This is a genomic window from Streptomyces sp. NPDC088246 (assembly GCF_044741025.1).
In the GTDB taxonomy this organism is placed as follows: domain Bacteria; phylum Actinomycetota; class Actinomycetes; order Streptomycetales; family Streptomycetaceae; genus Streptomyces.
Map to the genome: position 1 here is coordinate 1 of NZ_JBIURV010000040.1, position 53,809 is coordinate 53,809.

51 protein-coding genes and 7 pseudogenes are annotated in these 53,809 nt (G+C 68.5%); 31 read left to right on the plus strand and 27 right to left on the minus strand.

Translation table 11 applies throughout. The features are described from left to right. The first annotated feature begins 415 nt into the window (after positions 1-415). The 3 genes and pseudogenes from ACIPEK_RS35885 (at position 416) to ACIPEK_RS35895 (ending at position 4,795) form a co-directional block, all read left to right on the plus strand. A complete protein-coding gene (locus tag ACIPEK_RS35885) occupies positions 416-3,598 on the plus strand; it encodes a BTAD domain-containing putative transcriptional regulator (protein ID WP_402005052.1) in 3,183 nt (1,060 codons plus the stop codon). A gap of 144 nt (positions 3,599-3,742) precedes the next feature. Next, positions 3,743-4,573, plus strand: a pseudogene (locus ACIPEK_RS35890) (transposase); the annotation flags it as partial. 6 nt (positions 4,574-4,579) lie between these two features. Further along, positions 4,580-4,795, plus strand: a complete 216-nt coding sequence (locus tag ACIPEK_RS35895) for a hypothetical protein (protein ID WP_402005191.1) — start codon at positions 4,580-4,582, stop codon at positions 4,793-4,795. Positions 4,796-4,909: 114 nt separating this feature from the next. On the opposite strand, the gene ACIPEK_RS35900 is transcribed toward ACIPEK_RS35895, so the two are convergent. Continuing rightward, on the minus strand, positions 4,910-5,182 hold the full coding sequence (locus ACIPEK_RS35900; protein ID WP_402005055.1) for a hypothetical protein: 273 nt from the start codon (positions 5,180-5,182) through the stop codon (positions 4,910-4,912). A gap of 88 nt (positions 5,183-5,270) precedes the next feature. Here ACIPEK_RS35900 and ACIPEK_RS35905 point away from each other — a divergent pair, with 88 nt between their 5' ends. The 6 genes and pseudogenes from ACIPEK_RS35905 to ACIPEK_RS35930 form a co-directional block, all read left to right on the plus strand. After that, positions 5,271-6,068 (plus strand): hypothetical protein, encoded by a 798-nt coding sequence (locus ACIPEK_RS35905; protein ID WP_402005058.1) that lies wholly within the window; start codon positions 5,271-5,273, stop codon positions 6,066-6,068. 169 nt (positions 6,069-6,237) lie between these two features. Next, entirely contained in the window at positions 6,238-7,248 is a 1,011-nt protein-coding gene (locus ACIPEK_RS35910) for a hypothetical protein (protein WP_402005061.1), read from the plus strand. Between the two features lie 359 nt (positions 7,249-7,607). Next, the gene (locus tag ACIPEK_RS35915; protein WP_402005064.1) at positions 7,608-8,045 is read left to right on the plus strand and encodes a hypothetical protein; all 438 of its coding nucleotides are present in this window, start codon (positions 7,608-7,610) and stop codon (positions 8,043-8,045) included. A 435-nt stretch (positions 8,046-8,480) separates the two neighbouring features. Next, entirely contained in the window at positions 8,481-9,410 is a 930-nt protein-coding gene (locus tag ACIPEK_RS35920; protein ID WP_229846371.1) for a hypothetical protein, read from the plus strand. A gap of 332 nt (positions 9,411-9,742) precedes the next feature. Further along, the gene (locus tag ACIPEK_RS35925; protein ID WP_402005067.1) at positions 9,743-10,039 is read left to right on the plus strand and encodes a hypothetical protein; all 297 of its coding nucleotides are present in this window, start codon (positions 9,743-9,745) and stop codon (positions 10,037-10,039) included. Positions 10,040-10,568: 529 nt separating this feature from the next. Then, positions 10,569-10,865 (plus strand): annotated as a pseudogene (locus tag ACIPEK_RS35930) (TnsA-like heteromeric transposase endonuclease subunit); the annotation flags it as partial. Between the two features lie 24 nt (positions 10,866-10,889). On the opposite strand, the gene ACIPEK_RS35935 reads toward ACIPEK_RS35930, so the two are convergent. Further along, the gene (locus ACIPEK_RS35935) at positions 10,890-11,453 is read right to left on the minus strand and encodes a dihydrofolate reductase family protein (protein ID WP_402005070.1); all 564 of its coding nucleotides are present in this window, start codon (positions 11,451-11,453) and stop codon (positions 10,890-10,892) included. A 740-nt stretch (positions 11,454-12,193) separates the two neighbouring features. Here ACIPEK_RS35935 and ACIPEK_RS35940 point away from each other — a divergent pair. Next, positions 12,194-12,496 (plus strand): hypothetical protein, encoded by a 303-nt coding sequence (locus ACIPEK_RS35940; RefSeq protein ID WP_402005073.1) that lies wholly within the window; start codon positions 12,194-12,196, stop codon positions 12,494-12,496. 81 nt (positions 12,497-12,577) lie between these two features. On the opposite strand, the gene ACIPEK_RS35945 is transcribed toward ACIPEK_RS35940, so the two are convergent. Continuing rightward, positions 12,578-13,129, minus strand: a complete 552-nt coding sequence (locus ACIPEK_RS35945) for a DUF6233 domain-containing protein (protein ID WP_402005075.1) — start codon at positions 13,127-13,129, stop codon at positions 12,578-12,580. A 1,101-nt stretch (positions 13,130-14,230) separates the two neighbouring features. Here ACIPEK_RS35945 and ACIPEK_RS35950 point away from each other — a divergent pair. Further along, complete coding sequence (locus tag ACIPEK_RS35950) at positions 14,231-14,941, plus strand: tectonin domain-containing protein (protein WP_402005077.1); 711 nt, start codon at positions 14,231-14,233, stop codon at positions 14,939-14,941. Between the two features lie 409 nt (positions 14,942-15,350). Here ACIPEK_RS35950 and ACIPEK_RS35955 read toward each other — a convergent pair whose 3' ends face one another. Continuing rightward, positions 15,351-16,358 (minus strand): LGFP repeat-containing protein, encoded by a 1,008-nt coding sequence (locus ACIPEK_RS35955; RefSeq protein ID WP_402005080.1) that lies wholly within the window; start codon positions 16,356-16,358, stop codon positions 15,351-15,353. 814 nt (positions 16,359-17,172) lie between these two features. Here ACIPEK_RS35955 and ACIPEK_RS35960 point away from each other — a divergent pair. The 3 genes from ACIPEK_RS35960 (at position 17,173) to ACIPEK_RS35970 (ending at position 20,058) form a co-directional block, all read left to right on the plus strand. Beyond that, positions 17,173-18,501 (plus strand): helicase HerA domain-containing protein, encoded by a 1,329-nt coding sequence (locus ACIPEK_RS35960; protein ID WP_402005082.1) that lies wholly within the window; start codon positions 17,173-17,175, stop codon positions 18,499-18,501. Then, the gene (locus ACIPEK_RS35965; RefSeq protein WP_402005089.1) at positions 18,399-19,130 is read left to right on the plus strand and encodes a hypothetical protein; all 732 of its coding nucleotides are present in this window, start codon (positions 18,399-18,401) and stop codon (positions 19,128-19,130) included. The genes ACIPEK_RS35960 and ACIPEK_RS35965 overlap by 103 nt, the downstream gene beginning before the upstream one ends. A 115-nt stretch (positions 19,131-19,245) precedes the next feature. Beyond that, positions 19,246-20,058, plus strand: a complete 813-nt coding sequence (locus ACIPEK_RS35970) for a hypothetical protein (protein WP_402005092.1) — start codon at positions 19,246-19,248, stop codon at positions 20,056-20,058. A 97-nt stretch (positions 20,059-20,155) separates the two neighbouring features. Here the strand turns inward: ACIPEK_RS35970 and ACIPEK_RS35975 are convergent, their stop codons facing one another. Together ACIPEK_RS35975 and ACIPEK_RS35980 are read right to left on the minus strand one after the other, a co-directional pair. After that, positions 20,156-20,728 carry an HD family hydrolase gene (locus tag ACIPEK_RS35975; protein WP_402005095.1) on the minus strand — a complete coding sequence of 191 codons (573 nt, stop codon included), beginning with the start codon at positions 20,726-20,728 and terminating at the stop codon, positions 20,156-20,158. Positions 20,729-20,742: 14 nt separating this feature from the next. Then, positions 20,743-21,798, minus strand: a complete 1,056-nt coding sequence (locus ACIPEK_RS35980; protein ID WP_402005098.1) for a helix-turn-helix domain-containing protein — start codon at positions 21,796-21,798, stop codon at positions 20,743-20,745. Positions 21,799-21,979: 181 nt separating this feature from the next. Here ACIPEK_RS35980 and ACIPEK_RS35985 point away from each other — a divergent pair, with 181 nt between their 5' ends. The 5 genes from ACIPEK_RS35985 to ACIPEK_RS36005 all read left to right on the plus strand — a co-directional run bounded on the left by ACIPEK_RS35985 (position 21,980) and on the right by ACIPEK_RS36005 (position 24,867). Continuing rightward, on the plus strand, positions 21,980-22,378 hold the full coding sequence (locus ACIPEK_RS35985) for a DUF6415 family natural product biosynthesis protein (protein WP_402005101.1): 399 nt from the start codon (positions 21,980-21,982) through the stop codon (positions 22,376-22,378). Between the two features lie 108 nt (positions 22,379-22,486). Next, positions 22,487-22,888, plus strand: a complete 402-nt coding sequence (locus ACIPEK_RS35990) for a hypothetical protein (protein WP_402005104.1) — start codon at positions 22,487-22,489, stop codon at positions 22,886-22,888. After that, entirely contained in the window at positions 22,885-23,583 is a 699-nt protein-coding gene (locus tag ACIPEK_RS35995; RefSeq protein WP_402005106.1) for a DUF6875 domain-containing protein, read from the plus strand. Before ACIPEK_RS35990 ends, ACIPEK_RS35995 begins: the two co-directional genes overlap by 4 nt. Next, positions 23,499-24,368 (plus strand): hypothetical protein, encoded by an 870-nt coding sequence (locus ACIPEK_RS36000; RefSeq protein WP_402005109.1) that lies wholly within the window; start codon positions 23,499-23,501, stop codon positions 24,366-24,368. The genes ACIPEK_RS35995 and ACIPEK_RS36000 overlap by 85 nt, the downstream gene beginning before the upstream one ends. Positions 24,369-24,375: 7 nt before the next feature. Further along, positions 24,376-24,867: a GNAT family N-acetyltransferase gene (locus tag ACIPEK_RS36005; RefSeq protein WP_402005112.1), complete on the plus strand. Its 492-nt coding sequence runs from the start codon at positions 24,376-24,378 to the stop codon at positions 24,865-24,867. 226 nt (positions 24,868-25,093) lie between these two features. Here ACIPEK_RS36005 and ACIPEK_RS36010 read toward each other — a convergent pair whose 3' ends face one another. From ACIPEK_RS36010 to ACIPEK_RS36020, 3 genes and pseudogenes are all read right to left on the minus strand, one after another. Next, a complete protein-coding gene (locus tag ACIPEK_RS36010; RefSeq protein WP_402005115.1) occupies positions 25,094-25,321 on the minus strand; it encodes a hypothetical protein in 228 nt (75 codons plus the stop codon). 828 nt (positions 25,322-26,149) lie between these two features. Further along, positions 26,150-26,408 (minus strand): annotated as a pseudogene (locus tag ACIPEK_RS36015) (helicase associated domain-containing protein); the annotation flags it as partial. 31 nt (positions 26,409-26,439) lie between these two features. Next, positions 26,440-27,524, minus strand: a pseudogene (locus tag ACIPEK_RS36020) (integrase core domain-containing protein). 176 nt (positions 27,525-27,700) lie between these two features. Here ACIPEK_RS36020 and ACIPEK_RS36025 point away from each other — a divergent pair. Beyond that, positions 27,701-28,207, plus strand: a complete 507-nt coding sequence (locus ACIPEK_RS36025; RefSeq protein WP_398634087.1) for a SigE family RNA polymerase sigma factor — start codon at positions 27,701-27,703, stop codon at positions 28,205-28,207. 66 nt (positions 28,208-28,273) lie between these two features. After that, positions 28,274-29,101, plus strand: a complete 828-nt coding sequence (locus tag ACIPEK_RS36030; protein ID WP_402005118.1) for a hypothetical protein — start codon at positions 28,274-28,276, stop codon at positions 29,099-29,101. Between the two features lie 31 nt (positions 29,102-29,132). Here ACIPEK_RS36030 and ACIPEK_RS36035 read toward each other — a convergent pair. Continuing rightward, positions 29,133-29,430: pseudogene (locus tag ACIPEK_RS36035) on the minus strand (transposase); the annotation flags it as partial. Positions 29,431-30,209: 779 nt separating this feature from the next. Between ACIPEK_RS36035 and ACIPEK_RS36040 the strand changes: the two are divergent. Then, a complete protein-coding gene (locus ACIPEK_RS36040) occupies positions 30,210-30,842 on the plus strand; it encodes an SMI1/KNR4 family protein (RefSeq protein ID WP_402005121.1) in 633 nt (210 codons plus the stop codon). An 89-nt stretch (positions 30,843-30,931) separates the two neighbouring features. On the opposite strand, the gene ACIPEK_RS36045 is transcribed toward ACIPEK_RS36040, so the two are convergent. Beyond that, entirely contained in the window at positions 30,932-31,171 is a 240-nt protein-coding gene (locus ACIPEK_RS36045) for a hypothetical protein (protein ID WP_402005124.1), read from the minus strand. On the opposite strand from ACIPEK_RS36045, the gene ACIPEK_RS36050 reads away from it, so the two are divergent. From ACIPEK_RS36050 to ACIPEK_RS36060, 3 genes are all read left to right on the plus strand, one after another. Further along, the gene (locus tag ACIPEK_RS36050; protein ID WP_402005127.1) at positions 31,160-31,381 is read left to right on the plus strand and encodes a hypothetical protein; all 222 of its coding nucleotides are present in this window, start codon (positions 31,160-31,162) and stop codon (positions 31,379-31,381) included. The two genes, ACIPEK_RS36045 and ACIPEK_RS36050, sit on opposite strands and share 12 nt — an antisense overlap. Then, positions 31,378-31,701, plus strand: coding sequence for a hypothetical protein (locus tag ACIPEK_RS36055; RefSeq protein WP_402005130.1), 324 nt, complete (start codon positions 31,378-31,380; stop codon positions 31,699-31,701). The genes ACIPEK_RS36050 and ACIPEK_RS36055 overlap by 4 nt, the downstream gene beginning before the upstream one ends. Before the next feature lie 490 nt (positions 31,702-32,191). Then, positions 32,192-33,376 (plus strand): MFS transporter, encoded by a 1,185-nt coding sequence (locus ACIPEK_RS36060; protein ID WP_402005133.1) that lies wholly within the window; start codon positions 32,192-32,194, stop codon positions 33,374-33,376. 185 nt (positions 33,377-33,561) lie between these two features. Here ACIPEK_RS36060 and istB read toward each other — a convergent pair. Then, positions 33,562-34,104 (minus strand): annotated as a pseudogene (gene istB / locus ACIPEK_RS36065) (IS21-like element helper ATPase IstB); the annotation flags it as partial. A 163-nt stretch (positions 34,105-34,267) separates the two neighbouring features. Here istB and ACIPEK_RS36070 point away from each other — a divergent pair. After that, positions 34,268-34,753, plus strand: a complete 486-nt coding sequence (locus ACIPEK_RS36070; protein ID WP_402005136.1) for a hypothetical protein — start codon at positions 34,268-34,270, stop codon at positions 34,751-34,753. A 27-nt stretch (positions 34,754-34,780) separates the two neighbouring features. On the opposite strand, the gene ACIPEK_RS36075 is transcribed toward ACIPEK_RS36070, so the two are convergent. From ACIPEK_RS36075 to ACIPEK_RS36105, 7 genes and pseudogenes are all read right to left on the minus strand, one after another. Then, positions 34,781-35,233: a DUF6262 family protein gene (locus ACIPEK_RS36075; RefSeq protein WP_402005139.1), complete on the minus strand. Its 453-nt coding sequence runs from the start codon at positions 35,231-35,233 to the stop codon at positions 34,781-34,783. Further along, positions 35,230-37,428 (minus strand): tyrosine-type recombinase/integrase, encoded by a 2,199-nt coding sequence (locus tag ACIPEK_RS36080; RefSeq protein WP_402005142.1) that lies wholly within the window; start codon positions 37,426-37,428, stop codon positions 35,230-35,232. The genes ACIPEK_RS36075 and ACIPEK_RS36080 overlap by 4 nt, the downstream gene beginning before the upstream one ends. Next, a complete protein-coding gene (locus tag ACIPEK_RS36085) occupies positions 37,425-38,630 on the minus strand; it encodes a tyrosine-type recombinase/integrase (protein WP_402005145.1) in 1,206 nt (401 codons plus the stop codon). Before ACIPEK_RS36085 ends, ACIPEK_RS36080 begins: the two co-directional genes overlap by 4 nt. Before the next feature lie 127 nt (positions 38,631-38,757). Further along, positions 38,758-39,012: pseudogene (locus ACIPEK_RS36090) on the minus strand (ATP-binding protein); the annotation flags it as partial. After that, the gene (istA, locus tag ACIPEK_RS36095) at positions 39,009-40,655 is read right to left on the minus strand and encodes an IS21 family transposase (protein WP_402005147.1); all 1,647 of its coding nucleotides are present in this window, start codon (positions 40,653-40,655) and stop codon (positions 39,009-39,011) included. The pseudogene ACIPEK_RS36090 and the gene istA, both read right to left, overlap by 4 nt. A gap of 243 nt (positions 40,656-40,898) precedes the next feature. Then, entirely contained in the window at positions 40,899-41,399 is a 501-nt protein-coding gene (locus ACIPEK_RS36100; RefSeq protein WP_402005149.1) for a hypothetical protein, read from the minus strand. Between the two features lie 175 nt (positions 41,400-41,574). Further along, positions 41,575-41,892 carry a transposase family protein gene (locus ACIPEK_RS36105; RefSeq protein WP_402005152.1) on the minus strand — a complete coding sequence of 106 codons (318 nt, stop codon included), beginning with the start codon at positions 41,890-41,892 and terminating at the stop codon, positions 41,575-41,577. A 10-nt stretch (positions 41,893-41,902) separates the two neighbouring features. Here ACIPEK_RS36105 and ACIPEK_RS36110 point away from each other — a divergent pair, with 10 nt between their 5' ends. Continuing rightward, positions 41,903-42,964 (plus strand): hypothetical protein, encoded by a 1,062-nt coding sequence (locus ACIPEK_RS36110; RefSeq protein ID WP_402005155.1) that lies wholly within the window; start codon positions 41,903-41,905, stop codon positions 42,962-42,964. A gap of 398 nt (positions 42,965-43,362) precedes the next feature. Here the strand turns inward: ACIPEK_RS36110 and ACIPEK_RS36115 are convergent, their stop codons facing one another. Both ACIPEK_RS36115 and ACIPEK_RS36120 read right to left on the minus strand, forming a co-directional pair. Then, a complete protein-coding gene (locus tag ACIPEK_RS36115) occupies positions 43,363-44,151 on the minus strand; it encodes a calcium-binding protein (RefSeq protein ID WP_402005158.1) in 789 nt (262 codons plus the stop codon). A gap of 513 nt (positions 44,152-44,664) precedes the next feature. Beyond that, entirely contained in the window at positions 44,665-45,510 is an 846-nt protein-coding gene (locus ACIPEK_RS36120; protein WP_402005160.1) for a DUF2785 domain-containing protein, read from the minus strand. Between ACIPEK_RS36120 and mobF the strand changes: the two genes are divergently transcribed. Then, positions 45,430-46,938, plus strand: a complete 1,509-nt coding sequence (gene mobF, locus ACIPEK_RS36125) for a MobF family relaxase (RefSeq protein WP_402005163.1) — start codon at positions 45,430-45,432, stop codon at positions 46,936-46,938. The genes ACIPEK_RS36120 and mobF overlap by 81 nt on opposite strands. 441 nt (positions 46,939-47,379) lie before the next feature. Here the strand turns inward: mobF and ACIPEK_RS36130 are convergent, their stop codons facing one another. Continuing rightward, positions 47,380-47,700, minus strand: coding sequence for a hypothetical protein (locus ACIPEK_RS36130; RefSeq protein WP_402005165.1), 321 nt, complete (start codon positions 47,698-47,700; stop codon positions 47,380-47,382). A 43-nt stretch (positions 47,701-47,743) separates the two neighbouring features. Continuing rightward, positions 47,744-48,973, minus strand: coding sequence for a helix-turn-helix domain-containing protein (locus ACIPEK_RS36135; RefSeq protein WP_402005168.1), 1,230 nt, complete (start codon positions 48,971-48,973; stop codon positions 47,744-47,746). A 194-nt stretch (positions 48,974-49,167) separates the two neighbouring features. Between ACIPEK_RS36135 and ACIPEK_RS36140 the strand changes: the two genes are divergently transcribed. Next, the gene (locus tag ACIPEK_RS36140; RefSeq protein WP_402005171.1) at positions 49,168-49,452 is read left to right on the plus strand and encodes a hypothetical protein; all 285 of its coding nucleotides are present in this window, start codon (positions 49,168-49,170) and stop codon (positions 49,450-49,452) included. A gap of 390 nt (positions 49,453-49,842) precedes the next feature. Here the strand turns inward: ACIPEK_RS36140 and ACIPEK_RS36145 are convergent, their stop codons facing one another. Next, positions 49,843-50,067, minus strand: coding sequence for a hypothetical protein (locus tag ACIPEK_RS36145; RefSeq protein WP_402005174.1), 225 nt, complete (start codon positions 50,065-50,067; stop codon positions 49,843-49,845). Between the two features lie 424 nt (positions 50,068-50,491). Here ACIPEK_RS36145 and ACIPEK_RS36150 point away from each other — a divergent pair, with 424 nt between their 5' ends. Next, a complete protein-coding gene (locus ACIPEK_RS36150) occupies positions 50,492-50,878 on the plus strand; it encodes a hypothetical protein (protein WP_402005177.1) in 387 nt (128 codons plus the stop codon). A gap of 50 nt (positions 50,879-50,928) precedes the next feature. Here ACIPEK_RS36150 and ACIPEK_RS36155 read toward each other — a convergent pair whose 3' ends face one another. Together ACIPEK_RS36155 and ACIPEK_RS36160 are read right to left on the minus strand one after the other, a co-directional pair. Then, positions 50,929-51,606 (minus strand): DUF4253 domain-containing protein, encoded by a 678-nt coding sequence (locus tag ACIPEK_RS36155; protein WP_402005180.1) that lies wholly within the window; start codon positions 51,604-51,606, stop codon positions 50,929-50,931. Between the two features lie 611 nt (positions 51,607-52,217). Further along, positions 52,218-52,643, minus strand: coding sequence for a DUF4259 domain-containing protein (locus ACIPEK_RS36160; protein ID WP_402005183.1), 426 nt, complete (start codon positions 52,641-52,643; stop codon positions 52,218-52,220). Positions 52,644-52,808: 165 nt separating this feature from the next. On the opposite strand from ACIPEK_RS36160, the gene ACIPEK_RS36165 reads away from it, so the two are divergent. Continuing rightward, positions 52,809-53,264: a hypothetical protein gene (locus ACIPEK_RS36165; RefSeq protein WP_402005186.1), complete on the plus strand. Its 456-nt coding sequence runs from the start codon at positions 52,809-52,811 to the stop codon at positions 53,262-53,264. On the opposite strand, the gene ACIPEK_RS36170 is transcribed toward ACIPEK_RS36165, so the two are convergent. Next, a complete protein-coding gene (locus ACIPEK_RS36170; protein WP_402005188.1) occupies positions 53,246-53,644 on the minus strand; it encodes a hypothetical protein in 399 nt (132 codons plus the stop codon). The genes ACIPEK_RS36165 and ACIPEK_RS36170 overlap by 19 nt on opposite strands. Positions 53,645-53,809: the final 165 nt, after the last annotated feature.

Below are 53,809 nucleotides of genomic sequence, written 5' to 3' on the forward strand. Positions count from 1 at the left end.
GGCCCTGGCAGCACGCCTGGACACACCTGTTCTCCACCGCCCACGGACCGGCCGACTGATACGAACAGCCCCTGCCCGCCCCGCCCGCAAGGGCCCGACCGGAACCGAACCGTGGAAAAGCTGGGCAGACCAGCGGACACAACCTGCCCTCACCCGGCCACCCGACCCGAAACCGATCAAAAAACCACTCTCAAATCCCCTCGGTGGATCAAGGCTTAGAGGCCGCCTGGCTGCGCGGGCACCCGCCCGGAACGCGTTCCCGATGGTGACCCCGCGCGCCTCCGGAGACCGCGCCGCTACGATGACGAGGGGGGAAGGTCCCCGCGTTCACAGGGGGGTGGGCATGAGGTTCGGGCTCTTTGGCGTACTCACGGTTCACGACGACGGGGGAGTGGACCGTGCGCCGAGTTCCCCCATGGCCAGAGCCCTGTTGGTCGCGCTGCTCCTGGACCCGAACCGGGTCGTCTCCTACGACCGGCTCGAAGCGCTCCTGTGGGACGGGCGGCCCCCGGCCAGGTCCCGGGCCTCGCTGCACAACCATCTGATGCGACTGAGGCGTTCACTGGGCGATGTCTCGCGGGTGCGCAGCGCGGCGGGCGGTCTGGTGCTGGGTGTCGAGGAAGAGGAGTTGGACCACGTGCGCTTCACACGGCACGTGGAGGCGGCGCACGACGCTCGGCTCGCAGCGGACTGGCAGGGTGCGGGCCGCGAGGCGGATGCCGCGTTGTCGTTGTGGCGCGGCGACCCGTTGGCGGAGTTCCCGACCCTGACCTTCGACGCCGCGGCCCAGGTGGCGGAGTGGCAGGAGGCCCGCCTGCAGGCCGTCGAACTGCGGGGCGATGCCGCACTGCGCCAAGGACGCCACGCCGAGCTGCTTGCCGAACTCACGCGCCTGGCACAGGAGTTTCCCGTACGGGAGTCCTTCCACGCTCAACTCCTCCAGGTGCTGCACCGCATCGGCAGAAGGGCCGAGGCCCTGGAGGTCTATCACCGCCTGCGTCGCACCCTCGTCGACACCATGGGGGTCGAGCCCGGACCGGCGGTCCGTGTCGCCTATCAGGAGGTACTGGACGACGAACGGGCCCCCGAGCCGCCCGACGCCGCGGCGGTAAGGTCCTCGGCAGGCGCCTTCGAGTTCGCCGTGCCGAACGCCCTGCCCCGGGACGTGGCCGTGTTCACCGGCCGGACCACGGAGATCGATCGCCTGCTGGCCGCCGCCGTGTGCGACCCCGGGACCCTTCCCGGCGTGGTGGGCATCCACGCGGTCGACGGCATGCCGGGGATCGGCAAGACGGCGCTTGCCGTCCACGTCGCGCACCGGCTCAAGGACGCGTTCCCCGACGGCCAGATATTCCTGCCTCTGCACGCCCATACGCCGGGAACGTCGCCCGTGGATCCGGCGGACGCGCTCACCACCCTGCTGCTCGCCGTCGGGGAGAGCCCCCAGCGCATTCCGACCGACCCGGCCGCGCTGGCCGGCCTCTGGCGCAGCCGCGTGGCCGGCCGTCGCGTCCTGGTCCTGCTCGACGACGCCCGCGGTAGCGATCAGGTCGAACCGCTGTTGCCCGGGACGCCCGGCTCGATGGTTCTCGTCACCAGCCGCCGCCGGCTCGAGGCCCTGACCGACGTGACGCCGCTGAGCCTCGATCTGCTGATGCCTGACGAGGCCGTGCACCTGCTCGTGACCAAGGCGGCACGCCCGGACGTCACGGCCTACGACCCGACGGTCCGCGAACTCGCCGCCCTGTGCGGCCACCTGCCGCTCGCGCTCCAGCTCGTGGCCGCCCGGTTGCGCCACCGTCCCACCTGGTCCCCGGCGGACCTGGTACGCGACCTCGGCGCCGCTCACGGCGGGCTCGACGCCCTGGCCTCGGAGAACACCTCCGTCGCCGCTGCCTTCGATCTCTCTTTGCAGGACCTTTCCCCTCAGAGCCGACGGCTGTTCCATCGGCTCGGGCTCGTGCCGGGGGATTGCTTCGACGCCTACGCCGCCGCGGCCATCGAGGACATCTCCCTCGGCTCCGCACGCGCACTCCTGGAGGACCTGGAGAGCAGGCACCTTCTGGAGGAACGGGCGCGCGGCCGCTATCGCATGCACGACCTGGTCCGCGCCTACGCCCGGGCCGGTGCCGCCGAGGAGACAACGGCCCCTGGGGAGCGCCTGCTCGACTACTACCTGCACGCCACGGTCGAAGCCGACCGCCACATGGCACGTTTCACCGCCCCGGACCTCGTCCGCACAGCGCGCCGCCCCCCGGCTCTGCCCGTCTTCCGCGATGCCGAGGACGCCACGGCCTGGATGCACGCCGAACGGGAGAACCTGCGGGCGGCGGTCGAGTACGCCGCCGATCGACGGCACATGGCCCACGCTACGCACCTGCCCGCCGCGATGGCCGAATTCCTGCGGGGAAACGGCCACTGGCTCGATGCGCTGGCGCTGCACCGGACGGCCCTGGATGCGGCCCTGGTGACGGGCGACCTCACCATGCAGGCCGTGGCCCATCACAACAAGGCGATGATCGAGTGCCTGCGTGGCCACTACGAGCAGGCCGAGGCGGGTTTCCGGCAGGCCCTCACGCTCGTACGCGAGGCGCGGGACCGCCGCCGGGAGGGGATCGTGCTGAACGGGCTCGGACGGGTCCAGCGGCTGACCGGCAGGTTCGGTGACGCCATGGGCAGCCATCGTGACGCGCTCGCGTGCTGTGTCGACGTGGGGGACGTGCAGGGGCAGGCCGCCGTCTGGATCGAACTCGGCCATGTCCAGCAGCTCACTGGTGACTACGCACAGGCAGCCGCGAGTCTGGAGCGCTCTCTGGAGCTGAGCCGCGAACGTGAGGACGTCACCCGGGCCGGTGCCCTCACCACCCTCGGCGACATCCTCAGGTCCACCGGCCGGTACACCGAGTCCGTCGCCCGCCATCGCGAGGCCCTTGTGCTCTACGAGCGTCTCGACGTTCCGTTGGGCGTGGCGAACGCTCTCACCGATCTCGGTGACGTGCTGAGACTGCTCGGCGCGTACGACGAAGCCGCCGACACCATCGCGCGGGCCCTGCGGTTGTCCCGAGAGATCGAAAGCAGAATGGGCGTGGCGCAGGCCCTCACGTTTCTGGCCCGGGTGCAACTGCGCCTCGGGCGTCCCGCGGAGGCCGCGCAGGGCCTGCGCGAGGCGCTCGCCATCTGCGAGGAACTGGGCAGCCCCTTCGGGTGCGCTTACGCGACGATGCACCTGGCCGAGGCCACGTCCGCCCTCGGCACGCACGCGGAGGCCCTCGGCCTCGCCCTGGCGGGCGTGGAACTCTGCACGCAGACACAGGACCGCGGCGGCAGGATGACCGCCCTCGTCATCCTGGGCGACGTCCGACTTGCCGAGGAAGCCCCGGAGAAGGCTCTGGAGTGCTACGAGGCGGCTCTCGCCCTGGCCCGCGAGATCCGCTCCCCCTACGATGAGGCCCGCGCCCTCGAAGGCGCCGGGCGATCCCTCGCATGCCTGGGGTCCGCCCGTGAGGGCCGTGCGTTCCTCTGCCAGGCCCTCGCGATCGACGAACGGCTCCAGGTACCCGACGCCGACCGCCTGCGCGCACTGCTGTCCGACGCCTGAGACGGTTGTGCGGCCTCAGCTTGACGTTTATCCTCGCCTGTCACCCAACCTGCTGATCTGCGGTTCTTCCCGGGACAGCGGAGGCGGCCGTTCTCCACGCTTCGAGATGTCGAGTCACGAAGCACGAGAGAACGGCCGCTGCGTATGAGTCTCCCTCTCCCAGGGCCCGCAGGCGAGGCGTTGGATGTCTTGTCCCGCTTTCGGGTCGAGTTCTACGAGTGCCTTTACGCCCGGGCGGATGCGCTCTTCGAGCTCACGGACGCGGTGCTGTGCGTGGACGGGCCGGTGAAGACGCTGGTGGAGCTGTCGCTGGCCCTCGAGTACCGGCGTGGGCATGGTGCTCTGTACGCAGCGTTGGACCGGGGCTGGGCAGAGCCGGCGCGGTTGCGGCGCACGCTGGCCGGCCTGCCGTTGCCGAAGGCGGCCGACGGGCGGATCGTGCTGGCTGTGGACGTGAGCAACTGGCTCCGCCCTGATGCTCCGACCAGCGACGACCGGCTGTTCTGCCACGTCTACGGACGCGGTGCCCGCAGCAAGGACCAGTTCGTGCCGGGCTGGCCGTACTCCTTCGTCGCCGCCCTGGAAACGGGCCGCACCTCCTGGGTCGCCCTGCTGGACGCTGTGCGTCTGGGGCCCGCCGACGACGCGACCGCCGTCACGGCAGCCCAACTCCGCAGCGTTGCAGAGCGGTTGATCCTCGCAGGGCAGTGGAAGCCAGGAGATCCGAAGATGCTGATCGTCATGGACTCCGGCTACGACGTCGCCTACCTCTCCCACGCGCTGGCGGACCTGCCGCTCGTGCTGCTCGGGCGTCTGCGTTCGGACCGTGTCATGCTCCGTGACCCGGGTCCGACCCGTTCCGGGCCCAGGGGCGGGCGTCCGCGCCGGCACGGCGGCGTTCTCGCCCTGGCCCGGCCCGAGACCTGGCACACCCCCGAGGTGACCACGTCCACGGACACCACCCGCTACGGCAAGGGCGGGGTGCTCGGTGACCTGGCGGCACGCTGCGGCCGGGTCACGGGCTCGACCGCGCGGGCCGGCACGTCCGTGATCACCGCGACCGTGCCGCTGGCCGAGCTGTTCGGCTATGCGACCCGGCTGCGCAGCCGGACCCAGGGCCGGGGAACGTTCACCACCCGGGCCACCGGTTACGCCCCGGCACCGGGCGCGGTGCCTCGCGGGACACCGGACCGGTAGAACCTTCGACGGCCCCGCCCGTACGCGGGCGGGCCGTCGAAGGCGCGGGGTCGGTTGTAGCCGAAGCACCTGGGAAGCGGTGCCCTACTCACACCCTGAGGCCGCACAACCGTCTCAGGCGTCGGACAGCAGTGCGCGCAGGCGGTCGGCGTCGGGTACCTGGAGCCGTTCGTCGATCGCGAGGGCCTGGCAGAGGAACGCACGGCCCTCACGGGCGGACCCCAGGCATGCGAGGGATCGCCCGGCGCCTTCGAGGGCGCGGGCCTCATCGTAGGGGCAGCGGATCTCGCGGGCCAGGGCGAGAGCCGCCTCGTAGCCTCTAACACCGCCTGTTAGACAGCTGTTAAGGAGCACGAGAAAGATCGGTTCCATCGATCCGATCAACATCGGATCAGGGGGAGTTCGTGCGTAGCCGGCACGGCGCCGCCTCTCAGCACGCCGATCCCCACAGCCCACCAACCATCCGAAGGACATCATGACAATTGCAGCGAAGGCCACCACGGCAGGAGTGCTGGCCGCATTCGTATTCGCCGGACTCATCACCCCGCAGGCCGCCTCGGCTGACTCCCCGTCTCCGACCTGGGTCGGCACCCTATCCGCGCAGGAGGTCGGGGCGGCCAAGGCCGCCAACGACGACCGGAACGACAAGTCCAAGGACGGCTGGGGCGGCAGGAACGCCACCGCCGCCGAACTCAAGTCGAAGGACGCCTACATGGCGGCCCACAAACCGAAGGCCGTGACTTCCGCGACGAGCAAAATGCTCGCGAACACCCACCAGGGCCAGTGGTACAACAACTACTGTGGGCCCGCCACGCTGGTGATGGCCTTGGGCATGCGCGGTATCTGGAACCACGACCAGGGGACCTTCGCCAGCTGGATCGGCATCACGCCGAACAACGGCGGTACCGGCGTGGACCAGATGGGCAAACAGCTGAACGACGAGGCGGGCGGGTTCCCCTATGTCAGGATCAACCTGCCCTACACCCCGACCAGCGCAGACGTCGCCGCGTTCAAGAACCGCCTCATAGGCGACACCGACGCCGGCGCCTCCCTGGTTGGCAACGCGATGGAGGTCTACAACGGCCCGCACCTTGTCGGCCACCCCAACAACAGCACGACGATCTATCACTGGTTCCCGTTCCAGGGCTACGACGGGGACTGGGCGGCCTATCTGGACTCGGCGACCACCGTGTGGTCCAGCGTGCCTTCACGGAGCGGAATGCCCAACAGCACCCTCGTGACGATCATGGGCGGCCGTGGCTACAACTGGTAGGGGACTGCTGATCGCAGCGGTAGGCGTGGCGCTGGCGAGCACCTTCGGGTGCTCGTCGGCACCACGCACTTCCGAGGCGACAGCAGAGTCTCCTACCCCGAGCAGCGCAGCACCCTCCCAGCCGTCCGTTTCCGCGCCCCCGGCCGATTCCGGCAAGCCGTTCTGCAAGGTGGACACCCCAGCCGCCTGGAAGCAGGCCCAGACCGCCGGCATGCTCCAGGCGGCGCAGGGCGAGTCTTTGAACCCGATGGCGGTGGCGCCCGACGGCTCCTCGGTGATCGCCGCCAGCCAGCGTGATGGCCGTGTGACCTTGGTCTGGTTGCGTGACCAGGGTCGCAAGCGCACCACGATCTACACCGCCGCCAACTCCGGCCAGGGTGGCCTTGGCCTGGCTGACTTCGACGGCCGTTGGCTGGTCTTTAACGTCCTTGCCTCGAACGATGTCGGCTCCAAGTGGGAGCTGTTCGCCTGGGACTCCCGGGCCGGCGGAGCCCCCAAGAGCATCGCCAAGACCCAAGTCGGCGCCGACGGGAACCCGGTGCCCGGGCCGTTCATGTACCCGTGGGTCAACAACGGCAAGGCGACCTGGGTCCAGGGAGTCAGCGACGGGACCAAGGACCAGAAACTCACCGACGTCCAGCGGCAGGTCCACCTCTACGATCTCGCCTCGGCGACCGACAAGATCGTGCACACCGGGCGCATGGCGCCCTCGTTCTTCGCCGGAGACACACTGGTCTGGCCAGAGGCCTTCGCCATCGACACCCCCACGAAGCTCACTGCGGTTACCGCGCATGGCACGCCGGGCAGCCTCCCCGCGGCGCTGGCCGCCGCTGACGGCTCACCGGCCTCGGCGAGCGACGGAACCACCTGGGCGTGGACCGGAGTGGGCAACAAGAATCTGTACGCCTGGAGAGCCGGATGGCCAGCGCCGGTCATGGTGGTCGAGGGGGTGCCCATCGACTGGGTCCATGTCGCCGGAGATGTGATCACCTGGACCGATTCCACCGCGACTTGGGCCGCCGACCTGCGCGGACGCGCCTACACGCAGATGACACCGCAGTACGGGGGAACCAACAGCCACGGGACCGCCGTCGTCGTCTCCTATCCGGGACCAGACAAACGATCAGTCAGCTACGTGTTCACCAGTGCAGGCCTCGCCCCGCTTTCCTGCCCGCAATGAGGGCATCTGCCTCATAGGTACGTTCCAGCATCGGGCCTCCGAGGGACCGCAACCCGAGCCAGGACTGTGGCACTGATCCCGCAGTCCTGGCTCGACTCCCAGCGCGACCGCAGCCCAGAACGCTACACAGGGCTACTCGCCACCTGGTCGTAGGCATCTCAGGGGCCTAAGGAGTCAAGCCGCATCCCTCAGAGAGGAGGGAAATGCCTCATGTTCTTCGAACACTTCGCCCCTCTGAAGGTAGTGGAAGAGCTGTCCGATCATCCGGTTGAAGAGGTGCCGGAGGCCAGCCGCGTGCCAGTCTCCGCGTTCTCTGCGGGCCCGGTAGTGGGCGTTGGCTCCCTCGGATTGAGTGCGCGGTGGCTGTCGCCCCGGCGATGATTCCCCGCCACCTCGTCAGCAAGGGCGCTGGCATCGCGCTCGATCTCGCGACCGGCCTGGCCCGCGACCCGAACGACGGGCCAGGCAAAGCGGTCTTCTTCTCCGACGTCACCCTCTGGCTCGACAAGCAGGGCAAGGGCTGGGCGGACTTCGGAGCCGACTACGAAGCCGTCATCGACGAACTCGTCAAGGCACCGGTCCCGCAGCTCTACATGACGCTCGTGCAGAAGGCCCACGCCATCCTGTGCGACGCCAGCCGCGACGGGGTACGCCTGTACTACCCGGGCGGCGACGTCGAACACGTCACCCCGCAGGTACGCGCTGACGTTCACGCCGCCATCACCACCAGCCTGGAGCGGGACTGGCCTCCCTATATCCAGGGCCTCATCGACCGCGGCGCCCTCCAGACCCGGTAGTCACACAGCGACGGGCTCCTGTGACTGGGCGAGCTAGGTGACACCAAGGTGGGTCGGTGAGCTGGCACCGAGCGTGGACTTGAGCGCGGTACCTGTCACTGTTTGGGCATTCCAGTTGTCACCACCTGGGGTTTTTCGCTCTAGTTGTCACCAACTTCGCTGGACCGGGGCTGCGACGGTGATCTCCGTGATGCGGCTTCTGGGGGCGGGCTCCTTTTTGGGGCGCGGAGGAGATACGCGCGAAAGGGGACACTTCGTGACACTGCGCTAAGGCCTATTGCAGTGTGCTATGGGCAATGTGGCTGACCGTAGTTGGCCTATGGAGGGAGATACGCCGGTAACTGACTCGCCGGAAGCAACTTTCGCGCCGAAACCCACGTCTGCCAGTGGGAACGGGACCGAACCCCACCGACCCATACATGAACGGAGCTTTCGGTGCTCATAGGACTGCTCACCGCCGTGGCAGCATCGATCTGTTACGGCACGGGCTCCGTCCTTCAGGCCGTCGGATCACAGAAGTCAGCCCGCCGGGAGGCCGCCGAGGGCAGCGTGACCCAGCACGGTGGCCCGAGCCTGTCGTCCACTGCGAAGGCGGCGATGACCTGGGAGTTCATCGTCGGGACCATCCTGGACTTCGTCGGCTTCGGGCTCGGCGCACTGGCGGCGCGCCTCCTGCCGCTGTTCCTGTCGCAGACCGTGATCAGCGCCAACTTGGTGATCACGGCGGTGCTGAGCATCAAGCTCCTCGGCATCCGGCTCAACCGCGCCGAGTGGACCTCGATTGCTGTGGTCTGCTCCGCGCTGGTGCTTCTGGCGACGGCGGCGGGCCCGGAAGGCAGCGGCGACACCCCGATCTCCACGCACTGGTGGCTGCTGGGGATCTCGCTGCTCCTGATCGTGGGCGGCACCGTGGTCGTACGCCTACTGGGGGCGCGCGCCGCGATCCTGGCCGGCCTGCTGTCCGGACTGGGCTTCGGCGCCCTCGGTGTCGGGGTCCGTGTGCTGAACGGCATCGACCCTTTCGACCCGGGAGCGCTGCTCTGCGACCCGGCGCTCTACGCGATCCTGGTGGCAGGCATCGGCGGCATGTACCTGCACACGGTCGCCCTGCAGATCGGCTCGGTCAACGGCGCCACCGCCGCGCTGGTCGTCGGCGAGACCGTCCTGCCGGGCATCATCGGCGTGCTGTGGCTCGGCGATGCCTCCCGTCCCGGCTTCGCCTGGGCGGCGATCACCGGGTTCGTGCTCGCCGTATCGGGCGCGGTGGCAGTAGCCTGGTTCGGGTCCCCGAAAGGGCACGGCAGCGGCCCTGCGGCGGCGCCCGTGACACCCGCCAAGGACGCCCGGACGTCCGCGGGGGTCTGACCCGGCACCAGATGCGCCGAATTTCCAACGCTTGGCTGCCGTACGGGAGCCATCGTTTGCGTCACAACTCCCCCACACGCAAGCCTGGTTGAGATCCGACATCCTCTGGCCAAGAGAGCGGTTCAACGTGTGGAGTCTGGTGGCCAAACCGACGACTCGCCTGCGCATCGTCTCTTCCGTCCGGCATCGTTGCTACCGATATCGGGCTCCCAGATGCTCAGTGACAGGTCGCGCCCAAGTGGCAACTATCTCGCCCAGTCACAGCTCCAGCCTCCTGCGGAGATCGGAGCCCGCGCTGTCGGTGGTGGCTGGCAGGCTGGCAGGCTGGTCGGATGAACGGTGATGAGCAGTTGCTGCGCGGCCGGGTGTTCGGCCGCGACCACGACGACCCCGACCCCGGCCCGCTCCCGCACCAGACGTACGCCGCGCTCGTCGGCGGGCCGTTGGACGGACTGCTGCTGGACATCCACGGGTGGCGGCCGGAGGAAGTCGACGACGGTGTCGCCCTGATGACTGAGCTCGGGCGGTGGCCCGGCGGGCACGCCCTGTACGATCCGCGTCCCGGTGAACCTCGCACACCCGGCCCCGGCGTCAGCTGCCGCTTCTACTACTCCGGCGATACGCCCTGAGAGCCCATCTTTGAACCTCATGTTCCTTGGCGAATCCAGTGCATGGGGTGCGTGGAAGGTGGCAGGCTCTGGCGAAAGATCCGGGGGAGAGGGTGCGGGGGGAGAGCTTTTTCGAGCGGGTGGCGAAGGCATGGCCGGTGGGGCGGCGCGACCTGCACTGGCACATCCTCCCGGCGGCGAGTGAGGGAGACGCGCTGCTCGCGTCCTACCCCGATGTAGGGTCTCAGATTTCGCGGCACAGTCTCATCTCCGATGGCACATCGGCGGCACTTATGCCGTCTTCGTGAGACTCGCTGGTCGGGGTTCTCACCCGTTCGGGTGGCGGGGTTCCGGCCCGCTCCGCCCGTCAGTGCCTGGCTGACACCTTTGGCTGTACGGGTCGTTGCCCGTGGGGCGGGGGTACGCGATGAACAGTGTCACGGCGACGGTGAGTATCCGTCAGCAGCTTGGTGCTCTTGTGGAGGTCCGGGACTGGGGTACGGCACCTGTCGACCTTCTGCAGTCGGCTTGTCCGTAGCGGACGTTCCGTCGGTACAAGGGCCAGAAGCACTACTCGGGTATCTACTGGTCAGCGACGATGCGCGACCACGTGATCTACGAGTCGCGCTTGGAACTGTCGCGGTTGCTCTTTGCCGACTTCGATCCGTCCGTACGCGGCATCGTGGCCCAGCCTTTCCTGCTGAAGGCCGTTGTGGAGGGGCAGGCCCGCAAGCGCATCCCGGATTACATCTTGACCACTGAGCAGGGTCCGGTAGTGGTGGATGTGAAGCCGCACTGCCGGCTGTCCACCCCAGTGGTGGCGTTCACGTTCGCGTGGACCCGGCAGGCGGTCGAGTCGCGTGACGGGCGCTCAGCGCCTCGTCTCGTACCTGGTCAGGATCACGCCGCAGGGAAGCGTCCGCGTCTCCACCAGGTTCAGGTTCACCCAGCTGTCCAGCGCGGTGAAGAACGGCGTGCCGCCGCCCACCAGGACCGGCGCGGTGGCCAGCACATACTCGTCAATCAGCCCGGCCCGCATGGCCGCCCCGGCGAGCGTCGCGCCGCCGATGTCCATCGGGCCGCCGTCCTCGGCCTTGAGCCGGGTGATCTCGGAGACCGCGTCGCCGGTGACCAGGCGGGTGTTCCAGTCGACCTTGTCGATCGTCGAGGAGAACACCACCTTCGACATGTCCCGCCAGCGGCGCGCGAACTCGATCTCCGCCGGGGTGGCGTTGGGCTGCTGGTCGCCGGTCGGCCAGTAGGAGCTCATCGTCTGCCACAGCTTGCACCCGTACAGCGACAGGTCGGTCGCCTGCAACTGGTCGGACCAAAACTGGAACAGCTCGTCGCTCGGCACGCTCCAGCCGATGTCGTCGCCGGGCGCGGCGATGTAGCCGTCCAGGGTCAGGTTCATGCCGTAGATCAGTTTCCGCATGGCGCCAGCCTTCCGTGAGTCGGTCTCACGCGTACAGACCGGCGCGGCGCGGGAAACTCATCGGTGCGCGATCTGAGCTCGCATGTAGTCCTCGTGCTCGGTGGCTCAGCCGCAGACTCATCGTTCCGCCGAGGAAATGGCATCGATCTGAGACTGATCTTGGGTGACATCGCGGTGAGACAACAGAGGACCAGCAGGTCACAGAAGATCGACATGTCATCGGCGGCGAGACCCTACACCCGAGGCTGTGTTCTCACGGCCGGGGCTGAGCCGGGTGCCGGGTGAGTGGCTCCATTGCACCCTCCTGCACGCGGTCGGCCTCTCCGCCGACGACGTCGACGTCGACTCGCTCGTGAGGGACGCGCGCACACGTCCAGCAGGTGGAGCCGTTCACGCTCACTTTCGACAGACCGGCCATTGCCCCCGTCGCCATCGAGATCAGCGGCTGGCCCGGAACGCCGTTTACGCGCCTGGTGGACAGCATCACCCAGCTCACGCAGGAGCAGCGCACCGCCTTCCGGCCGGCGGCCAGCCGCTACCCCCACATGTCCATCGCCTGCACCGTTAAGCGAGGGCTCCGAGACGATCAACCCCGTCGACCTTCGGGCAGCGTTGGCGAGTATCGAGGCGCCGCTGTCGCACACGGTGCGCGCGGACCACATCCACCTCGTGGAGTAGTGGCACGACGGCGCGACGATCAAGTGGGAGCCGATCGCGTCGATTCCCCTGAAGGGTTCCGCATGAGCTTTCCTGGCACTCGCCCGATCCATGGCGACCGTGTTGACCTGATCGCGGCAGGAACGTCGTTCACCGCAGTGGGCGCGATCGTCGTCCAAGGAGTGCTGAAGGACGGGCGGGGTTTCGTCGAATTGGTACTGCCCGATGCCGACCCACAGCAGCGCCGGGACCTCGAGAAGGCGACGCAGCTCCAGTACTGGCTGTACCGGGATGGCGCACTCCTCTATGCCTCGCCATCACTTCAGATGAGGGACATACGCCGGGCCGCCGACGACGGAGCCCTCATCCTCACCGGATCACCCTGACCAACAGGTCGAAGGACAGCGAGTGGATCGTGCCGCTGGAAGTCCCGGTCACCATCGAGGGTGCTTCCTGACCACGGCAGGTCAGGAGTCGGTGATGTGGTCGAAGCCGCTCATCATCGGCGTCAGCTCCTGAGCGCACCCGCACAACGTGCACAGCCGTGTCCCGGGGTTCTCCGCGACGTTCAGCGCGTGTTCCACATCGAGCAGCGGCGCGCCCTGCGGCGCCTCTTCGCAGTCCGGCGCGTGCAGCACACCCCGGGCCGGGCCCCGCCCCTCGCGTACCTTCGCCAGCACCCAGCCCGAAGGCCGGCGCTCCCCGAGGACCTCGCGAACCACCGACTTCGGCGCCAGCGGAAGGTGCTCGGTGGCGACCTGGTCGTAGTCGACGCCGTCGACCGGCCGCACATGGTCGGGAGCCCGGACCCACCCCCGGTACTCCGCCGCCTCCACCCCGCCGTCCTCGAGGTCCCGGAACGACGGCAGCCCCACGAGGTACACCCACCCCGTCTCGGTCTGCCGCCGCCTCCACAGCCGCGCCACGACCTCCTGCTCCGGATGCCCCAGCACCGGGTCGGCGGGCAGCACGACACGCACCGGCACCGGCTTGGCCGCGTCATCGGAGGCAGTGGTCACAGCCCCACGGTAAGCACCGCCGCCGCGCCTTCTTGACGTAACCCCTGGCGAACCTTTCGTACTGCTTTGCGCGTTCCACCGCTTCTTCGTGTTCGGTCATGCAGTCCCTCCCAGATTGATCCCTCCCACCGTTGTACCGACCGCGCCCCACAGTCGGTGTGACGACGCAGGCTTGTTGGCAAGAACCGGAACAGCCTGCTGCTGGTCAAAGAGTTATGACGCCACGTAGTTGGCAAAGGCGACGCAGGTTAGTCGGCAGCGCGCGATCAGGATCGTGATCTACCCCTCCGAGGATTGCGCCGCGTAGTCCGGCAGGAGGTCGTGGAGGTATGCATAGAAGGGCTGATGGTCTGGACTGCGGCCCTGGAAGGAGCAGATGACTGCGGCATCGACCACGTCGACTCCCTGGAGTCCGAGCCCTTGACGGATACGGGGGCTTGAGCTTGTTCACCCTGAGAGTGGCGGCCTCGCGCTTCGCTCATTCGCGCTCCAGAACGGCCCTGGCGTCGTCCCGGTCGAGGAACCCTGACTTGTCCGAGTCGAGATCGTCGAACAGCTTGATGGCCTCCTGCTCGTCCCACATCCCTTCGGGCTGACCCCTCTCACTCCGGGCGAACGCGAGCCACTCCGTCTTGCTGACCCTGCCGTCCCAGGATTCGTTCCCGGAATCGTCGGCGGTCTCAAGCCACGAATTGCTCCACGGTTACCTGGCTTGTGTCCACGGTCACTTTTCCTCTCGCATGGCTGGTCACTGCGCCGCAGCACTTCCCACCGCGATAACCCGCGACTCATCAGCCACTCAAGCGGGGGAATTTTGCAGCTTGTACGGGCGTGCCGTAGGTGGGTCTCGGTGTCTTTGGTGAGGCCGCCCGGCGGGACGCATGGAGCGCTGCTCGTGTCGATCCCCGGCAGGTGGGACAGCACTTCGAGCCGAAAACACCGCTGCCCGACGCGCCTCTGTTGCCGCATTGCAAGGCGACAGGATTTAAAACACCGATTTTCTGGCTTGTTTGATATTAGGGCAAGCATTCACCTGCTTTCGCGACGTGCCTCACCGCCAAGAATGAGAGCTGATACCGGTTCAAGGAAAGGTGTTTCGGCATGGCGGATTGGGTGAAGGTCACGGGCAGTCTCTCGGCCATCTCGGCGGGGTCCAGGACGACGGTGTGGGGGGTGAACGCGGCGAGCAGCATCTTCCATTACACGAACTTCGACGCCAACCCGTGGGTCAGCCCCGTGGGGGCGCTGAGTGACATCGGTGCGGGTGCCGACGGCACCGTGTGGGGCGTCAACGGCGGCAACCAGATCTTCCGGTACACCGGGGACCAGGACAGCTCGAACCCGTGGAAGAACATCACCGGCGGTCTCAGCCGCATCGACGCGGGTTCCCGGACGAACGTGTGGGGCGTCAACCCGGCCAGTGAGATCTTCCGGTACACGAACATCGACGCCAACCCGTGGCTCAAGATCCCGGGTGCGCTGAGCGACATCGGCGCGGGCGCCGACGGCACCGTGTGGGGCGTCAACAGCGGCAACCAGATCTTCCGGTACACCGGGGACCAGGACAGCTCGAACCCGTGGAAGAACATCACCGGCGGTCTCAGCCGCATCGCGGTGGGCTCCCGGACCAACGTGTGGGGCGTCAACCCCGGCGGAGCCATCTACCGGTACACCAACAACGACGCGAACCCGTGGGTCAACATCCCCGGCCCCGGCAACGCCACCGACATCGCCGCAGGCGCCGACGGCACCGTGTGGCACGTCACCAGCGCCAGCGAGATCTACCGGTACACCGGCGATCAGCCAAGCTGACCCCCCACTGACCGTGCGGGCCCCGACCGGGACAGGTCGGGGCCCGCACCCGTGCGCCCTGAACCCGGCGACCGAGGCGGTGGAAAGGGCTGTGATCGTGCGGGTCGATGCCCACGCCGTGGGCGGGTGTGCGCAGCGGTCTCGTGTCCCGTCTCATCCGAGTTGGCAGCTGATGGAACTCTGACCTGCAGGTCTGCCAGGTGGTGGGGGAGCGAAGTCGGGTGCCGTTCTCAATCGAGTCGGCTCTCGCGGAATCGGGGCTCGTGCAACGCCGCGGGTCAACGGCCTGGCCAACACGGTCCAGTTCCGGACTGAACTGGGCTGCGGTTGTACCTTCGCAGGTCAGTAGCCCTATCTGAATCTCCCGATGGCCCCCAGCCAAGGCTGGGGGCCCACAGGGTTCTGTTGGTCAGTCCCACTCGCAGGTGTGGCTGAGGAACTTCGTCAGGCTGGTGGCGTCCTCCATGCCGATGTCGCTGCGCCACGATTCGAGGTCGAAGCTGACGCCGGTGTTCCACTCGCCGGGCCAGATTCGGAAGGCGAACTTCGCGTGGCAGGCGTACTGCTCGTACAGGGAGTTGTGTTCGGTCTGGCTGACGTCGTTCGGGTAGGGGGCGAGGGACCACATCTGGGACCAGCCGCCTTGGAAGTCGCTGCGAGCTTTCCTGAATCCGGCGTCGGTCGGGAACGCGCGGACGACGACGTTGCTCGTGCCGTACGGGATCTCGACGCGGAGCTCGCGGAACCAGTCTGTGCCGGTGGTGCCGGAATAGCCGACGCATTCCCCGTTGCAGCCTTCGACGCCGTTGCCGGCGGACCAGAACAGGACGAGGTTGTTCTTCGAGTAACGCTGATAGATGGACTTGTAGTTCTCGTCCCACTGCTCATCCGAGGCGGGGTAACCGAACGCTCCGTCTTCCCATCCGTATTGGCCCCAGAGTTCGCCGATTTTCCCCCACACGGGGTGCGCACCGTAGGAGGGGTGCCAGTAGACGGTGCCACCCTGGAACGTCTGCCGCTTGCCGGTGCCGTCGGGGTTGGTCAGCTCGTCGGACGTGGGGTAGCCGAGCTTGCCGGTTTCCCAGCCCAGGGCCTCCCACTTGTCGCGGATCGCGCCCCATACGGGGTGTGCGCCGGTCTGCGCGGTCCAGTAGATGCTGCCGCCGGTGAAATGGTTGTAGCGACCGGCGCCGTCGGGGGTGACCAGCTCGTTGGTGGTGGGGCAGCCGAGTGGCCCGCCCTTGCCGCCGGTGGCGGTGTAGGCAATGAGAATGTCTCCGCCGACCTTGTGGTCGCAGATGTCCGCGGCGGCGGCCGTGGGTGCCTGCACGAGGAGCGCGGCGAGGGCAGTAAGCGAGACGGCTGCCGCTTGGATCATTCGGGTGGTCCGCCGTACGAGCTTGGTGCGTGGTGTCATGCAGTGCTCCTTTTGTCGGGATTATGCGTGTCCACCCCACTATGGGGTGAGGGAAGCGCCGTACGAGGGGTCTCCACTGCAACGGTCGCCCTTCGCATCCACAACGGCGCGTTTCCCGCTATGGGTCTCACTGCCCGCCACCCGGGCACCGGAGAGCTCCTATCCACCGGGAAGTTCACGGTGTAGACCGTCGCGGTCGGCGATTAGCTGAAGATCGTCTCAAGCTTGGGCCTGGTGAAGGCACTGCGCTCAGGTTTGCATTCGCCCTAGTCGGCGTGCACCGTGACGTTTCAGTCATGGACCGCCTGGACCGAGTGCGTCCGGAAGCACACCAGGCACTCCTCCGCCCAGCCGTGGGCCATCGGGACACATCGACCAGCCCCGGGTGCATCGGTACCTCCGGCCCTCGCGTGCATGTTGCAAGCGACCGTGCCAGGACCGATGAGAACTCGGCCTGCAAAGTGAGACCAAACCACCCGAACGAGGTAGAAGATGCTTCCCGGCGCGCGGAAGTGAGAGTCCGACAACATGGATGAGACCGAGTGAGAATCCGCCAGCTTCAGTGCGACAGGACATCTCGCGTGCCCGTAACGCAGAGCGACATCAGCGACGTTTGCCAACAAGCGTGCTGATTTGCCAACTGTGATGCTTCGTCACAGTCGGGGCGCCTGCGGATTTTTGGTCCGCGGAGTTGTCCACAGATCGCTGCTCCGGGCCCACAAATCGCCGGACTCTATCCACAGGCCAACGCTTTTACCCTTCGTGTCCACTTCCAGGTGTGAGGTGCCGGGACGCAGATCGAAAGGGCATGGCCATGGCACAGACGAAGTTCGACAAGCAGGTGGAGAAGGACGCCGAATCCCTCATGTTCGGGATCGGCCGGATCCTGGCCGGCCGGGACCTGGACGGCATGAAGCGCACCGACGCCACGTTCTGGCACGCGGGCACCCGGGTCCTGCCGAAGGTGGAGGGCAAGGTCCGGCGCCGCTCCTACAAGCCCGGGTGGCGGCGCCTGTCCTTCCGCGTCGCGCTGGGGGCCGGGGTCGCGGAGAGCGGCTACCTGGCCACCCAGGACCTGGACGCCACCATGCAGACCTTCCAGGAACTGTGGGACAACCGGGAGACGGCGCTCGCCGCGCTGGAGCCCGGCGGGATCGGCGCGGCGTCGGTGCTGACCGTGGGCAGCGCGGCGTACATGGTGCTGACCCGGGAGCGCCGGGAGCTGATGCGCGAGTGGGTCGGCCCGCTGCACGACGCACTCCACCAGCCGCTCGGATACGCGGAGCAGACCGAGCCGCGCCGCTACCTCCACATCCCGAAGAACTTCTCCGACGACGACGCGGAGATGCGCATCGACCTGTCCAGGCGCCTGGGCTTCTCCCGCGACGTCGTCTCCGACCTCATCACCCAGAAGCTCGCCCTGGAGGGCGTGACGTTCTCCTGGCACCCCGAGGGCCGCACGCCGTACGTGCTGGTGAAGAAGACCCGTAAGCCCCCGGCGAAGGCCCTTTTCAAGGACCCCAAGACGCGAGAGCTGGTGGTCAAGGCCAAGGAGTCCGCGCCGATCATCGGGTTCGGTGCCGGCGGGCGGATCGTCTCGGTCGACCTGGACGCCGAATCCCCGCACATCCTGGTCAACGCCAGTACGGGCGGCGGCAAGTCGGTGACCCTGCGCTGTATTGCCTGCCAGATGCTCCACCACGGCTCGCACGTGTTCGTCCTGGACACCAAGCGGATCTCCCACCCGTGGGCGCGCGGCATCTCGAACGTCACCTACTGCGCCGACATCGCCGACATCCACGACCAGCTCATCGAGCTCGGCATGGAAGGCCGGCGCCGCACTCGGGTCGCCGACGAACTGGGCATCGACGCCGACCCGAAAGCCATCGGCCCCCGCCTGCTGATCCTCCTCGAAGAGATCAACGCGACGATGAAGCAGCTGGCCCGCTACTGGGAGAAGGCCCGCGAGTCCGGCGACCCGAAGGTCTCCCGGCCGTCGACGCGCTCAACGAGATCCTCTACATGGGCCGCCAGCTGCGCATGCACGTCCTCCTGGTCGCCCAGTCCGCGACCGCCCGCGCCCTTGGGGGCCCGGAGGTCCGCGAGCAGTTCTCCACCCGCATCCTGGCCCGCTACAGCGTGAACGCCTGGCGCATGCTCGCCCCGGAAGTCCATCCCGCGCCGAAGTCCACGAAGCACCCGGGCCGCGCCCAAGTCGTCATCGGCGGCTCCGCCAGCGAGACGCAGGTGCTGTTCTTCACCGAGGCCGAAGCCCGCCAGTGGGCCACCACCGGCGCAGCGGCCACCGGCTCGCGGCGCGACGCCACCCCCGTCAGGCAGGGCCCGGTGCAGCTGCAGAAGCCGACTCCGGCACCCGCAGACTTCCTGACCGACGCCTGGAGTACCAGCGCCCCGGCCCTCACGCCCACAACCGATCCCACGGCGGCCGTCGACGCCGACGTCCTCGACGCCGACGTCCTCGACGCCTGGAGCACGAAGACCCCGGCCGTCGACTCAGGCAGCCCCGCAGCGACGTCGCCGACGAACCCGGCCCCGGCCGACGACGACCAGGCGGTGGGACTGCGAGAGGCCCACCAGCAGCACCTGCCGGACATCACCGTCGCAGCCCTGCGCTACGCCCGCGCCAACGACCGCACCTTCCCCAACTCGGTCGACAAGCGCGGCGCCGAACTCCTCTACCGCGTCGGCGACCTCAAGAAGTGGGCCCGCAACCGGCCCCGCGCCGCCACCGGCACCACCGACCTGGACTGATCCGCCAGTCCGCCGACACCGGCCGAACCGGACCTGTCCGGTTTCGCCGACACGATCCCCCCAGCCCTGGAGAACACCCGGTTCGCCAGGCACCGCACAGAAGAGGAACACACCCATGAAGAAGACCGCGCTCCCGAAGATGCTGAGCTTCTCCGCCCCCGACCTGCGCGAGCAGATAGAGGCGCTGCCCGAGGGGACCGCCCTCATCGGCATCAGCACCGACGGGCGGGCCATCGCCGTCGACCTGGACGTCGAAGCCCCGCACGTCCTGGTCTGCACCGCCAGCGGCGGCGGCAGCACCACGATGCTGCGCTCCCTGACCGCCCAGTTCCTGCACCAGGGCGCCCACGCCCTGGTGCTCGACCCCAAGCGGATCTCCCACCTGTGGGCGAGGGCCCTGCCCACGGTGACCCACCGCGGCAACATCGCCGGCATCCACGACGCCCTGGTCGGCCTCGCCGACGAACTCAAGCGCCGCCTCGACCTCAACGGCGACCTGGAGGACGTGCCGCGGCTGATCGTCGCGATCGACGAGGCCCACGCCACGCTGCGGCAGCTCGCCCGTTACTGGGAGACGTCCCGGCAGAAGGGTGACCCGAAGACGTCCCCGGCCATCACCGCGCTCGAGGACGCCCTCTGGGCGGGACGCACGGCCCGCGTCCACGTCATCTTCGACGGGCGGCCCCACACCACCGTCCTCGGACCGGAGACCCGCGAGCAGTTCGCCACGGTGATCCTGGCGCGGTTCACGGCCGACACCTGGCGGCGCCTCGCCCCGATGGCCGGCCCCGCCCCGAAGCAGCGTCACCCCCAGCCGGGCCGCTTCCACGTCGTCCAGCAGGGCGACGCCCACGAGACGCAGGCGGTCCGGATGACCGACGCCGACGTCGTCAACTGGCTCACCGACCCGGAGGACAACCAGAGCTGACCCCGAGCCGGTCACACCACGGGCCCCGGGGGATCAACGCCCCCGGGGCCCGGCTCCATGCAGTCGCGCCGTCCGATGACGGTGGCGGCTGGATCGGTCAGGGCAGGAAGTTCTTCTGCCACTGGAGCGAGTCCATGCTCAGCGCGGCGTCGGCCAGGGCCTTCGCGGACGGTGTCTGGAGCGAGGCGAGGCTGGTGTCGATCCAGTTCTGGGTGAGGCTGTAGCCCTGCTCCCGGTATTCCACCGCCTGGACCAGGCATTCGAGCTTGTCGGCGTCGCGGGCGACGATCGCCTCCGGGGTTTCGGCGGCCTCGTATTCGTCGACCGCGCTCTGTACCCCGGTGCGTACGGCCGGGTGGGCGTTGGCGACTTGGTCGGCGGTCACCTCGCCGTTCGGGGCGGCCCTGATGTACTTCCGGCCGATGTGCGGGATGTCGCCGACCCGCGTCTCCTGGCTGTCGTGGAAGAGGCACATCAGGGCGACCCGGGCCGGGTCTGCGCCTTCCATCATGGCGAGCACCGAGCCGATCACCCCGACGCGGAAGGAGTGCTCCGCCACGGATTCGGGGGCCTTGTTGCCGGTGAACCACCAGCCGGTCCGTGCGACGCGCTTGAGCACGCCCATCTCGGAGATGAAGCTCGCGGTGCCCTGGGTGGTGTCGTTGGCCATGCGGTCCTCCGGTGTCAGCGGTTGTGATCGAAAACGTAGTGGACGTGGGCGAGCTCGCGCCGCGATCTCGCCGACAGCGTTGCTCCGTCCAGGAGTTGGCCGGCCTGCTCACGCAGCGGGCCCGCGAGCGGCCCGGCGGCCTGCGCCAGCCACGGGAAGGCCGTCAGCAGCGCCCACAGCGAGTGCGCGTACAGGTCGACGTAGCCGGGTGCCAGGTGCAGCCCGCGGGCCAGGCCCCGCAGCAGGGTCACCGGATCCCAGCTCGACAGGTCCCGGTCTCGCATGAAGGCGTCGTCCGGCTGCGGCAGCGGCAGCGCCCCCAGCCACAGCGCCCAGTAGTTCAGGTTCGCGGCCTCCGCGGTGTCGTCGTCGGCCAGGGCGCGGTCGTTGAAGTCCAGCAGCGGCTGCGGATCTCCCAGGCGGGCGAGCGCGGTCGCGGTGGAGCGGGCCTCCGCCCAGTGCGGCGACCAGCCCCGCCGGGCCAGCACGTCACGACGGCGGTGAAGGGTGTGCGCGGTCCACGCGGCCGCGTCCGGCCCTCGGTCGTACGAGGCGAGGTAGAGCGCCTGGCGGTGCAGCAGCACCCCACCCTCGCCCTGCCGGGCCGCCGCCTCGGTCGTGCCCCGCAGGTGATCGAAGAACACCGCCCTGGCCGCGGCCGCCAGCTGCGGCGCGACGGCGACCGGACCGCGCCGGGGCCTAGGTAACCGCCCGGCGAGCGCCGGCGGGACGGTGCCGTTCAGCGCCCAGGCCAGCATGTGCGCGGTGTCCTGGGTGTGCACCCACCCGGCCAGCGGGTGCGGACCGCCGACCTCGCCGTCCAGCCCGGCCGCGATGATCCGGTCCGCGTCCATCGCCGCGTCCAGCCACGGCACCAGCGCCACGTCCGCACCGAGCGGAGGCAACCGCCGGCGCAACTCCGGCAGCGCCCCGGCCCGCATGTTCGCCAACGGACGCCGCCCCGACTCCCAGCCCTGCAGCGTCTCCACGTCCACGCCCAGGACCTCCGCCAAGGCAGCCTGCGTGCGCGGCATCGACTCGCGGACCAGGCGCAGCACGAACCCGCTCACGGCACCTGCTGATGTTCGTCGCGGCCTGCCCATACCGGCCTGCTCCCCGGTCGCCCTGCGCACCGAAACCCGTACTCACGGTCAGTCCTACCGCATCCCGCCCGCCCCTACCGTCGGGATGCGGTCGACGTCCGACGAACGAGACCGTGCCGCCCGCAACCCACGACCCGGCGAGGCACCGATGAGCAGCACGCACCTGGTCCTCCACGACCCCGAAGGACGCCTCGAAGCGGAACTCCCCCTCGACCGGGAGCTCCACAAGTGCCTCGTCAAAGCCGTGCTGGGATGGACCGGCAACCCCGGCCTGCCGCCCGCAGACCTTGAACAAATCGTGCTGCTGCTCACAGGCGCCGCCCGCGCCGTCGCCGCCGACGTCCGCCGCGCCGCGGAACTGTTGCCCGAAGACCACGCCGCCCGCGCCCTCGCCGACGTCGTCCTCGAGGAAGCCGACCGCCGCCTGTCCGTCCCGCTGGAGGGCACCGCGCGCTGCGCCCAGGGCCGCGCCCGGCTCGTACGTGCCCTGTACGAGCGCCTGGACCGCCTCGCAGGCATCGCACCCCAGGCCGTCCCGGCCCCCTGAGACCATCGCGCACCCGGGACCGATCTCCCGGGTGCGCGGTGCACGGCACCACACCCCGGCCCAACCCGGGCCGGGAGAGCACCACTCGACACAGAGAGGGGCACCACCGTGAGTACCGCAACGACCGAGCTGCGCCGGTTCATGACCATCACCGGCCAGCGCTTCAAGGACGGCCAGTCCGCACCCGAGATGTTCTCCCCGGCCGTGGACGCGGCCTGGCACGAACTGCTCGGCACCCCCGCCTACGCGGCCCTGTGCCAGGAGACCGCCGGCCAGCCCATCCGTCACGTCGCGAACAACGGCCACGGCCCGATCGCCTGGGTCGCCGCCTACGAAGAGGCGTACGGACCGCTGCCGGAGATCTGGTTCACCGACGCCCACGGCAACGTCGACCAGGCCGCCATCGCCCGCTACCAGGAGAGCGGCACCGTTGTCGCCGAGTGGGACTGCGGCCCCGCCGGCGGCGACGGCGACATCGTGCCCGACCAGCCGGAGACCGCCCGCCGGTGACCACCGGCCGCACCAGCGCAGCGCCCCGGCCCACCACCGGGGCGCTGCGCCTCGTTGAGGCCAGCACCACCCGGCCGAGATCCGTGGACATCCGTGACTACGCACGGCAGATGACCGCCCACTGCCCCTACCTGGCTCCCTCCCTCCAGCGGGGTCTGACGACCTGGACGGTCTACCGCGCCGACGGCGACGCCGAAGCCGTCCAGGCGGAGCTCTTCCACGCGGGTGCCGAGGCCGCGGAGTGGCTGCGGCCCCTGCTGAACCGGCCCCACGGTCTCCTGCGGTGCGAGAACATCGTCCTGGTGGGCGACGTGCCCGGCGCCCGGCACCGTGACCTGCTGGCCTGGCCGCACTGGGTGCTGAAGAACCTCTACGGGCCGGTCGGGGTGATGTTCGGCAAGTTCTACGCGGGAGAAGAGGAAGTCACCGCGGCCGGCCACCGGATCCCGGCCGCCCCCGCCTCGTTCCTCCCCGTGAGGGCCGCCGTCCGTCGCCGCGACCCACGCTTCCTGAGCGCGACCCCCGACTTGGCCGCCGCGCTCGCCGCAGCCGACGACGACGGCCGCGACGTGTTCGAGCACATCCCCACCGAGTGGAAGGAGATCCGCACATGGGCCCAACGCCTCCTCCCCCCGGCGAAGCTGTCGCCCTCCTCACCGGACAGACCGGCGAGCCCATCGCGATCCAGCTCCTGAGCGACCGGCGCGGCTCCCGGGCCTGGAAGGTCCAGGGCCCCAAGGGAGCGGTCGCGGTGAAGGCCAACACCCCCGACGGCGACAACGCCCGCGACAAGGCCGCAGAGATGGCCCAGGAGGACGACCACCTCCTTCACCTCACGGCCGCCGGCGCCCTCAGCCCCGACTACCGGGTGAGCGCCGGGACTTGGGAGGGCGGCCGGTGGCTGGCCGTCAACTGGATCGACGGCGCACCCCTGTGGCGGGCTCTCGCCCTCGCCCGCGGGCCCGAAGGAGACCGCGCCGCGGTCCGACCCTGGCTCGCGGGCATCGCCCGCAGCTGGGCGGAGCACCTTGCCCGGATGCACGCCGCCGGCTGGGCCCACGCCGACGTCCAGCCCACCAACACCCTCGTCACGAACGACGGCCACGCGGCGGTCATCGACTACGCCCTCGCCTGCGGCCCCGGCGACGGCCGCCGCGCTCCGTACCGGGGAGCCCTCACCCACACCACCGCCCCCGAGATCGCCACCGCGATCCTCTCCACCCCCGCCGACACCCACATCCAGGCACAGCCAGCCGCCGACATCTGGAGCCTGGGCGCCGCCCTGTTCTGGTGCTGGCCGGCCACCGCCCCGTCCCCTACGACGACACCACCGACCGACTGGAGAAGCTGGCTGTCATCGCCAAGGGCACCACCACCGTGCTGCGCGATGTCCGGCCGTGGCCGTTCCCTGAGTTCGAGGACGTCATCACCGCGTGCCTGGCCCCCAGCCCTGCCGACCGGCCCACCGCGAAGGAGCTGACCGCCGCATGGTGACCCTGCGCGCCCTGTGCCCCGATGACGCCGCCGCCCTCACCCGCGTCTACAGCGGCGCCTCCATCCGGCACACCACCGGCAAGCCCCTCACCCTCGATCAGGCTCACGAGAAGATCCGCGCAGCCCTCGCCCGAGCTGCCGAAACCCCGCGTGCGCAGTGGAGCTGGGGCATCCTCGACGAAGCCGTGCTGATCGGCCTGATCGCCCTGCGGCGACGAACCCCGTCCATGGGCACCATCAGCTACATCCTCCGAGAGGACACCTGGGGCCACGGCTACGCCACCGAGGCCGCGCACCAGGTCGTTTCCGTCGCCTTCACCACCGCCGGCCTCAACCGGCTGGAGGCCATGCACCACCCCGACAACCCGGCCTCCGGCCGTGTCCTGGCCAAAGCCGGGTTCACCCGTATCGGCACGTCCGACCGGCACACCGACGACGGAACCGTCCCCTACGAGCTATACGCGTTGGAGCCCGCCGAGACCTGAACCAGTGCGACGCACGGAAGAGGGGGACCGGGCCCAAGATCTCAGGGCCTACACGCACACCAGTGCGATGCCACCGCCTCCGGGCCCCGGCATCGCACTTGAGTGCGTGTAGGCCCTGGGGCACGGTGCCGCTGACCCGGGTCAGCGAAGAACCCCGGGCCGCAGCGTGCCCGGGGTTCTGCCTGCCAACGTCACGCCGCCCGCTCCGGTTTGGGGGCGGGCACGATCACCAGTCGTCGGGCGCGCTGCCCACCCACGCGATCGGCCGGCCCGCGCTGTTGCGGCCCCAGTGCGGTTCCTCCATCGAGGTCTCGTGACCGTCGTCCAGGACGCAGATCCGTCCCCAGCGGCCGTGCTTGCCCGGACAGATCCCGGTGAGCCGGGCCGCGTCGCCGTTGCGCACGGCCTGGTCGTAGCGGTCCTGGAAGGGCTGGAGGCGGGCGCACAGCTCCATGCCGAGCTCCGTATCCGCCGCCTCGACCTGTGCCCGCGCCTGGACTGCCTCACAGAAGCTCTCCCCGCCGCGCCGTAGCCCCTGCCCGTGCAGGCACGCACAAACAGCGGCCTCTGCTGTGGCATGGGTCACATATAGCGGGAATGCCTCGCTGAGAGTTACCTGGACGCCCGGCCGCCAGGCTTCGCCCCAATACACGAAGAAGGTTCAATAGCAACCATCTTCACTCTCTGCGGCGGACGATAGGGCTGGACCGGCCGCCCGGCCAGGTAACGCTTCGCTGTGGCCGCTCCAACTCGCCTTTCCCGAAGGGTCCGTGAGCGCCGCTGACACCACGTAGGCTGGTGCCAGCTTCCCCGCAAGGAACCCTTCGGAAGGGATCGCAAGCGGGTCCACGGGCCCGGGGTCCGAACATCGGTCCCCTCTCCCGAAGGGATCACGATGGGGAAGCACGAGAGGCCGAAGTCGGTCAACTGGAAGAAGGTGCGGCGACGCATCCGACTCTGGATGACCCCCGTATCGGCCACCGCGTTCTGGGTAGGTCAGACGGTCCGCACTTGGTGGCTTCAGACCTGATGCCGGTCCCAGCTCATTCGAGGTGAGCTGGGCCGGCGCCAGAACGCGGGGCGCGGGGTCCTTGCCGTGCGCGCGGCGGGGGCCCCGTCGCCATCCGCAGCACTGCTGCGGGGTCTTCCGCCCCTGTTCGGACGGACAGTCGTCGACTTAGTTGTCAACTAAGTGACCACCCTAACGCACTCACCAGTGCGCTGTAGGGGGCTTCACCGCCACCTAAGCCCCGACTCACAGAGTTCAGCTGATCTGTCCGATCTACACCGCCCACTCCAGCCCGAGCGCGGCGAGCGCCTGGAGCCTGTCGGCGGTCAGCTTGGCCCGGCGGCTCCGGTTGTTGCTCAGGAACACCCCGAGCTTGACCTCCGACCCGTCCGGCAACGCCTCTACGTGGGCCCTGGGGACCGTCACAGACCCGGTGCGGTCCAGCCGCCACGCCCTTCTCGAAGGCGCTCACGGCCGCCTTGGGAGCCTTGGCGGGCTCCGCCTGCTCCGGAGGCAGCGGCACGACGCCGACCGTGTGGGGCTCGAAAAGTCATCGGCGCAGGTCAAGCGGCGTACCGGTACTCGTTGATAGCCTCGCCGAGGATGCGGGTGCGCAGGAGTCTGAGGCCGTCGAGGCCGTGGACGGTGGCTGGCTGCCCGGAGGCGTGAGGGGGCCGTTGATCTCGGGCCCGGTGAGGTCGATGCGTGTTGTAGTGCCGTTCGAAGTCGGCAAGGACTTGCCGGGCGTGGGCCTCATTCATGAGCAAGAGGTGGTCGAGCGCCTCGCGGCGGACGGTGCCGATCACCCGCTCGCAGTGCGCGTTCATCCGAGGCGCCCGTGGCGCGCTGAGCAGCACCTCCATGTCCTCGGCTTCGAAGACGGCGTCGAAGGACTGGTCGTACTTGGCGTCGCGGTCGCGCAGCACGAAGCGCAGGGACTCCATGCGCGTGTCGAGTTGGTCGGCGAGATTGCGGGCCTGCTGCGTCGCCCAGGCCCGGGTGGGGCGGGCGGTGACGCCGGTGATGTGCAGTTGGCGGGTGCCGTGTTCCAGGAACGCCATGGCGTACAGGCGCTTTCCGAGCATGGTGTCCACGTGGAAGAAGTCGGCCGCGATGATCCCTTGGGCTTGGGCGGTCAGGAACTCGCGCCAGCTGGGGCCGGACCGGCGTGGAGCCGGGTCGATGCCCGCGGCGTTCAGGATCCCCCAGACCGTGGACGGTGCGATCGGATGGCCCAGCCGGGCCAGTTCGCCCTGGATCCTTCGGTGCCCCACCGGGGATTCTCGCCGGCCAGGCGCAGCACCAGCTTCCTGAGCGCGGCCACAGTCGGGGGTCGGCCGGTACGGCTGCGGCGGGCGGAGCAGTCCCACTTCTTGGCGATCAGCTTGCGGTGCCAGGCCAGCACTGTGCCGGGAGTGACGGGGAAGACGCCGGCCCAGCGGCGCCGCGGTATCAGCGAGGACAGCGCGGAGAACCAGAACCGGTCGGCCGACTCGTAGCGGACCGGGCCCTTGAGCTGACGGCGCAGGACAGTGTTCTCATGCCTCAGCACCAACAACTCGGCGTCCTTGGCAGTGTCCCGGCGCAGCAGGACAGCCGGTACGGACAGCATCGTGCGAGCAGCACGGTACAACAGCGACACGATCACCCGGACAGGGTCCCAGCCACCACCGACAACCATGGACACAGCTGCTCACCTGCAGCGATGACTTTACGAGCCCCACAGGAAAAGAAGGTGCTCCTGCCGCGCGACATCCTGCCGTCTCACGTAGTCAAGAGGGGTATGCACGGGGATCACGGAACAAGAGAACGGTCGGGGGCCGAGTGAAATCAGCACAGGAGGATCAGTACCTGGAGTTCGTGGCCGCGAGGGCGAAGGCGCTGTACCGCTCGGCGTACGTACTCGCGGCCGGCGACACACATCTTGCCGAGGACCTGGTCCAGGAAACCCTCAGCCGGGTATACGTGCACTGGAAGCGGGTGGCCAGAGCGGACAGCCCAGCGGCCTACGCCCAGACGGTTCTGGTCCGCACCTCCCTCACCCTGCGGCGTCGGCGAAGCACCGGCGAGCGCCCCATCGGGAACATGCCCGACAACGCGGCGGCCGGCCCGGACGCCGCACTGCGGCTCACCCTGCTGGACGCGCTCGGTCAACTGCCGCCCCGAGACCGGGCGGTGCTGCTGCTGCGCTACTGGGAGGACCGCAGCATCGAGGAGACCGCCCGGATGCTCAAGCTGAGCAGCAGCGCGGTCCGCTCCCAGGGCACCCGGGCACTCAACAGGGTGCGCGCGTTGCTCGGCGACAGCCTGTCCGACCTGGTTCCGCACTGAACACCGGTGCACACAGGTCGAACCCACCGCAAAATCCCTATCAGCGACAGAAAAGGTGACGCCAGCATGCCGTTCGAAGCAGACCTCGCACACGCCCTGGACCGCGCGACCGACTCCCTCGAACCCGATCTCACCACGCTCACGAGCGGAGCCGTCGAGCGCGGGCGGAGCCGCAGTCGGCGTCGGCGCAGCGCGGGCGTCATCGCCGGGGTCGGCGCCTGCGCCGCGATCGCGGCAGCCGGCCTGGTGCTCCCCGGCGTGCTCGCCGGGACTCGCTCCGCAGGATCCGACATGGAAACGGTGGCGCTGGCGATGCCCCGTTCCGCGATCACCGCCACCCAGATGATCGATGCTGTGAAGAAGACGTTCCCCGGGGGCCGGTTCGGCCAGGAGCACGGACAGAGCAACGACCCCTCGAATCCGTCCAGCGGGTGGGTCGCCAACGGCGGAGTGGACGTCAACGACGGGCACGGCGCCGCCAACGTCGGTGTCTCGGCCCTGCGGCTCAAGCTGCCGCTCAGGGACAGCGAAGGGCTGAACTGCGACCATACGGCCGGGCGTGCTGAGGTCGGCGACACCTGCAAGCTGAGCGAACTGCCGAGCAGCGCCGCGCTTCCCGGCGGAGCCCTGGTGATGTCGGAGAAGATCGCGGAAAGGCAGCCGATTGGCGCCGACCCCGTCCCCGACTCCGACATCGCTCACCGCTGGACGACGACGGTGACCCTGAAGTCGACCGGCGCCCAGCTTCAGATGGTGCAGTGGAACACCGCCGGCGACTTCGGTAGCGGAAACAGGCCGAAGCCGACCCGTAACGCTCCCCCGCTCTCCCAGAAGCAGGCGGTGGCGGCACTCACCGGTCCCACCTGGGCGCCGATTCTCGGTGCCGTCGGCTGACCCGTTGCATTGCCGAAAATGGGGGCAGAACCTCCATGACCTGCTGCGCTGGCAGGTTATGGAGGTTCTGGTCGGTGCCGTCGTCCCGCCACAGGCCGAAGTAGTAGTACACCGCGCCGCTGGGCGGTAGGTTGCCTGGGCAGGTAGGCCCACTGACAGCCCGTCCGGGACTGATACAGGATCGCGTTGACGATCTCCCGCATCTCGTACCTGCCCTCGTGGCCCGTGGCCGAGGGCCGCCCGGCCTTCCACGCAGCCAGCACGGGCTCGATCAACGCCCACCGCTCGTCGGACAAGTCGCTCGGGTACGGCAAACGGCTTGCGCTCAGCCACCCCAGCACGGCCAAGCCCACCGCCCAGCAGAATCGCTCCAGACTCACACGATCAGGCGACCACAGAACGGAAATCAAGCCTCATAACGCCCTCTCAGGGGCTCCATAACGTGCATTTGGGACTTCGATGGGACCGCAGTCAAGGGGGTGTGTGATATGGGGACTTCGCTTGATCCGACCCCTTGCGACGGAGGCGTCGCGCGCTGCCCAGAAGCGCGCCGCGTGCCGCGATGCGCACCACGGGACGGTTGGTGCGCGCACCATTCCCGCGGCCGCGCCGGCGGTGCGCGCACCGGTCCGCACCCGGTCGCGCACCACCGGCCCGGGAGTGGATGTCATCGTGCGGAGTGGACCGCACCCGATGTCCGCCACCGCATCCGATGTCCGGACGATGCACCGCATCCGATGCGCGACATCGTGGTGGGAGTGCTCAGCATCGCCTCGGGAGTGCACGACACCGTGGCGGGGAGTGCACAGCATCGAGCCTCCGCCAACTTGAAGGTGCAGGTCAAAAGGCTGGTGTGTGGCTCTTTCGGGGTACTCGCGCAGGTCGTGGGCGGTGGTCTGAGGCGTAGATCGTCCGTCACCGCGTGAGGCCCGCGCCGCCCCACTACAGGCACGGTTCCGTGTTCTCAACGAGAGACAGATCGCCTTTGCCGGGGCGGGAGACGAAACCGACGACCGATATACCCAGCCTGAATTCTGTTCTCGGCTGGGAATCCGTCCCGCCTTCACAGGCCGAAGGGCGTGTCAGTGCTCGCCCTTAACCTTCCGCCATGGGAAGCACCCAAAGTCAGGATGATGGGCTCTGCTACGCATGGCGGGATCTGCTGCAACGGTGGAGTGACGAGTGGCTCGACCCTGTACTGCATGAACAGGAGCGGGCCGAGCCGTTTCCCGACAAAGTGCGCAAAGCTCGCTGGCTGGGGGCTGCTGGGGCTACCGGCGAGGAACTCAGCGCGCTCGAACAGCGACTGGGCACCGTTCTGCCGGCGAGCTACCGGCAGTTCCTGCTGACCAGCAACGGCTGGCTCAACACAACCCATGGCATCGACCGAATCTTGCCGCTCCAGGAAGTCGGATGGGGCCGGGACCTGGACCCGGAGCTCATCACAGGCTGGACGGGTGGACCCACGGAGACGGCGCCTCGGGTGAGTGACGAGAGGTACTTCGTCTACGGCGAGGCCCAGGACCCCGCCTCGCTCCGCCCCGAATACCTGCCGCACACCCTGACGATCAGCCATACCCCGAACGCCACCGACGTCTACCTGCTCAACCCCTGCGTGGTCACCGCAGACGGAGAGTGGGAAGCCTGGTATCTCGCCCACTGGCTGCCCGGAGCGGTCCGCTACCGGTCCTTCTGGGACCTGATGAATGACGAATACAACAGCTTCCGCGACGAACAGTGAAAGTCGTGGGTCATCGACCCTGTGAGGACAGGGCCGGGATCGTGCTGCTGGATCAGCGTGCGAGCCCTCCGCGTCAGAGGTGGGGATGATCAAAATCCTCGGTTGACTTCGAGATTCGGCAACACGGCCAGGGCGCGCAGGAGGTGGGTGGCGCGGGCGGGGTCGATGCGGAGCTTGGTGAGGATCCGCCAGTTTTTGACCACGCAGTACGCCGCGCGGACCGCTTGGGCTCCCGCCCCCGGCCACACGCCGTCGTCGTACCCGCCACCCCGAGGTCCCGCCCGCAGCCGACCCGCATGGACCGGAAGGTCGGCCGCGTGCCAGAGCAAGCGACGGACGTTGCCGCGGTGGAGCAGACCCGCCGGACGTTCGAGGCAGCCGTCGCCAAGATGGCCGTCAAGCTCCAGGACGGCGTAAGGGAACGCGCAGTCGCCCACGGCCCCCGACCCCAGCCCACCTCCCCGGCGGCCCCGCCGTCGCACACGCAGGAGCCCGGTGCTCATCCCGCGCCGGGCCGGACCACAGGAGGAGTCGCGTGAGCACCCCGGATGAAGAGCCCGGCATCGAGGACGTCCTCGCCCGCGCCCGCGAAGCCTCCATGGAGCTGGCCGCCGTGCTCGATGAGCCGCCGCTCTGGGAGCCGATCTGGAAGCGGCCCCGGAAGCCGAAGACCGACGGTGAGAGGAAGGCGGAGCTGCGCAAGCAACGGCGGCGGCTCCAGGACGCCGGGCGGCGCCGCTTCTTCGCCGGGCAGTCGCGCCGGCCCCGGTCCCGGCAGAACCGGATCGGCAACGCGGCCGCGCGCCGCGATGCCCGCGCCCTGTCCCGGGTCCCGCACTCCAACGCCTGGCTGTGGTGACGATGCCGTCCACCGAGCGCATCACACGATGTTCTGCATCGAGCCTCCGCCAACTTGAAACTGCAGGTCAAATGGCTGGTGTGTCCGGCTCTTGGCTTTGTGCATCTCTAGGAACAGCAGATGTGGATGGGGTTGGGAGGCAGTTGGTGATCTCTCGTCGCCTGAATGTCGATGACAAATGACGGCACCATCCGCGGTGAAGGCTGGCTTGTGGAGGATTAGCCGAGATACGGCCGAAAGGGATAGCAGGACCTGGCGGTGTAGCCAACTGTGGATCAGGCGGAATGCCCACGATCGGATGGCCGCGCACACCGTCGTCAGAATGACCAGGCGGCAGCGGCGTATCTGCGGGCACTTCGGTAGGGCAGGCCGAGCCCATGGACTGGTACTTTCCGACTGGCCAGGCCACCATCATGGGTGGGGAGTCGGCAACCAGGTGACTTCTTCAGGCACGTCAACGCGTGTGGCAAGGCGAGCGCTTGGCGCTGTCTTGGCAGCCGAGGCGGTTTCGGTCGCGGGAAACCGGATCGCCCTGATCGCGATTCCCTGGTTCGTGCTGGAAACCACTGGTGATCCCGCACGGGCCGGGCTGAGTGGGGTCGCCTACTTCCTTCCCATGGTGCTGGCCGGGCTTTTCGGCGGCCCCCTGGTGGACCGCATGGGGTTCATCCGCAGCAGTGTCCATGCCGACCTGGCCAGCGGCCTGACGGTGGCCGCGATCCCGGTCCTGTACATGCTGGGCCACCTGTCGTTCTGGCTGTTGCTGGTCCTCACGTTCGTCGGCTCGATGCTCGACGTTCCAGGCACAACAGCCCGCCGGTCCCTCGTGCCCGACCTGGCCGAGGCCGGCGGTATGCGGCTGGAACGGGCGATGAGCGCGCACGAGACAGTGCTGCGTCTCGCCCAGCTCACCGGCGGGTTACTCGGCGGCGTGCTCGTCGCAGCTCTCGGGCCAATCCTTGTGCTGTACATGGATGCGGCCAGTTTCCTGGTATCGGCCCTGCTCGTGGGACTGGCTGTGCCCCGAGCGTCGCCTCGCAAGGCTCCGCACCTGTCGAAAGGCACGTCGCGGTACTTCGCGGAGCTCAGGGAAGGGCTGCGGTTCATCCGCAAGGACACGTTGCTGCCCCGGATCCTCGTGGTGTTCATGTTCGCCAACATGGCCGACAACGCCCTGTTCGCCGTGCTGCTGCCCACCTTGGCCGAGCAGGTGCTCGACAACCCGCTCGCCCTGGGGCTTTCGGTCGCCGCCTTCGGCGCCGGCGCCCTGGCGGGCGCGGTCCTGTTTGGTGCAGTTGGGCATCGATTCCCCCGGCACGTAATCCTGACCAGCGCGTTGCTGATTTCCGGGGCTCCGAAGTTCTTCATCATCGCTGCGATGCCCAGCACTCCCACACTTGTCGTCACCATGGCTCTCGCCGGCATCGCTGCTGGACCAGTGAACCCGCTGTTGACCGCTGTCCAGTTCAGCCGTATTCCCTCGGAGCTCCGAGGACGCGTGTCCGGCGCGATCACGGCCACGGTTGTGGCCGCGGTGCCGGTGGGCATTTTCGGCGCTGGCCTGCTGGTCGCCACGACCAGCCTCACCACGGCTTTGCTCGTGATCGGGGCTGGTTATCTCCTGGTCAGCCTCTATCCCGCGCTGCATCCCGCGTGGCGAGCCGCCACCCCATGACCTCCAGATCGAGTGAAATCTTCCGTTCGACGTGGAACTTCGTGCCTGCCTGGTAACGGATTCGAAGCCTGCGTCGTTGTGAGGCCGGCTCTCGCCTGGCACCTGTTTGGTGGGGTGGAGCGCGAGGCGGTGCGGGACGGCCCGCCGGCCAGGAGGGCAGATGGGCCGTCGGGTGAGTGCCTGTATCAGCCAGCCTTGGCAGGTTCTTCGGCCCGGGCTCGGGTGCTGGCGAGGCGGTAGGAGTCTGTGCCGGTTTCGATGATGGTGCCGTTGAAGGTGAGGCGGTCGACGATGGCCGCGCAGAGGCGAGGGTCGGTGAACGTCTTGGTCCAGCCGCCGAAGGACTCGTTGGAGGCGATGGCGACGCTGTTCTTCTCCTCGCGCTCCGTCAGGACCTGGAAGAGGAGTTCGGCGCCGTGGCGGTCCAGTTCCATGTAGCCGAGCTCGTCAATGCACAAAAGATCGACGCGTCCGTAGCGGGCGATGGTCTTGTTCAGCTGCTTCTCGTCCGCGGCCTCGACCAGCTCGTTCACCAGCTTTGCGGCGAGCGTGTAGCGGACGCGGTAGCCCTTCATCGCGGCCTCGGTGCCCAGAGCGATGAGCATGTGGGACTTGCCGGTGCCGGAGTCGCCGATCAGGCACAGCGGCTGGCTCTTCTTGATCCATTCACAACTGGCGAGGGTGTGGATGGTCGCCGCGTCGATGTTCGGGTTGGCGTCGAAGTCGAACGCCTGCGGTTATCTGGGGTAGTAGTGAAGGATCTTGCAAAGCTGCAGTTCAGGACGCTGCGGACGCGTCGGGAAGGCGGCTGAGGGGCACCCTCCGCCAAGTTCCCTGCTCTTGGAGGTAATCCGCTGTCCTGTTGGAGTGGTGCTTCCGTAGGATCACGTCATGACTGCCGATGCCCCGCTCACCCGAGAGTCGTTCCGGCGCCTCCATCCGATCAGCACGCCCCGGCCGGTGTCTCAGTTGCCGGAGCGTGTCTGGACTGACGAGGACTGGGACCGGATCCGGCGCGGATATGCAGCCCGGGACATGGATGAGAAGTGGAACGTCTTCGTTGAAGGCGATGTCCTTTTCATGCACCGGAGTTGGACCGGTCACGGCGTCTATGAAGCGTCCTTCGCCCCCGCGACTGGTGGTGGGAGGAGGATCGCCTCTGCTGTGGTGGAGGCCGATGGGGAGCGCTATCGGAGCATGGGCGACGAGTACGACTGTCTGATGATGGAGCTGATCATCAGCGCGATCGTCCTTGGTGAGCCCGCCGCCGACCTCCGTGCCGGTCTCGTGGAGTTGACTGCCCGGGCTTCGGGAAAGAGCGATCTTCCCTCGGGCGTGGTGCAACACAGTGTTCTTGGGTTGCGCTCGGAATCGTAGGCTCTGCGGCCCGGCCGGCAAGTGTTGTCATAGCCCCGGGCCATATGACTGGATCACGCGTTGCAAGCGCAGGATCTCGCCGTGCGCGGCGGCCAGTCGCTGTTCGAGTTCTTGGAGGCGCTCGCGGTGGGTGGTGCGCTCACGACGAAGGGCTTCTGTAAGGGTATGGATGACCGTGCCGTCGTCGGCTGAGGGCGCCTGGGGGGCAGGCCGGTCCTCGGTCCGTTGCTGGCCGCGCAGGGTTTCGATGCGTTTGCGCAGGTCTGTGTGGGCGTAGAGGAAGTCCAGGCTGACCCCTGCCGCACGAGCGACTGCCCGGAAGTTGATCTCCTCGCCCTCCTTGATCAGCCTTCGGATGCCCGCCTCCGCTCGTTGGACGGCCTGCTGGTGCTTGTCCTGGGCGGCCTGCCGCAGGGCGGCGATCCTCCGGTCAGCAGGAGGCGCAGCTTCCGGGGCCGTTTCGTTCAGTCGCTCGCTCATGAGCGTGACGCCCCTTTGCTGTCCGATGCGCTGGCGGCGTTCTGGTAGCCGGTGCGACCGAGCACGCCGGCGCCGCGGACGACGGTGGTGCTGTCGGCTGGCTGGGCTTCGAGGGCGACGATCTCCAGCTGCATGCTGCGGATCTCGGCGTCGCGCTGTTCCATCCAGACGTTGGTCCCGCTCATCGGCTCGCCGTAGCGCTCGGTGTGCCGGGCCTGCCGGGTGGCGACCAGGGACTGTGTCTCGGCGAGTTGGCGCTGGATGTCCGGCAGGAAGGTCCGGTCGGTGGCGAAGTGGTCGCAGCCGTGGCAGGCGTTTCCCTTGTCGCAGGACCGGGTGGGCGGCAGCAGGCAGTAGCCGTTGGGCAGGATGCGGTCGGTTCGGCGGTCGAGCTGCACGAGGTCAAGCATGTCGCGGCGGTCCATGCCGATCTCTCTGCCGTCGCGCCCGATCTTGGCCAGGGCGAGGAACTCGCGCTCGGCGGTGCTTGCGAGGGTCGCCGCGTATCGCATCGTCATCTCCGGAGAGAGGTGGCCGAGGTAGCGCTGGACGACGTGGATGGGGGCTCCCGCGTTGATCAGGGTGGTCGCCTTCGTGTGGCGGAGCCGGTGGCTTCGCGAGTAGAGGAGAAGCTCGCCTCGGGAGTCGCGTAGGTCCAGGTGGTGGCTGAAGTCCTTCAGAACGTGGTTGTAGTTGCTGGTCTCCCAGGACTTGGTGCCGTGCCGGTTGCCGGTGGTCTTGGGGAAGAGGTAGCGGATGGTGCCGGCGGGGCCCAGGTGCCAGTGCTCGCGCACCCATGCCTGCTGTTCCCGGATGATCTCGACGACGTCGCGGCCGACGAGGATGGTGTTCGGTGCAGCGTCGATCTTCGTCTGCTGGTAGCGGAGCCGGGCGACCATCCCTCCCTCGGGGACCGCGGCGGCGTCCAGGCCGGGGATGTCGGAGAGCGGTTCGAAGTCCATCATGAGTACTTCGCTTGCCCGGCGGCCGGTCATGGCCTGGATGAGCCAGGCCCGCATGACTGCGGGATGTCCGAGTCCGGTCAGCTCGACCCGGCGGGCGGCGCGGACGACTGTGCGGGTCTGCACGGTCGGCAGGCCGAGGAGCTCGATGTGGGTGAGCATGCTGCTCAGATCGGTGTCGTTGATGTAGTTGCGCTCGTCGGCCTCGCGGACCTCGCGTTGCCGGGGCCGGTCGGCGGGGCGGAACATGCGGGCGTGGCTGTCGGTGAGCGCCAGCCACCGGCTATCGTCCAGGGCTTCGGCGGCCTCGGTGCGGCAGTCGGTCATGACCCGGTAGAACAGGTCGATCGTCTGCAGGTTCTTGTTGATCGTCCTCGGCTGGAGGCTGCCGCCGACCTCGGCTCGGCCCGGCGTCTCGCGCTGCCAGTGGTGCAGGAATGTGCCGAAGTCCAGCGCGAGTGTACGCAGGCTCCGCTCAGAGCCGTCCGCGAGGGCGGGGTGGTCGATTCTGCGTTCGGCCACGAACGCGGCGAAGCGTGCCGTGTTCACGCGGTGCTGCATCACCGTCGACCAGGTCAGTTGTCCGGACTCCATCTGCAGCCGGAGGTAGAACTTGGTGCCCTCGCGCAGCCAGACCGGTGTGATGTCGCCCCAGCGGACGGCGGTGTTGGCGCGCGGCTCGTGCTCGCGCCGCGGGATGCGCGGGTCCAGCCGCAGCGACCAGATGTCGTGCCGCCACCAGGCGACCTTGCTGGCGTACTGCCGCAGCAGCCGCTCCAGCATGCCGCGAAGAGCGTGCTCGGCGCGGAGGCGATGCCCGGGGGCGGGCATCCGGCCCCGGTCGGCGTGGAATCTCCGGGCCCAGGCGGTCATCCACTCGGTCAGTGGCTGGTCGGCGAAGGAGGCGACGTGCGGGTGGCGTGCGATGACGTCGGCGGCGGTGACCGCCCAGCGGTTCCATTCGCTGGCGTGGGCTTGGCGTTCGCCGGTTCGCGCGCAGGTGGCCAGCCACCAGCCGACTTCGCGGCGCATGACCAGCGGCAGGGCGGTGATGTCCAGCCGAACCTGCCGCGATCCCCGCATGAACACCCCGGCCAGCTTCGGGTCACGTCCGTCGAACAGCGGCCCGGCGAACACCGGGTCCAGTCCGTCGATCAGCGCGGCGCTCTGGGCGGACCGGTCCGGGGCGGTCGACCCGTGAGCAGGAACTGACAGGATGCGATGGTCGTTCATGCCGAACTTCCTTCCAGCCCCCGCCATTTGGTGGTGAATGACTTCCAGTTCGCCAGGGTTTTCAACTCGGCGTCCTCGGTGACCCAGCCGTAGAGGGTCAGCGTGGTCTGCACGTCGGCGTGGCCCATCCGCCGCATCACCACGTGCTCGTGAGCCCCGGACAGCAGCAGAGCGGTCGCGTGGGTATGGCGCCACCAGTGCGGTGTCCAGGCCGACGGAACCGCCTTCCCCAGTCGGCGCTTGAGACCGTCGACCAGGTCGTAGACGGTCTCCGGCCGCAGCGGCGCGAGCCACTCGCCGCGACGCAGGTTGACGAACACCCACCAGTTCTCCAGGTCCACCGCCCGATGGGCGTCGGCGTCGCACAGTTCCCACACGTACTCGCTGTGCAGACGCTCCAGGTCGTCGCTGATGTAGATGCGGCGGAACCGGCTGTTCTTCACCCGCACGCCGGCTGGGTGGTCCTGCCGTGGTACGACCTCGACGAACGGGGTCCCGCCCCGGCCGACGTGCCAGTCGCAGTGCTTGAGCGACAGGCATTCACCCAGCCGCATCCCGGTCTCGCTCAGAGTCGCGAACAGCAGCCGATCGCGTACCGATCCCGACCACCGCCCAGAGACGGCGTCGAAGCGCGCGCATCCGTCGAGGATCGCCTCGGCCTGTGCCGGCGTGAGCACCGGTGCTGGCCCGCGACCGCGGGTCCGGACGCGCACCGCAGGGCTCACATGGTCACTTCCGCGGTCCAGGTGAGCCAGGGCCCTGACGTACCGGCTGCGGGCCCGCCGCCCGCCGATCCGGTAGAGCCGCCCGGCGACCGCCACCCCGTGCACATCCGCGTGATATCGGTAGAACGACAGCACCGCCGCCACCCGCAGCCCCACCGTCGACTCCGCCACCCCGCCGCCCTCGGGGGCACCAGCACCCTGCAAACGGTGCACCCCGACTGGATCACCGGTCCGCAGCACCGTCAGGAACGGCAAGAACGACGGCAGCGTCACCTCGTCCCACGCCAGCCCGGCTGCATCCAGGTAGTCCCACCACGCGCTCAGCGACGCGGCGTAGGAACGGAGGGTGTGAGGCGACGCATCTCGGCCGACGCGCAGGAACTCCAAGAACTCCTCGACGGGCACGATCGGCAGATAGTCGGAACCGACCACCGTCCACGTCCGCCCATCACCCAACTCGATTCTCTGCACTGGCACGGCGCCATGTTGCCGACGTCACCGACGCTGTCGGGCCACCCCGGATAGCGCAACGCCAACGACCACCAAAACGAGTGAACCCCACGCTGACTGACGTTCCAGACAGGCACAGATGAACCCCAGATAACCGCAAGGACTTTTCCCGCGGGAAGCCCGCCGCCTTGATCCGTCGCTCAGATCGGCGGCGGGCCCGGTCGTCGCACTCGGCCATCAGCAGTTCGGCCAGGAAGCCGCGGTAGCTCATCTGGTCCTTCAGCGCCCGGTCGGCGATGTCGGAGAACTCGTTGCGGATCGAGGGCAGCCGCAACAGGCGGCAGGCGCTGTCGATGGCGGCGTCGGCGGCCTGCTCGGTCAAGCCTCGCTGGCGGGGCAGGGTGGTCACTGTGCTTCTCCCTCAGGGTGGTTGCTGCCGCTGGTGCGGCGGCGTCGGAGCAGTTGGTCATAGGGGGTCACCGAGGGCAGCGGCCTGGTGTCCGGTGGAAGGTGTGCGAGCCGCCATTCGTGCAGGGACGTCACCGTTGCCGACTGCGTGCCGGAGACCAGCCGGCCAGCAACAGCGGAGGCGGGTTCGGTCTCGGCCTGGGCGGCTTTGCGGGCCTCCAACGCGACCGCGTCCGCGGTCATGGCACCGGCCCGCAGAGCCGCGGCCAGCCCGGCGACGACATGCTCATGAGGCAGATGACGCCCCAGCAGGAGGACTTCGATCAGGGCCCGGGTGCCGTCCCGCTCCCCGTGGATCTTGCGGGCCTGGTCCCACCAGGCGTCGTGGACTGGGGTGAACCTGCCTGCGGAGCGGGCCTGTTCGAGTGCGGTGGAGCCGGGGAAGGCTCCGGGCTTGCGGACCAGGACTTCCAGGTAGTGGTCCAGGTCCAGACGGACGGCGCCCTTCGCGATCAGCCGCTCGTGACGGGCCACTTCCACGTTCTGGTCGTAAACCACCAGATGAGAGGCGTGCAGCACGACCCGCACGCGTTTGCCAATCAACCGGATCGGGACCGAGTAGCGGTTGGTGCGGACCGGAATCTGGCCGTAGCGGTCGACCCGCGGAGTGAACAATCGGCCTGTCTCGAACGGTTCCTCGGGCAGCGGCATCAGCAGCGGCTGCTCGATGGCGAAGTACTCCGCGACCGTCTTGGGCCTGGACCCGATGCGGCGGGCGTCGTCCTGCCGGTCCCACTGTTCGACCATCTCGTTCAGCTCGGCGAGCGAGGAGACCTCGGGGACGGGAACGAAATGGTTGCGGCGAAAGTAGCCGATCATCCCCTCGACCCCGCCCTTCTCGTGGGCGCCTTCGATGCCGGGCCGGCAGTAGAAGCTTTCGATGCCGAAGTGCGAGCGGAAGGCGATCCACCGGTCGGCCTCTGTTCTCGCCCGGCTCTGCCCCAGCACCCTGGCGACGGCGGCCTTCAGGTTGTCGTAGCGGACCTTGGTCCTTGGCACTCCGCCCAGTGTCCGCAGCGCATGGACGTGGCCTTCGAAGAAGGCTTCCTGGCCGCAGGAAGCGAACACGCGGTGGACGGCCTTGCCCGAGTACGACAGCCGGAAGGAGAACAGGTAACAGGTCACCAGCTCGCCGGCCAGCCGCACGGTCACGTCACCGAAGTCGACTTCTGCCTCGTGACCGGGCAGATGAGTCTGCGGGACGAATGCCTCCAGCGGTGCCTTGCCGGACTCGACCAGGATCTCTGGCTTGCGGCCGGCGACGTAGTAGCGCACCACCCCGTAGGAGACGTCCGCACCGTGCTCCTCGACCAGCCGGTGGAAGATCCGGGTGACCGTGTGACGCTGCTTGCGGGGCGCGTCCAGATCCGCCCGCAGGATCTCGTCGATCAACGGCTTGTACGGATCCAGCGTGGTGGCTCGGGGCGGCAGCTTCTTACGAGGCTCCGGCCAGGACGAGTCCAACGCCTTGCGCACCGTCCGCCAGGTCACGCCGTGCTTGCGCTCAAGCTCCCGCATCGACATGCCGCCGCGATGGTCACGTCGGATCGCCGCGTACAGCTCGACCTTCGACATCTGCGGCATGACCAGCACCTTTCACCAAGAGCATCCCGATGCTGCCCTGGCAAGAGCCCCCGTGCCTCCCAAACCCATCAACATCACCCGACCGTGGATCGGGGCGCCTCCCAAACCCATCGACAAGTGACGTCACTACTGCTCGATAAAGCCAGGCTCTCGGGGTGCTCACGCTGGTCGTGGGCGGCAGTCTGCGCAGTAGATCGTCTGTCAGGCTGTCTTGCCGACGGCAACGGTTTGGAGCGGGTGTGCTTACTGCGGCAGGTTGGCCTCGTCCGCCTGGCGGAAGATGTCTGCGCACGTGGGGGACGGCACCGGCTCGCGGGCGGCAAGGACGGTCAACGTATGGCGCACTTCCGTGCTCAGCCGAAGGAGCTGGAGACTGGTCTGGCCGCCCTTGTAGGCGTACAGCCGGAAGATTTTGACAGCGATTTCGTCGCGGTCGTCGTCGAAAGTGTCTGGGAGCCCGGCGAGTAGTTCGAAGTCTTGCTTGCCGGTCGCCGCGTCGGCCACGGCGCTGAGGGGCAGGGTCTCGAACTCTGCTGCGGACAGGGAAGCGTCCACGGCGACAGCGTGGGCGGCTAAGGCCGCGAAGACCTCAATGAGTCGTTCCCCCACCGCCGTGTCGATGCCCCAGGACTGCAGCCGCTCTTGGCGGCGATCCTGACGCCACAGCTCCTGGTCCAGTAGTGGCAGCAGGACGCGACCCAGGTACGCGCAGCGACGCCACAGCATGTCGTGGTCCGAGGTCATGTTCGATCCCCTCTGCAGCAGTTGGAGAGCCCGCCGCCCAAGCGCTGCAGGACCTCCAACTTCCCACTACACGCAGGGCACGTAAAGAACGGGGCTGTTCGCCGTGCCGCTGCCAGCGGAGCCGCCCGAGCTCACGAGGGTCCCGTACGTCGTTGTCCGGAAGGCATGGGTCGGGTCACCGGAGTGGTGCTCGCAGGTTGCCGCAGCGGAGGCGCGCACTTGGACGATTGGCGTCTTTCTGGCCGGGGGTGAGCTTGTGGGCACGGCTGGCTGTGAAGCCGGTGACGATCACGGGGTCACGTACATCGTTGTCCAGGCCGCGGAAGCCGAGGTCGGCGAGGGCGCCGAGACCGGCGGCACGCAGGTGGGCCAGGACGTGGTCGTGGCGGGCGGCGGTGACGTCGTGGGTGCGGCCGGGCCGGGCGGCGGATATCCAGATCAGGCGGCCGTTTTCGTCGGTCAGGGCGCGGAAGCCGAACGTCCAGGCCACCATCACAGCGCTGGTGCGCGAGCACCCGGTCCTCACGCACGCCGCGCTCGACACCATGCCGCAGACCAAGACGCTCGACCACTTCCGCTCCATGCTGGTCTCCGCCGGAGCCCTGGAGTTCCGCGACGAAGGCTTGATCCGACTTGAGCGCGAAGTGGACAAGGCCGTCGCCGCGCACCGGCTGGTCGAGCACCAACGAGCCCTGCGCGGCTTCGTCGACTGGCACCTGATGCGACGACTGCGCGGGCGCCTGAACGGCAAGCCCGCCAGGGTGCAGCAGACCCAGAATGTCCGGGTCCATCTCGTCGCAGCCGACGCATTTCTGCACTGGTTGGAGGGTCGGGGCGCGTCTCTGCACGGCTGTACTCAGACGGCGGTCGAGAGCTACCTCAACTCCGAGCCGCCGCACCCGAAGCGGTGCTCTGCTTTCATCCGGTGGGCGGCACGGCAGCGGTATGCCCCAGCTGGCGTCAAGGCACCGGCAATCCGCTGGACCGGCCCGGCCGGCCCACACGACCAGGACGCGCGCTGGGCCGTCGCCCGCCAGCTTCTGCACAACGACAGCCTGCCCACCGCAGACCGCGTCGCTGGTCTCCTCGTGCTGCTCTACGCGCAGAACGCCAGCGGCATCCACCGCCTCACCACCGACAGAGTCACCAAGGACGGCGACAGCGTGCTGCTCAGTCTCGGCGAGCGGCCCATCCGACTGCCAGCACCGCTGGATGCCCTCATGTTGGACCTCATAGCCGCGCGAGCCCCCCACACAGTGCTCCAGCACGAGAGCGACTGGATCTTTCCGGGACGCAGTGCCGGCCAGCCGATCCACCAGTCGCAGATGTTGCGACGTCTTCGCGCGATCGGTGTCAAGACACGCCAAGGCCGCAACACTGCGCTCTTCGCGCTCGCCCAGCAACTGCCCGCAGGACAGTTGGCCAAGATGCTCGGCGTCCACATCAGTGTGGCCGTCGCCTGGCAACGAGCGAGTGGTGGGGACTGGATGGCATACGCCGCGGCCATCGCCGCCCGATCCGCCGCCCGGGCTCGCACGCCCAAGGACAGTACTACCGGCGCCTGACCGAGCTGGACCTAGGGCTTGATACTGGGGGGCTCGCTTATTCAACTGTCGCCAATTCACCATGGAACCCACCCTGTTAATGACCGTGTGTGGTCGCCGAAGGCAGGCTGGTTCCGGGTTCCACCGAACTCGCATGCGAAGTGGGATGTGAGGACGCTGTGGCAGACAGGGGTGGCGACGGAGGCGGACGTCCCAGGGCCTGCTTTCGGATTGCTGCGGTGCGGCTGGCAGTCTTGGGGGGACGCCGAGATCATCGATCATTTTGGAGAGCGCGAAGGGATGCAGCGGCTGACCGGCCCGCCGGCCGGGAAACAGTCAGGGCTCAAGAAGGCCCAGACCGAAGGGTCTCCGGCCTGGGCCTTCTGCGCTTGCTGGAGGATAGATGACCTTCTCGAGGGTTACTTCACGTCGATGTAGTCCGCCGCGGAGGCGACCGCCGGGGTGGTGGACGTGCCTGCGAAGGAGTAGCGGAAGTAGCCGTCCGCCGTGGCCTTCGTCGTCGTCCTCAGGTTGCCCTTGCTGTCCGTCGTGACGGTCTTGAGGGTCTTGTAGGTGCTCGTGCCCTTCTTCTTGAACTGGAGCCTAACCGGCTGCCTGGTGTAACCCCCGTACTTGTAGGTCTCCCAGTTGGCGCGGGTCAGGGCACCCGTGACGGTGATCGTCTTGTTCTTCTTCACCGGTTCCGGCGAGGCGTTGACCGTCAGCCTGGAGTTGCGCAGGACCTTCGCCTTGGCGACGGAATCCTTGGTGATGTAGTCACCGTCGTTGGCCAGGGCGTGGGCTCTCACGGTCCAGGTCCCGGCCGTGGTGTTGTCCTGGGGGTGGATGCGCGGGTTCATTTTCAGGGTGTAGGTGCAGGTGGTCGTGGTGAAGCTCTGTCGCACGCACTTGCCCGCGATGTTGTCGGGGATCACGAGACCGTAATAGTCGCCGTTCGGGAGGGGCGTGTGCCACATGACCGGGAAGGTCCTTCCGACCTCGATGCCCGAATCGTCCGTGGCGGTTACCGCGATGGTGAACGTCTTCACGTCCGTGGTCCCCAGGACGATGTCCTTCCCTCCGTTGACGACCACCTTCGTGATCCTGATGTCGCCCGAGAAGTCATCCGCCTGGGCGGCCCCCGGAATCGTGAGCGCAGACAGGGCAAGGGCCCCGGCGAAGCCTGCCACGGTGGTGCAGTGATGCATGAAGGCGTTTCCCCATGTTCCAGCGCCTCAGGAACGTCCCGAGGCGGAGCTGACAATGCCCACCCGGTACGCGGGTGGCACGGACATGACCATCAGGTCGCAGGAATGGTTGCCCATCGATCACACGGCTGCCAGGACGAGCGCGGGGCTCACGCCATCTTCCGGCCCCGGAGTGTTCCGGCCTCGGTTTACTGGGGAGGTCGCGTATTCAACTGTCGCCAGTTCTCCGAGAAGTCCGACCGACTGGTGACCTTGTGTGATCGTCAGCGGCGTACGGCTCCGCGTCCCGCCGGTCTCCTTGACGAGGCGGTTGGTGCCCCTGTCGTGGTAGCCGAGAGCGTTCGCGACGACGGGGCAGGCAGTTCGAGGAGCTGCAGTCGGATGGCGGCACCGCGGGCGGCTGCGACCGGGACACCGATCCCGTCCATGAGCGCGGAAAGGTGGTCGGGGCGGGCCGGCTGGGGAAGAGCCAGCGGGGTGCCTGATTGGTGGCGCAGAACCGGGTGCCGTCGGTCAGCGTCTGACGATCCGGTCGAGGACGGTGGCGATGCCGGACTTGACCACGTCGCGGTGGTGGAGGGGTTCCGCGGGCAGTTCGCTGGCGGGGCGCACGCCCCGGTCGGCGAGGATGTAGAGCAGGCGCAGGGTGCGCAGGCAGTTGCTGATGTGGGCGGGCACCGGGGTGCTGATGCGGTCGGCCCCGAAGCGGTCGGCGATCGGATCCAGCCAGCCGACGGCGTCGCGTTCGCTCAGGTCGGTGCGGGTGAGGACCCGGGCGATCGCCCGGGCCAGGCGGTCGTCCTCCATCTGGTCGTAGACGTGGTCGGTGGGCGCCGTCAGCCGCGCGGCGGCGAGGTCCAGCATCCGCACCGGCGCCACCTCGGGGTGGCAACCGAAGCTGGCAAGCAGGTCCGCGCCGTGTGCCACCGCGTGAAGCCAGCCGAGCGTTTCGTCGTGGCCGCGCAGATCCTGCTCCGCCGGGTACCAGTGCTCGAACGCGTCCACCCAGCCGGCCTTGAGGTCCCCCGCGGCCACCAGCATGTCGAGCACGAGGGGCGCGAAGGTGCGCGCCTCGACCCGCGGGTCGGTGAACCGGGTGGCCATCTCGTCCCCCAGCTCCAGCCGCCGGGACGTCTCGATCGCCCCGCGGGCGATCCAGGTCGCGAGGACGGTGTAGGGCGCGCCGTCCCGGAGACGGCCCAGCTGGCGACCGTCCTGGGGCAGCCGGTCGAAGAGATCGAGAGGCGCAAGGCGACCCCCTTGTTCGCCCTCGACTTCGTGTTCCGGCCGCAGGCGTCCCTGATCGTGCTGTGGGCGCTGGGCGACGACCGCACCCGGCGCGTCATCGAGCGGGCACACGAGAAAGCCATCGAGACGGTGCTGCGCTGGCTGGAGGATGAGGTCGCACAGACCCGGTGGTCGTCAGGCCGCAAACGCGCGAAGGCGCCGGCCCTGGTGGTCTCGCGGTGGAGGCACTTCGACAACCGCGACGGCTTCCCGCTCCTGCACGACCACTGCCTGATCCTCAACCGGGCGCAGCGCCCGGACGGCACCTGGGGCGCGCTCGACACCCGCCGTCTCTACCAGCATGTCGTGGCGGCCGGGACGCTCTACACCCTCGCGATGACCACAGAGGTGTGCGAGGAGCTCGGTCTGGCGACCGCGCCCCGGGAGGTGACGCCGGGCCTGCGCCCTGTCATGGAGGTGGCCGGGGTGGGCCAGGACCTCATCGACTGGTCGTCCACCCGCCGCGAGCAGATCGACCAGGCGCTGGTGGGCATCACCGACGGGTACGTCAAGAAGCACGGGCGGCTGCCCGACGAACGCGCCCGTCACGGTCTGGGGTGGTGGGCGGCGCAGGACACCCGCCGGGCGAAGAAGACCCCAAAGCCGCTGGAGCAGCTGCGCGCGTGGTGGCGGGCCTCCGCGATCCTGCGCTTCGGCAAGGAGATGGTCGACGGGCTGCTGGAGCGATGCCAGGCGGCGGGGACAGCGATCCGGGCCCGGGTGAGGCCGGTGGTGGACACCGCGCTCGCCGCCGTCGACGTCGCCGCGGTCGTCTTCACGGTGCGCCGCGCCTTCGCCCGCCGCCACGTCCTGGCCGAAGCGCGCCGGCACCTGCTGGAGACGCTGCGCGGCCGTGGCTTCACGCGCGGCCTGGACGACTACATCGCGGATGCGGCCCTGTCCCGGCACGCCCGTCAGCTCACCGTCCCCGTGCCCGGCCGCCCGGCCCCGGACCAGGTCACCTACACCGCGGACTTCGCCTGGCCGCACCGGTGGTGGGTCGCCGGGATCGACGGGAAGCCGCCGCGGGAGTCGTCCCGGTACGAGCGGGCCCGGGTCGCCAGCCTCGCCCTGCAGAACGCGATCCGCGACGCCCGGATCCTCTCCGGCGCGCGGGACGAAGCGCTGGCCGCGACCACGTCGGCCACCGCGCGCGCCGATGACCATCACGACCAGGCGGCGCCGCACGCCGTCGACCACCCGGACCGGGACGCCGTCCTCACTCCGGCGCAGCGGGCCGCCGCCGTCCAGGCCCATCAGCAGGCCGCGATGCCGGAGGAGTACCTCGAGGGCCGTACGACCGCCCCGGCGACGTGGCTGCACACCCCGAAGAACCTCGCCCGGCTGGCCGCCTTCACGCAGGCCGCCGAAGCCCGGAGCCGCATCGTCGCCGACGGACAGCAGCCCAAACAGCCGGCCAAGGACGTGGCCGACCCCGCCCGTCAGCAGCACCACACGACGCAGCCCGATCCGGGCAAGGGAGCGGGCCACAACCGCTGACGAGGATGCCAACCGGAGAGTGGAGCCCATCGTGGCGCGGTACCCAGTGTGAGTGGACTCCATCGTGGTGCGCATCGAGTGGGGAGTGGAGCCCACCGCGATGTCCACCGGGTGGGAGTGGAGCCCACTCCGTCGGCACTGGCCGACGGGGGAGTGGGACCACCCGGCATCCGGTGCGCGCACGCGATGTCGACGATGTACGGTCGTGCGACGCGATGTCGACGATGTACGGTCGTGCGACGCGATGTCCACCGCTCCGGCCGGGTATGGAGCGAACAGGCGCTGCGGGTCCTCACCGAGCCGTGGTGACGCGCGAGTTCGGCGCCGGTTCGACCGTGATGTGGGCGCCTGGGGTGCCCCCGGAAGCGGCTGCGATAGCTGGCCCCAGTACCTCCGGGTTCGCCGGGGCCCGGGGCCAGACAACCGGTCAGCGGTCGAGCGTCAGGAGGCGAGTCCGGTGATCACCTGGACGGTCGCGTCGGTGTCACACCAGACCGTCGAAGTCCCCCCGCCCTCCACTCGGTTTCCGTAGTGGATGTACTTGCCGTAGCTCGGCTTGTAGCAGACGGCCCTCGCCACGAACGCACTGCCAGTGCACCGGATGGACCCGCCGGCGTTCTGGCTGGTCGAGAAGTACTGCGGGGTCCCACACGTCAGCGCCGACGCAGACGCGGGCGCGGCTTCGGCCGCCCCGCCAATGCCGAGGCCCACGGCCATCGTGAGTGCCGTGGCCGTGACAGTGCTTCGAAGTGTCAGCTTCAACAGTTTGCCTCTCCGCGAGGGGTTATGCCCAAACCGATGTGGTTCACGAGCCGGGTGCAAGTGGCGTTTCCCTTGCGCCCGGTGGCTCAGTTGCTGGCTGGGGCGGGGAGCCTTCATCGTGCCGTCGGCCCGATGGATCAGCTTGTGGACGCGTGCACAGTGGCTTGTGATCCCATGCGGACTGTTGGAGACAAGTTGCCTCCGCGCGGTACTCGCTCGGGCTCATTCCGTACGCAGCCCTGAAGGCCCGGCTGAATTCGGCGGGTATGAGCAGCCCCCAGCGGGCGGCAAGAGCAGCGATCGGCTGATCGCGCATCCTGGGGTTGGCGAGGTCGGCGCGGCAGCGTTCCAGGCGCCGGTGCCGGATTGTTGCTGCGGCCGTGGACGGTTCTTGTTGGAACAGGGCGTGGAGGGACCGCAGGGAAATGTGGTGGTGGGCGGCGATGGCCGTCGGCCGGAGTTCGGGGTCGCCGAGATGGCGGTTGATGAAGGCGTTGATCTGGGCGCGCAGCATTGTGGTGCGGGTTTCCGACGGCAAGAGCTCCGCCCTGTCGAGCCGGTCGGCGGCGAAGGAGGCGACGAGGTCGGCGGTAATGGTGCCCAGGCGGTGAGCTTCCGCCGGCCCGAGCTCAGACGCGCGTGCGGTCAGGGTGTTCAGGTGCTGTTGCAGCAGGGAACCGCTGACCCCGTCAGGGGCGAGTCGTCGTGCGAGGAGACGGTCGGCCTGCGCGACTGGGAGGGGTAAGGCGCTCTTCGGGATACGGAGCACGGTTATCTCGGCCATGGCACCCTCGTCCCGTATCTCGGCTTCCAGGGGGTGGGACGTGTCGAAGAAGACCATGTCGCCCGTGCCGATGAAGGCGTCGTTGCGGAGCTGGGTGACTCCCATGACCCCGCGGCGTATCCACCCCAACTGGTAGCCCTGGGGATCAAGACGTTGGATATGCCGTGCCGTACGCGCTGCCTGCAACGGAGGGAACGTGAAGTGCACAACCTGCATCGCGCCGAGCTGGAGCGCCGACACCTCAGAACGGAAGTCTGAGGTGTACGGGGTTGATAGCGTGATCGGGAAGATGTGCTGCCGGACCTGATCGGAGTACCACGCGAAACGTTCCACGGCCTGCACGGCCTCACTCGACATGGTGACCAGTGGCCCACGACCGCTGGCACTGCGGTAGAGGGACTGGCTCGACAGCTCCTTGGGATTCACCTTGGACACGCGCTCATCGTGGGGAATGCCAGGAGAACCGAACAGCGCGTTTCCGGTCAACACGGTGCGGGATCCGTCACCGCCCGGCCGCACGTCCCGCCGGACGCGAGCAGCGGACCAACTTCTTCTCTGGTGCCCGCCAGGCGGGAAGCGGCCCCCGGCGGAAGCGAATGTCATCGCTCTCCGGTAGCCCTCACCATCCCGACCGTACGACATCAACGAGCACCGTCTTCATCAGCCGGGCGAGGACCGTCACCATGACCTTCATCGAGCCCGGCCTGTACGTACGCAACGGCTTCGCCGAAGGACCGCTCGCCGACGCCGCGCTGTCCCGTGCGGCGCGCGGCGGGCAGCTTCTCGACGAACTGCAGAAGCAGGCGCCCACGATGGCCGACGGCCAACTGCTCGACGGCGTGCACCGGGCACTGCGCCGCTTCACCCAGGACCAGCCGCCCACATGCCAGGTCGACAGCATCACCGCGCTGATCCGCCGCGGGGTGCGCATCGACTGGCCCGTCACCGACCGTCTGCCCTGCGTCTGACGCCCGCGTACGTGAGGGGCGGGACGATCGGGCGCCGCCGACCTCACGCTGTCGGTGGTGGCTGGTCGGATGAACGACGGTGACGAGCAGCTGCTGCGCGGCCGGGTCTACGACCACGACCACGACGACCCCAACCCGGGCCCGCTCCCGCACCAGACGTACGCCGCCCTGGTCGGCGGACCGCTGGACGGACTGCTGCTCGACATCACCGGCTGGCGGCCGGAGGAGATAGAGGACGGCGTCGCCCTGATGACCGAGCTGGGCCGCTGGCCCGGCGGCCGCGCGCTGTACGACCCCCGACCCGGGGAGCCCGCCCGGCGGGCGGGCCGGGTGTGGTGTGCCGTTTCCACTACTCCGGCGACACCCCCTGACGCTCACCGACGCCGCTGCCTACGGCCGGCCTTCGGTCAGCTGGGCGGCGGTGTTCTCGATCCACAGCAGCGTCCACTCGACTCCGGCCTGCCACCCGGGCTCCGCGCCCTCGTAGCGGCCTACGGCATCGGCACGGATGTTGGCGGCGAGGGCCCGCAAGTCCTTCTGCAGTCCGTGCCGCTTGGCCGTGTCCATGGCCTGGATCATCTCGTCGGTGATGTCACCGGGTCGCAGTGTGCTCATCGCCCCACCTTGAACGACGTCCCCCGTCGATGGCCATATCTCCAGGGCGCTGACCTGTGACGTGTGGTGGCGATAGCGTCCTGCTCCATGACCACCACCGACACGATCGCGGCCCTGGCTCTGGCCGTCGCGGTCGTCGCTGCCCCGGCGCCTACGTCACCTGTGTCTTCAACCCGGACAAGGCGCTGTGCCGCCCCCGCTCCGCCCCCGGAGGCCGAGCGGGTCCAGTTCCGCATGACTGCCAACCGCTGGAATGCCGCAACGTTGCGCTGACTGCCGACAACACCACCACCCTTGCCGCCGAGGCCGACCGCATCGACCACTGGCTCCGCGGCCGCCCTGTCCTCCCACCGCTGCTGCACGCCGGCCTGGCCCGGCGCCGCGACGCGATCCACGCCTTTCTCACCGCCAATGGGGCCGCCCAGTGACCGCCCACCGCCACCCACTGCCGAGCCGCACCGACGTCCACGCCTCCATCGACAGCCTGACCGCCGAGACCGGCCGACGTCCGAGCGTGCTGGCCCTCGCCACCCGCCTCGGCCTCGCCAACACCACCTTCCGCCGCAACTACCCGGACATCTGTGCCGAGCTGGCCGCCATCGCGCGCACGCCAAGCGGCACGACCGCAGCCGACGCCTACAGCAAAGTCCAGGCCGACAACGCCCGGCTGCGACGGACCAACCGCGACCTCGCCGAACAGCTCGAACTCGCCATCGCTGCCATCCAACGCCTGAGCATCGACAACGGCCTCCTGCGCGCCGCCCTTCACGATGCCCGCGCTGTCACCCCGCTGCCCCGTCGCCCCCGATGACCGACTCCGTCGCGACCAATCAGGTGCGCCGTCACCCACCGGATGGCGGATCAGTCCCACCAGAAATCCCAGCGGTGGGCGCCAGTGATCCGCTCGGCATACGCGGCCAGTGTGTACGGTCTGCTGCCTTGCCAGATGTTGTCAGGGCAGAACGCAAAGTGCTCGGCTGCAACGAGCAGAGCCTCATGCTCGCTCACCGGTGGCGCGGCGATGCTGAGGTGCAGCGTGGAAAACCCGACCGCAACGACACGGGCTCCGAATCGGTTTTCCCAATCGCGGACGACCGCAGAGAATTTCGCAGTGTCGTTTTCGTAGTTGCAGGGGCCAGCCCAGCCCACGGCTGTCAGCGCCTCGGCACCGGATGGGGCGGCAACCAGTCCAAGACGGGTCCGCGGGCAGTCGGTGAGGAACGCCTGCGCGAACTCTGAGGCCAGTTGCTCAGGGTTCGTTACCGTCTCGCGGCTGGCCGCAAGGCCGGGCCATACCTGTCCGAAGGGGGCCGTAACAGCGAGGCGCCTTTTGACGTCGAGCATGTCGTCGTCTTCATCGACGGCCGTGTAGGTCGCCCACCAGTGTGCGAGGAGGTCGGCAGGATCATGGCTTGCCGGGGAGGACATCTGCTCGGGGAAGACCTCCCCGGACGCCCAAGGGCGGAACTCGCCATCGTTCGGGTCCAGCGCGTCGAGGAGCAGCGGCCACAAGCCGGAACGTGGGTGTTCGGTGTGCATCCGCGTCCACAGCTCAGGAGCGGCTGGCCCGTCACTAAGCCACAAGGGCTGTCGATCTCCGTCGCCTTCATCGGATGTGACCATCCGACCGGGCGGGAGCAGGCCATCAAGGCTCGATCGGGATTCAGGGTGCATGGGCCGGATGCTAGTGCTGCGACCAGGGGGTATCACTGAGAGGGTCCGAGCGCTCGATCCCGGTACTCCTGGAATTCCTCCCAGCCTGACGTATGCCCAGGGGTTATCAGGTCCCCATTCGCACAGTCGAGCACTTTGCACCGCAGAGCCTCGGCAAGACGGAAGACGTCCGTCAGCACGCCGCCGCCGGAGCCCCGGATGTGGAGCATGATCGAGTCCACCGGATCTTCCGACCCGATGTTGAGTTCGACGGACCAAGTCGGGCCGGAAAGCTCGCCCCAGGCTGGGTCCGAGAGGTCAGCTTCGGGGCAAGCCTGAGTGACAGCTGCGCGTACGTCGTCGCGCCGGCCGAGCGGCTCCGGGGTGTAGTCAGCGGGGATCTCGTGTACAGAGGTGACGTCGGCGGGTAGACGCATGAGAAGGACGTCCCAGCTCATAGTGACCTTCCGGGTAGGACGGGTGCGGGTCGGGGTGGGTCAGATCAGGCTGAGCTGTTCGCCCGATGACTGTGGCAGGAGCACGTTCTGCAGGCGGCGGATGTTCGCGCGCCAGGGCCTGCCATCCGACTCGTCCCATAGGTCCATCAGTTCCGACGGTTCGGTCATGATGCGGTCGAGGGCCTGAAGGGCGAGATCGCGCAGGCCAGCGAGATCCGGGAGGGGCTCTTTCGGCCCATAGATTGGATCGGCCGGCTCACCCCCGGGGCACTGCGCCGCGACGAGCGCGGCCGCGGCTACGGCTACCTCGGACTCGGGTGCTTCGAGGTAAGCCGCAGTGTCGATCACGCGTGTGAGCGCACTGCGGACGATGCCCTCACGTTCGCCTGCAGCTACCTCATCAAGGTCACCGCCAAAGTCCGCCGCGGTGTCGTTGTCGAAGGGGCCGACGTCCCAAGTGCCCATGGTCTCTCCTGATCACGATGTTGACCGGGGGATCCTGACAGAGGCCACTGACAGAAGCCGTGCAGTCCAGAGCGGGGTTCAGCCGCATGTGACTGGTCGAGACAGATGTCACCTGACCTCGATCTCCGCCACCCGCGTCAGCTCGGCAGGCTGCATCATGCTCAGATGGCCCACGACATAGTGTTCTTCCTCGCCGCCGACGACGAGACCGCTGCTGCGACACGCCTGCGGGGACCTGGTGACGCTTTTGAGTCCGTGACCTGCCATTTCATCGAGCCGGACAGTGCCATCGCCGAATGGGACATGTACTTCGAGGAACCTTCGGCCGAGGCACCGCCTCTTGAGCAGATCTATGCGTGGCGGCCGTGGCCGGAGTGGGTCACTGCACCCTTGAACGATGGCGTTGAGGTGTTCGCTCTGCCGCAGCGGTTGACCCGGGCGTTGGCCAACGCGACCTCGGCCGAACTGGAAGAGCTGGCAGGGCGCTGGACCACGCGGCTCCGGTCTGAGGACGGGGACGACAAGACCGACGATGATCTACTGGCGGTCCTGCAAGGAGTTGCCCGGCTTGCGGCGTCTGCGGTGAGCACGGGTGGCGGCCTCTACAGCTGGAGCTTCTGAGCGTTCCTGCGCGGGGGACGCTCGTTCTTGGCACCGCTGCATGCCAGGAGCTCGGTCCCGGTGGCGTCGAAGTACAGGGTGAAGAACCAAGATCGGTCTGCTGCAACGATGTTGCCGGTACGCAGTTGCTCGTCGCGGTCCCGAGCGCGGAGAATCTCCACGGTCTCGTCGAGGCCGAGGGTCGTCAGTCCGATCTTCAACGACCATCTCAGCCTTGACGCAGCGATGCCGAAGACCATCCACTGTGGCGGCCGTCCGTCGAACAGCATTACCTCGCCGCCAGCGGCGATGGCGTCGCGTGCTGCCTTGCAGGCACTGGTTTGCTCTTTGAGCATCACGGTGATGTCTGGCGGACTTGGGCTCTCGTCCTCGGTGGCCATGGGGCGACTGTAGAGACCGAATGCAGGCGTTGCTACCGGATTCGGCGTGACCTGCCCAGGGCTCAGGGGGGCCCCTATCTGTTTCGTCAAGCCTGGCGGGGCTGGTTCGTAGGGGTTGGTCCTGGTTTTCGGGAACGTCCCGCGAAGCGGGACGTTCCCGGCGGA

Excerpts from the sequence above, each read along its gene's own strand:
- ACIPEK_RS36160 (WP_402005183.1), bottom strand. The coding sequence starts at position 52,643 with ATGGGCACTTGGGACGTCGGCCCCTTCGACAACGACACCGCGGCGGAC.
- ACIPEK_RS35955 (WP_402005080.1), bottom strand. The coding sequence starts at position 16,358 with ATGACACCACGCACCAAGCTCGTACGGCGGACCACCCGAATGATCCAA.
- ACIPEK_RS35940 (WP_402005073.1), top strand. The coding sequence starts at position 12,194 with ATGAGCTTTCCTGGCACTCGCCCGATCCATGGCGACCGTGTTGACCTG.
- ACIPEK_RS36170 (WP_402005188.1), bottom strand. The coding sequence starts at position 53,644 with ATGGCCACCGAGGACGAGAGCCCAAGTCCGCCAGACATCACCGTGATG.
- ACIPEK_RS36145 (WP_402005174.1), bottom strand. The coding sequence starts at position 50,067 with ATGAGCACACTGCGACCCGGTGACATCACCGACGAGATGATCCAGGCC.
- ACIPEK_RS35950 (WP_402005077.1), top strand. The coding sequence starts at position 14,231 with ATGGCGGATTGGGTGAAGGTCACGGGCAGTCTCTCGGCCATCTCGGCG.
- ACIPEK_RS35985 (WP_402005101.1), top strand. The coding sequence starts at position 21,980 with ATGAGCAGCACGCACCTGGTCCTCCACGACCCCGAAGGACGCCTCGAA.
- ACIPEK_RS35965 (WP_402005089.1), top strand. The coding sequence starts at position 18,399 with ATGCACGTCCTCCTGGTCGCCCAGTCCGCGACCGCCCGCGCCCTTGGG.
- ACIPEK_RS36030 (WP_402005118.1), top strand. The coding sequence starts at position 28,274 with ATGCCGTTCGAAGCAGACCTCGCACACGCCCTGGACCGCGCGACCGAC.
- ACIPEK_RS36075 (WP_402005139.1), bottom strand. The coding sequence starts at position 35,233 with ATGAGCGAGCGACTGAACGAAACGGCCCCGGAAGCTGCGCCTCCTGCT.
- ACIPEK_RS35900 (WP_402005055.1), bottom strand. The coding sequence starts at position 5,182 with ATGTTGATCGGATCGATGGAACCGATCTTTCTCGTGCTCCTTAACAGC.
- istA (WP_402005147.1), bottom strand. The coding sequence starts at position 40,655 with ATGCCGCAGATGTCGAAGGTCGAGCTGTACGCGGCGATCCGACGTGAC.
- ACIPEK_RS36010 (WP_402005115.1), bottom strand. The coding sequence starts at position 25,321 with ATGGAGCTGTGCGCCCGCCTCCAGCCCTTCCAGGACCGCTACGACCAG.
- ACIPEK_RS35970 (WP_402005092.1), top strand. The coding sequence starts at position 19,246 with ATGAAGAAGACCGCGCTCCCGAAGATGCTGAGCTTCTCCGCCCCCGAC.
- ACIPEK_RS36105 (WP_402005152.1), bottom strand. The coding sequence starts at position 41,892 with ATGGTGGCCTGGACGTTCGGCTTCCGCGCCCTGACCGACGAAAACGGC.
- ACIPEK_RS35885 (WP_402005052.1), top strand. The coding sequence starts at position 416 with ATGGCCAGAGCCCTGTTGGTCGCGCTGCTCCTGGACCCGAACCGGGTC.
- ACIPEK_RS36115 (WP_402005158.1), bottom strand. The coding sequence starts at position 44,151 with ATGCATCACTGCACCACCGTGGCAGGCTTCGCCGGGGCCCTTGCCCTG.
- ACIPEK_RS36070 (WP_402005136.1), top strand. The coding sequence starts at position 34,268 with ATGACTGCCGATGCCCCGCTCACCCGAGAGTCGTTCCGGCGCCTCCAT.
- ACIPEK_RS36040 (WP_402005121.1), top strand. The coding sequence starts at position 30,210 with ATGGGAAGCACCCAAAGTCAGGATGATGGGCTCTGCTACGCATGGCGG.
- ACIPEK_RS36140 (WP_402005171.1), top strand. The coding sequence starts at position 49,168 with ATGACCTTCATCGAGCCCGGCCTGTACGTACGCAACGGCTTCGCCGAA.
- ACIPEK_RS35905 (WP_402005058.1), top strand. The coding sequence starts at position 5,271 with ATGACAATTGCAGCGAAGGCCACCACGGCAGGAGTGCTGGCCGCATTC.
- ACIPEK_RS36165 (WP_402005186.1), top strand. The coding sequence starts at position 52,809 with ATGGCCCACGACATAGTGTTCTTCCTCGCCGCCGACGACGAGACCGCT.
- ACIPEK_RS36100 (WP_402005149.1), bottom strand. The coding sequence starts at position 41,399 with ATGACCTCGGACCACGACATGCTGTGGCGTCGCTGCGCGTACCTGGGT.
- ACIPEK_RS35925 (WP_402005067.1), top strand. The coding sequence starts at position 9,743 with ATGAACGGTGATGAGCAGTTGCTGCGCGGCCGGGTGTTCGGCCGCGAC.
- ACIPEK_RS36080 (WP_402005142.1), bottom strand. The coding sequence starts at position 37,428 with ATGAACGACCATCGCATCCTGTCAGTTCCTGCTCACGGGTCGACCGCC.
- ACIPEK_RS35960 (WP_402005082.1), top strand. The coding sequence starts at position 17,173 with ATGGCACAGACGAAGTTCGACAAGCAGGTGGAGAAGGACGCCGAATCC.
- ACIPEK_RS36000 (WP_402005109.1), top strand. The coding sequence starts at position 23,499 with ATGGGCCCAACGCCTCCTCCCCCCGGCGAAGCTGTCGCCCTCCTCACC.
- ACIPEK_RS36155 (WP_402005180.1), bottom strand. The coding sequence starts at position 51,606 with ATGCACACCGAACACCCACGTTCCGGCTTGTGGCCGCTGCTCCTCGAC.
- ACIPEK_RS35975 (WP_402005095.1), bottom strand. The coding sequence starts at position 20,728 with ATGGCCAACGACACCACCCAGGGCACCGCGAGCTTCATCTCCGAGATG.
- ACIPEK_RS36005 (WP_402005112.1), top strand. The coding sequence starts at position 24,376 with ATGGTGACCCTGCGCGCCCTGTGCCCCGATGACGCCGCCGCCCTCACC.
- ACIPEK_RS35935 (WP_402005070.1), bottom strand. The coding sequence starts at position 11,453 with ATGCGGAAACTGATCTACGGCATGAACCTGACCCTGGACGGCTACATC.